Origin of the sequence: Synechococcus sp. PCC 7335, assembly GCF_000155595.1 — a bacterium.
Taxonomy (GTDB): Bacteria; Cyanobacteriota; Cyanobacteriia; order Phormidesmidales; family Phormidesmidaceae; genus Phormidesmis.
In genome coordinates this window covers 57,672-115,342 of the sequence record NZ_DS989904.1, presented here as the reverse complement: position 1 = coordinate 115,342, position 57,671 = coordinate 57,672, and the positions used below count along the sequence as shown (strand labels likewise).

The following is a 57,671-nucleotide window of genomic DNA, read 5'->3' as shown; positions in this document are numbered from 1 at the left end:
CAGTGGCAGCGCTTATCATCGGGCCAACATTCCGACTATTGGCAAAGCAAACGCGCTTCCCTCTGGTGGATTTCTCAACCGAGACCCAAAGCAGCTCGGTAGAGATCTCAGCGGAGGGCTAATCCCCCTTACTCAATCTCAGCTATCTGCTATCAGAAACTGGGCGCAAGTTCCGTCTGTATATAAAGGGCGTCCCTCCAGTTCTTCTACCCATCAACGACACGTACTTGCAGTCGGCGACATCGTGCCACTACTTTTCGCGTACTATAGCGGCCTATCCTATAGCTTTCTAGGCACAGCCAAATCAGAGTACTGGCTACGAGACGAGACGAGAAAGCATCCACCAGTCAAATTCTTGGATCGTCTAGAAGGCTGGTCTGGCTCAGTATACCTACCCTGGGAACGCTGGCTGATGGCCCACCATCGCTGCTGCAACCTCTTTGTACGCGATGAATTTACCGCGACCTGCCTATTACAGCTAGGTCTATCTGCTCAATACGTCGGTAACCCGATGATGGATAGCCTCTTACCTACCGGCACACTACCTCCGCTGATAGAACAACAAGACTCAGATGCCCTAACCATTTTGCTACTACCTGGTTCTCGGCCACCCGAAGCCTACGAAAACTGGAGCCGCATAGTGGCAACTCTCCCTAGTCTGGCACGGACGTTCCCCCATAGGTCATTGACACTACTTGGTGCGATCGCACCTACCCTTTCCCAAGCCAAACTCATCGCCTCCCTACCACATGGATGGGTCCCAATAGATAGCACTCAATCTATCTACCGTAACCAGAACATCACCCTACTACTCACTAACGCCTACAACGATTGTCTGCACAAAGCCGAAATTGCGATCGCCACCGCAGGCACCGCCACCGAGCAATTCGTCGGCTTAGGCAAGCCCGCCATCACCCTTCCCGGCAACGGCCCTCAATTTACCAAAGCCTTCGCTACCGTCCAGGCAAAAATGCTAGGCCCATCCATTCAGATGATAGAGAACGTAGATGAAGTAGGAGATGCGATCATCCAACTCATCCAAGATCCAGAACGCCTTCAGCTAATTTGCCAAAACGGTAAACAGAGAATGGGCAAACCCGGTGCCAGCGAAAGAATAGCAGCGAAGGTACTAGAAACGATGAGCGATGAATCAAAGATAACAAGAAACGCCCTGTACAATATATAGACCTCCAGCCGAGTACACCAAGGCATCCGACCGGACACTCCCTTTCGGGGGGTTTGGGGGAGCTTGGGCCCCCAAGCGGGATATTGAGCATCCAAGCAGAGGAGGGGGTTTGGGGAGGAAATCCCCAATTCTTGTCGCCTTTCTTGTTTCCTCATAGTCGCATCCAACTATAGAAATGATCACCTTAACCAACCTCACCACAGCGCAGCCAACCCTAACAGAACTCGCCCAACAAACCCAACAAGCCGCCCGCGAACTTGCCCAACTCTCCAGCGAGCAAAAAAACGCGATTATCAACGCGATCGCCCAATCCCTAGAAACCGCAGCTCCTGATATCGTCACCGCCAACCAAAAAGATCTTGACGCCGCCCTTACCAGCAACCTAGCCAAACCCCTTTACGGTCGTTTAAAGCTAGACCCTATCAAACTCAACGGTGCCATCCAAGGCGTCCGCAGCGTTGCCGAATTACCCGATCCGACCGGAGAATTAGACCTTCATCGCGAACTCGATCAAGGTCTAATTCTCAAACGCATCGGCGTTCCCCTGGGCGTCCTCGGCATCATCTTTGAATCTCGCCCCGACGCCGTCATGCAAATTTCCACCCTCGCCATCAAATCCGGCAACGGCGTGATATTAAAAGGCGGACGCGAAGCCATTCATTCCTGCACCGCTCTCGTCAAAGCCATTCGCCAAGGCATCACCGACGCCGGAGCTAACCCCAACGCTGTCCAGCTTCTGACCACCCGCGAAGAAACCAACGCTCTTTTATCTCTTGATAAATACGTCGATCTCATCATCCCCCGCGGCTCGAACCAGTTCGTTCAATACGTACAAGCCAACACCAAAATTCCCGTTCTCGGTCACGCCGACGGCATCTGTCATCTATATGTAGACAGCGCCGCCGATATTGAGCAAGCCGCTCGCATCGCCGTTGATGCCAAAGCTGGTTATCCTTCTGCCTGCAACGCAATCGAAACCTTGTTGATTCACCAAGAGATTGCTAACAAAGCTTTGCCTACTCTAGCCGAAGCTCTCCAGCTAGAAGGCGTAGAACTGCGGGGGGACGATAGAACCTGTCAGATTTTATCGGGGATCAAGGTTGCTGATGAAGAAGACTGGTCAACAGAATATAGTGATTTGATTTTAGCTGTGCGGGTAGTGGACTCCGTCGAAGCAGCCATTGAGCATATCAATACCTATGGGTCACGGCATACGGAGGCGATCGCCACCACCGATCAAACTACCGCCAATACCTTCATGACTCAAGTCGATGCCGCAGGCGTCTACCACAACTGCTCCACTCGCTTTGCCGACGGCTTCCGTTACGGCTTCGGCGCAGAAGTCGGCATCAGCACCCAAAAAATGCCCCCACGCGGCCCCGTCGGACTAGAAGGACTCGTCACCTATAAGTATCAGCTTCTCGGTAACGGCCATATTGTTGCAACCTACTCCGGCGCTGACGCAAGACCCTTTACACACAAAGATCTGTAGGCTGCTAAATTATGTATGGACATGGCATTTGAATTCGACGAAAACAAAAGTCTGTCCAATAAGGCGAAGTATGGTATCGACTTCATAGAGGCTCAAAGCCTCTGGCAAGATAAGTCTCGACTTGAGGTACCTGCTCGAACCGAAGATGAGTTCCGATTCACTGTGATTGCCAAAGTCAACTTCAAAATGTGGGCGGCAGTGATCACCTATCGTGACAAGGACATTAGAATCATTTCAGTCCGTCGGGCTCGCAAGCGTGAGGTTGAACTATATGAAAGCAGCAGATTTTGACAGAAAGTTTGACGAGAACGAAGAAGACATTATAGAGGACTTAGATCTTTCACGAGCAAAGCGACCTGGACAGCAGCAACAGCGAATTAACGTAGACTTTCCTGATTGGATGATAGAAGCGTTAGACCGAGAGGCGAACCGCATAGGCATGTCCCGGCAGTCTGTTATTCAAGTTTGGATCGCAGAACGGCTTGAAAAAGTTCATAGTCATCAATAGTCATTCGGCTATTCAATGCTATCGAATATAGAATATCTTCTAGTCTTGAGCCTTACGAATGGACATTATCCACATCAACGACATTAAAGCCTTCGGCTATCTTGGCGTTTTACCAGAAGAAAACGTTCTTGGTCAGTGGTTTCATGTTGACTTAAAGATATTTATCGACCTTTCAAAAGCTGGAAAGACCGATGCGCTAGAAGACACCCATAGCTATGTAGAGATTGTTCAAGAAACCAAACAACTCATTCAAACCAAAAAATATAAGCTAATTGAAAGTCTTGCTGATGCCGTTGCGACCCGTGCCCTAGGCAGCGACGAGCGTATCGAAAAGATCAACGTAAAAGTCACCAAACCCACACCTCCTATTCCAGATTTTGGAGGCACCGTTGGCGTAGAAATTACGAGAGAAAGAAGCTAGCGGATGAACGTAATCTCGTTTCCACTAATGCGTACGCTATAGCCAGTGAAACAATTCTTTCCTAAAACAACAGTTGCGTTGTCTGGCGCGTTGGCGGAGCCTCCTTTCGGGAGAATCGCAACCTCCACGTCCGTCACAATCAGCGATCCAATTACTACCGATCTCAACCGCGCAATCGATAGCTCCATAGGCGTCCCATCTGCTAGATACACATACTGATAGCTGACTTCTTTGAGTCCTAGCTGCTTTGCTATTCGCTGGGTGATGATTGAGTTTGGCGCATTGCGATCGATCACCATATCAAACTTAGCAATGCCGTCGAACATAGCCTCTACCACTGGCAAGTGACGATCGAACGATTTGATCGGAACAATGATCCCTTTGCTTTTGCCATCTTCGGATTGGGTTTTGATCTGCCGCATAGACTGAGCGCTTTCTGTAGCCTGCTGCGTATTAATCTGCTCCGGCCACGACATTTCTTCATGACTGTTCTCTACCTTTGATGAATCTGATGAAGGCCACGGCTCTGGTGAAGGTACAAAGGGAGGCAGATCGCGCAACGGCTTGATCGCATCAATACATTGCTGCGCGTTCTCTTTATCTTTTTCGTTTAGATAGCACCGCGCGGCCTGCTTGTAGGCGCTAATTGCACTCTCACCATCTCCTAACAACCCCAACGCCTTACCTAATAGCCGATGTCCGCCTGCTAGCTCTGGCATAAGCGTGATCGCCTGCCGACTATCTGCGATTACTCCTTCCACCTGATCTAGACTCAACCACACCAAAGCCCTAGCTAAATATAGTTCCGCTGTCGGTGCTAGCTTAATCGCCCTAGCGTAATCTGCGATCGCCCCCTCTCTATTTCCTAACCGCTTGCGAATCCGCGCTCGCTGTACATACACCTGCGCCCACCCAGGTTCCATTTCAACTAGCTCATCCAACAGCGGCAACGCCTCAAATACTTGCCCCACAGCAATCAAAGATCGTGCTCGCCTAAATTTCTCTGCCGCCGTTTCAAACGTCATATGTTCCTCGGCATTATCTATCTTCGAGATTATCGACCATGGCCATCACCTGATCGCACCATGTCAGCCATGAGGTCTCGTAGGCAATGCCACGCTTGAGCGTAAGGTATTTGAACTGCGCTTCTAGATCACTATCTTCGATTTCATCTTTTGCAAGATAGTCTGCTTCTATCTTACGATATCGATCAAGTTGGTCACTATGTACTTGCTGTCTATGTTTCACTTCATCAATTAGAAGCTGACGCGGCATTTTATGACCGATCAGAACCTTTACCAGTAAATCCTCGCGAATAGGCGTCGGCTCAGTCGGCTCGGCATACCAGCGCGTGAGTTCTTGCCAGCCGTCCTCAGTAATATGATAGATCTTCTTATCGGGCTTACCTGCTTGCGGCACCGCTTCAAAGTCAACCCAGCCATTTTTTGTGAGCTTAGTAAGTTCTCTGTAAACTTGCTGCTGCGTAGCTTTCCAATAGCAGCTTAGCTCCTCGTCGAAGTGCTTACTGATGTCGTAACCGCTGTCTGGCTGCTTGGAAAGTAGGGCCAGAATAGTGTGCGATAGAGCCATTTTGTTCTAGGAGGCAAGTAATAAAATCTGAATTGACATATCCAACATGTTGAGTATACTTTAATCAAATACTACACAACAAGTTGAATATCAACTAATTGAGTATGAATGCTGATTCTTCTCCCTCGAACCCGTCCGAGGATTCCTCTGCTCGTCAGTTGCCCAGCACTTTCAAGAAACGCCTAATTTCCTTACCTGCTGTTAGCTGGAAGCTACTTCTGGTGGTGCCACTGATCCTAGCGCCTGTAGTTTGGCTAACAAATTCGTGGGGTGACGAGGATACCGTGGCTGAAACCGTGCAGCGCCTGCCCGTAGAGACAATACGGCTGCGTTCGGCAGATAGCTATTCAACAGAGCGGGCCTATTCTGGAGAGCTGGTTGCTCGGCGCAGCAGCAATATGGGCTTCGAGAGAGGCGGAACGGTTACCGCGTTGCTAGTCGATGAGGGGGATGTCGTCAGTGCAGGTGAGCCACTGGCGCGGTTGGATATGCGAGATTTAGAAGCGCAGCGATCGCAGCTAGAAGCCCAAAAGAGACAGGTGCTGGCTCAACTGCAGGAATTAGAAACGGGGCCGCGTAGAGAAGACGTTGCCTCAGCAGAAGCAGCAGTGAGTGATTTGCAAAACCAGCTGGAATTAGCAGAATTGCAGGCGCAGCGACGAGCCGATTTGTTCGCTCAAGGCGCAGTTTCTGCTGAGGAACTAGACGAAAGGCGATTTGGTGCCAATGCGATCGCCGATCGACTGCAACAAGCCCAAAGCCAGCTAGAAGAATTGCGCAACGGGACTCGCCAAGAGCAGATTAGTGCTCAAGCAGCCCAGGTAGATCAAATCGATGCCCGCATCCGCGCCATCGACGTGTCGTTAGATAAGAGTGTGCTGTACGCCCCGTTTGCAGGAAAGATTTCTCAGCGGCTAGTGGACGAAGGCTCGGTTGTCGGCGGATCTCAGCAGGTGATGAAGCTAGTAGAAAATGGCGCGATGGAGGCGAGAATTGGTGTTCCAGAGCGGGTAGCACAGCGGCTAACGGTAGGAGAATCGCAGGCGATACAGGTGGGATCGCGAACCTATTCAGCGCTCGTAAGCGCGAAACTGCCGGAAGTCGATGAGAACAGCCAAACGGTCACAGTGGTTTTGGAGATTGCACCAGATAGTGATTTGACCATTGGCACCACCACGAAGCTGGTAGTAAATGAACAACAGGCCTCGTCTGGTTATTGGTTGCCAAGTACAGCGCTGGTGGCAGGAGAGCGAGGGTTATGGTCAGTGTACGTGCTCACTAAAACAGAGGAAGGGGAACTAAATGGAGAGGAAGCATACCGGGTAGCGAGGCGCGATGTAGAGCTACTGCATTCTGAGAATAATGGGGAGACGGCACGGTCTTTTGTGAGAGGTTTGGTGTCAGAGGGCGATCGCGTCATTGTCAGCGGCACTCACCGAGTTGTTGTAGATCAGTTGGTGATTCCTAGCGATATTTCTTCTATTCAGCCCGCACCTGGCAAGACCATTTCTAGCGGGACCACTTCTAGCGAGACAGTGCGATGAATGTGTTTTATCGAAATCGACAGCTTCTATTCCTGACGCTGACGCTGATTGTTGTTTGGGGCATTTCTGCGTTCTTGACTTTGCCAAGGCTAGAAGATCCTGAGATTGTTCAAAGGAATGCTTCGATTACGACTCTTTTCCCAGGAGCAAGTGCTGAGCGAGTTGAATCACTCGTCACTGAGAAAATAGAAGAAGAGTTCTCTGATGTTGAAGAAATTAGCAACATCGAATCAACTTCTAGCCCCAATATTTCTGTAGTTACGATAGAGCTAAAGGATGCCGTAGCAAACGTTGCGCCTGTGTGGGCAAGGATTCGTAGTCAGCTAGAGGATGTGACCCCAGAGCTACCGCCGGGGGCGCAAGATCCGGTGTACGAAGATGCTGATGTTGCAGCCAATGCCCTGATCGTAGGGCTGACCTGGGATTTAGAATCACCGGTGAACGCTGCCCTGTTGCAGCGAGTAGCGGAAGGTTTAGAAGATCAGCTGAAGGTGATTCCAGGTACGGATAAAGTAGAGCTATTCGGGGTGGCGGATGAAGAAATTCAGGTTGTTGTAGATCAGGCGATCGCGGCGCGGTTGGGATTGACGGCAGAGGCGATCGCGCAACAAGTCCGTGCGAGCGATGCCAAGGTCTCAGCAGGAACGCTGCAAGGCGATGCTGATGAGCTGCTCCTAGAAATTGATAGCAACTTGGAGTCTTTAGAGAGAATTCGCCAAATTCCGATCCGCGTGGGCGACGACGGACAAGCAAGAATGTTAGGCGATGTGGCGACAGTCTCAAAGGCCGTACAGGAACCGGCTGAAGAATTAGCGCTCATTGGTGGCAAGCCCGCCGTTGTGCTGTCAGTACAGGTAGAATCGAGCTTTCGAGTAGATGATTGGGCCCAAGAAGCAAGACAAGTGCTCGCAGCATTTGAAGAGACACTATCCGACGGGCTCAGCCTTACAACTGTGCTAGACCAGAGCCAGTATGTACAGCAGCGGCTCAACGGTGTGATTGGTAATCTGTTGCTGAGTTCTGGGCTGGTGATTGTTGTTTCTCTATTTATGTTAGGCTGGCGCTCTGCGGCAATCGTGGGTTTGGCCTTGCCTTTGGCGACACTGATGGTGTTTGGCGCGATGAAGGTGCTAAATATTCCGCTACACCAGATGTCCGTAACAGGCTTGATTATTGCGCTGGGTTTGCTAATTGACAATGCCATTGTAGTTGTAGACGAAGTCCAGATCCGCTTGCGAGCTGGCATGCATCCTAGTGAGGCCGTCAGCGAAACGGTGAAGCATTTAGTCGTGCCGCTGGTCGCCTCTACGTTAACCACTGTGCTGGCGTTCATTCCTATTGCCACCTCACCTGGCGGCACCGGAGAGTTTATTGGCACGATTGGAACAACGGTGATTCTAGCGCTGTTGAGTTCTCTCGCACTTTCACTCACCGTGATTGCTGCAATGATTGGATTGATCTATCGCAGATGGCCCTCACGGATGGGAACACCAGCTGCGCCGCTACCGGCTGCTTCCGCCTCTAGTCATCCATCTAAACGGTGGTGGGCTAACCAGTGGTGGGAAGGCGGCTTTTCTAATCGGGCGCTGAGCACAGCTTATGCTAATAGCCTATACCTGACTTTTCGTCGTCCTATCCTTGGTATTGGGGTGGCGCTAATACTGCCGATTCTTGGCTTTGTGCAATTCGCAAGTCTGCCTCAGCAGTTCTTTCCCCCAACAAACCGCGACCAGTTTCAAATAGAGTTTGAGATGCCCGCTCAAACAGCGATGTCATTGACGCGATCGCAAGTACTCCAGGCGAGAGATCTGATCCGTGAGCATCCCGCCGTCGAGGAGGTGCATTGGTTTTTGGGCAAAAGTGCGCCTTCTTTTTTCTACAATGTAGTCGCGTCTAGAGAGAATGCACCAGACTACGCCCAGGGCATCGTTCAGCTAAACAGCGCTGATAACTTACGAGACACAATCACCACACTCCAACAACAGCTAGATGCAGCGTTTCCACAGGCTCAAGCTTTAGTGCGTCAGCTAGAACAAGGGCCGCCTTTCCCAGCACCCATCGAGCTACGGCTCTACGGTTCTGAAATGTCACGTTTACGAGAGATCGGCAATCAGCTACGCGGCGAGCTAGCGCAGATTCCTAGCGTGATTCATACCCGCGCAGATATGAGCGAAGTACAGCCAAAGCTGGCTTTGCAGGTGAGTGAAGTCGCCGCACGGCGGACGGGGTTGGACAACAGTGCGATCGCCGCTCAGCTCAATAGTACGCTAGATGGCGCGGTGGGTGGATCTTTGTTAGAAGATACGGAAGATATTCCAGTGCGGGTGAGAGTAGGTGATGCGGTTCGAGGAGACTTGAGTGCGATCGCCTCAACCGATCTACTTAGCACTAATGGTACGTCTGACGGGGCAAATCCCGTGCCGCTTTCTGCTGTAGCAAGCATCGACCTTGTTCCTGATATTGCCACTATCGCCCACTACAACGGTCAGCGAGTAAACAATGTGCAGGCTTTCCTTACAGCAGGCGCCTTGCCAGACACAGTGCTCACCCAATTTCAACAGCAGCTAGAAGAAAGTGGCTTCGAGCTGCCGACGGGCTATCGGATTGAATATGGTGGGGAGGCTGACGCTAGAGGCACCGCCGTCGGCAATTTGCTAGCGTCTGTAGGCGTGCTAGCGATTCTGATGGTGGCCACGCTAGTGCTATCGTTTAATTCGTTTGCGATCGCGGCGCTGCTGGGTGTGGTTGCGGTCTGCGCGGTGGGACTAGCGGCAATGGCGCTATGGGTGTTTAACTCTATCTTTGGCTTTACCGCTATTCTCGGAACGCTGGGTCTGATTGGTCTGGCGATCAATGATTCTATTGTCGTACTAGCAGCGCTGCGAGAAGATCCGCTGGCTAGAACGGGCGATGTCAAGGCAACGGTACAGGTTGTGCTGAAAGCCACTCGGCATGTGGCCGCAACGACGGTGACAACCATTGTCGGCTTTGTGCCGTTGATGCTCGATAGCACCGGATTTTGGCCACCCTTGGCGATTGCGATCGCCGGCGGCCTTGGCGGGGCAACCCTGCTGGCGCTCTATTTCATTCCATCCGCATACATTCTAATTTTTAGGCAATCAGATAAGCAATCAGATTTGCGCTTAGAAACCTCTCACTGAAGCTTCACTCTACGAATAGAACAGCTCAAGTAGAACAAACATTATTCGTTTGCTGCTACCATACTCAGTGCAACAGCTTCAGCAACTTTGATGCCATCAACAGCAGCCGAGAGAATACCGCCTGCATAGCCTGCACCTTCTCCGGCCGGATAGAGACCTGGAGTGTTCAAACTTTGAAAGCGTTCATCTCGTTTGATCCGGATAGGAGAAGAGGTACGCGTCTCAACACCCGTTAAAACAGCGTCTTTCATCGCGAATCCTTTAATCTTTTTATCGAAAGCAGGGATGGCTTCACGAATAGCGGCGATCGCATAGTCCGGCAAACTCTCACTTAAGTCACACAGATGCACGCCCGGTCGATAGGTCGGCTTTACCTGACCAAATTCCGTCGAAGCCTTCCCTGCCAAAAAATCTCCGACTAGCTGCCCTGGAGCTTCGTATGTCTCGCCGCCTAGCTTAAAAGCATTGGTCTCTAACTGGCGCTGAAGCTTAACGCCACCTAGCGGATCGTCAGGGTAATCGACTTCTGGCGTAATCCCAACCACAATGCCGCTATTGGCGTTGCGGCCGCTACGCTCGTATTGACTCATACCGTTGGTCACCACTCTGCCTATTTCAGAAGTCGCTGCTACCACCTGCCCACCTGGGCACATACAAAAGCTGTAGACCGTGCGACCATTCGCACAGTGATGCACTAGCTTGTAGTCTGCAGCTCCTAAAATGGGATTTCCAGCATTGTCTCCATAGCGCTGCTGATTGATCAGTGGCTGCGGATGCTCTATACGAAAGCCGACAGAAAAAGGTTTTGGCTCGATATAGACGCCCTGCTGATGGAGCATCTCAAAGGTATCGCGAGCGCTGTGACCAACTGCTAAAACAACGTGATTGCTGGCAATAAAGTCTCCATTTTCTATGGTAACGCCGCGAACCTGACGATTCTCTCCTTGTCTATCCAGCTCAATCTTTTCTACCCGGCTTTGAAATCTAATTTCTCCCCCTAGCTCAATCACCTGATTACGAATATTTTCAACAATCTTGACTAGGCGGTAGGTGCCAATGTGTGGCTTACTGATATACAAGATTTCTGGAACAGCGCCATTCTCAACTAGCTCGTGTAGTACTTTGCGCCCGTGATGGTCATTATCTTTGATCCGGCTATAGAGCTTACCATCAGAGAAAGTTCCGGCGCCGCCTTCGCCGAACTGGGCGTTGGATTCGGGGTTGAACCTACGCTTACTCCAAAATCCGAACGTGTCTTGCGATCGCTCATGTACTGCCTTCCCTCGCTCTAACACAATTGGCCGAAACCCCATCTGGGCTAGCAGCAGCGCCGCAAACATACCGCAGGGGCCAACGCCGATCACAATCGGACGCATCTCTAGATCATTAGGCGCTTTGGCAACATATCGATAGCCCATATTGGGAGTTGGAGACACGCGACCTGTCTTTTTGAACTTCCTCAGCAGTTGTTTTTGTTTTGGCGTTTCAATATCGAGCGCATACACCAATGAAATAGCGTTTTTCTTTCTAGCATCGTAGCTACGCTTAAAAACTGAAAAATTTTTAAGATCAGCATCACCGATCTTAAGCTTTTGAAGGATAGCTGCTCTTAGATCAGCTTCAGTATGATCTAGAGGAAGTTTGACTTCTGTGAGACGCAGCATAAAAGAAACTTAAAACTTTCGAAGAGAACAAGCTGAAGCTCAAGAGCTAAAGAATACCTTTGAGCTTCAGTTCAAAATCTGGAAGAACAGAGCCGTCCGATACAGACGAAGGGTTGATTAGAACTTTTACATCCTGATCAGGGCGATAGATCTCGACCTGACTATCCGTTCGGTTGATCAACCACCCGAGTCTGGCGCCATTGTCTACATATTCTTGCATCTTGGCCTGAAGAACCGAGAGGCGATCGGTTTTAGAGCGCAGCTCAACGACAAAATCAGGACAAATAGGGGGAAACTTTTCCTTCTGCTCCGGCGTTAAGGCATCCCACCGCTCAATCTGCACCCAAGAAGCATCTGGCGCTCGATCGGCTCCATTAGGAAGCCTAAAAGCAGTAGAAGAATCAAATACTTTGCCTAGTCCCTTACTTTCGTTCCACATCCAAAGCTGAGCGTTGATATCAGCGTTCCGGATTCCCGTTTCTCCACCAGTAGGGGGCATCAAGATTAATTCTCCATTGGCGCTACGCTCAATTCTGATGTCACGATTAACGCGACATAGTTCATAAAACTGCTCGTCCGAGAGTTTCGTTGACGGAGGCATCTGTAGCGTTAGAGCAGTCATAGAGCTATTTCACAACGAAATGCTAGCAACACAAAGCGGTGAATACAGTGTATCGCAGACCTCTGTCTGCTGGTAATGTCCGTCAAGGCTATTTGCCAATGCAGAAGCGGCTAAAAATCTCATCAAGCATAGATTCTGTGATTTCTTCTCCAGTGACCTCGCCAAGGGCGTGAATGGCTATGCGTAGGTCAATTGTCCAAAAATCAAGCGGAAGGGCATTGGCTATGGTCTGTTCGACTTGGGCGATCGCAATATCAGCCTGGGTAAGCGCGGCGGCTTGACGCTGGTTGATGGCGATGTCGGTATTAGCAGCGGTGAGATCGCCCGCGTTAGCAGCACTGAGAATAGCGGCTTCAAGCTCGGGGATGCCATGGTTGACGGCAGCAGCAGTGTGGACGATGGGGGAGTGAGGGAGTGGGAGGGTGGTGGGATGACTATCAGCTAACAGGTCAATTTTGTTGACTACGATAATATGAGGCGTGTCTTTGATTTGCTCGTAGAGGGCTTGGTCTGCCGCTGTCCAGCCAACGGTGGCGTCTATGGTCAGCAATACGAGATCGGCGGATTGAGCAGCCGTTAATGAGCGTTCAATACCGATTTTTTCGACTTCGTTGGTGGCAGCGTGAATGCCAGCGGTGTCAAGGACTTGAATCGGGATACCACCGACGATGAGCTGCGACTCGACGACATCACGGGTGGTACCAGGCAGATTGGTAACGATTGCCCGGTCGCTTTTGCTCCAGGCATTGAGCAAGCTAGATTTGCCGACGTTGGGCTGGCCGATGATGGCGACTTTAAGACCAGTACGAAGTAATTCACCTTGATCAGCGGTCAACAGAACTTGGGCGAGCTGATGATGAATGGATTGAAGGCGCGATCGCACGTCATCTTCATTGATCGGTGGTAGATCATCGGCAAAGTCTACCCGTGCTTCGATCTCTGCCAGTACATCTAGACACTGACTACGAAGCTGACGAATAACCTCAGCTAGCTTACCTCTAATTCCCATTAGCGCCGTTTGAGCAGCCTGTGGGGACTGAGCGCCAACTAAATCGGCAACGCTCTCAGCCTGAGTAAGATCTAGGCGTCCGTTCAAAAAAGCCCGCAGGGTGAATTCACCTGGTTGTGCTAGCCTAGCGCCTTGCTGTAGGCAGAGCTGAAGCACCTGCTGCACTGCCATAATGCCACCATGGCAGTGAAATTCGACGACATCTTCGCGGGTGTAAGAGCGAGGCGATTCCATTAGCAGCAGCAGCGCTTCGTCAACGATGGTCTGCTGGCTGTGGATATGTCCATATAGGATGCGGTGGCTTTCCCAAGGCTGTCGTCCAGGCGCGTGAAAAAGCTGTTTGGCGATCGCGATCGCATCTAGCCCAGATAGCCTAACGATGCCAACGCTCCCTTGTTCAGGGACAATGGCAGTAGCGATCGCCACGATGGTTTCAGCTTGGTGGATGGTCTGAGGCATGATCGAATGGGCACAGGGCGTAGAGCAGCGGTCTGTTCAGAAACTGTATGACCTAAGCCACAACATATCAATTACAAGGGGATTGCTCAGGAGTACGAATCTAAAGATAGGAAGTGCCTCTTTGTAGTATTACGGCCAACTTATCACTCACGCGGTAGATGATTTCATTCGCTGGTATAAAATAAGCTGAGTGGACGCATATCTCTCTGGCCTCCTGCCACTAGGTAAGGTGCAAGACTTTAAAGGTAGTATTTTGAGGCTGGCTTCAAAATACTGTTGGGCTACAACCCATTAGAGTCCTCCCAAAAAACCTTTCTTGAGCTGAGGTGAAAAGACTAGTGATATATCCTTCGTAAGCTATGCAAAATTCGATGTCACAACCTGATACTGCAGATTACGATAGGTCGCTACCGCCATCGAAAGGAGATCGCTATTCGCTATCTGCTCTAGACTTGGCTGCACTTAGAGAGTCCATGCACAGAAGCTCAGCGAGTGAAGCGTCTGCTACAGTGCGCAGAGAGTCTACAGGAGATGTAGAGTCTTTGGCTTTGATGGAAAGGCCGGTGCCGCTCTTTTCTAGTGAACAGTCAAACAGAAAAAAGAGAGCTGCTAGACAGAGAGCGTTACCCAATAATTCTGTGCTAAAAAGATTCAATTTACTTTACTGGCGGCGGTTGTTTCGCTACTTTTATATTCGCTTTTTGAGAATGCAAGGCAGCCCTCATGCGATCGCCAGAGGTATTGCTGCTGGCGTGTTTGCTGGGGCATTTCCGCTACTAGGCTTTCAGACGATCATTGGGGTTGCGATCGCCGCTACGATTCGTGGCAATAAGATTATGGCCGCTGTCGGCACGTGGATTAGCAACCCGCTTACCTACGTTCCTATCTTTGCGCTCAACTTTCATGTCGGTCGTTGGCTATTGCGCCTACCTAACGACATTATGATGCCATCTGCGTCTGCTGGCACGGAAGAGTGGATGAGCCTAGGCGTGTCTGCAAGTGCGTCGCTGCTACTAGGTTCTTTCGTGGTTGGTATAGCTGCAAGCTCCATTGCTTATTACTTTGGCCTGCGGATTGCTCTGTTTCGAGAAAAGAAACAGAGCGATAGAAGGTAGAGTAGTCCACCTTTGCCATCGAATTGGGTATTGATCTAAAATCATTAGATGTATTGACCGGTCTAGTTTTAGCTGTTTCAATGCCAATCAAATGTAATTGTTAAAATGTTGGCAGAACCATGCTGGCAGAACCAGTGAGAGGTTACTGAAACTGAAACCAGTGCTTTTCTCAATCATAGTGACAGTATTCTGTAGTGAGTTATCTGCATTTTTAGTAGATGAAGTTCAGTAGATGAACGCATCGAAGATACATTGAGGAAATATGTGATGAAACTTTGGCTAATCCGACCTAAGCAGTTAGGCCGTCGAAGGTGGGCTTTAGCATTGGCAATGATGACTCTGGTTCCAGTAGGAGGCTACACCCTGCGCTCTGGCTCAGCCATAGCTCAAACGAATAGTGGTCCTGTGCATCAGTCAGAGCGAGTGTTGAGTGTTACTGGGGTAGGGATACAGTCAATCCCTACTACGCTAACTCAAGTTAATCTAGGCGTGAACATAGAAGCAGAGACGGCTCAATCAGCTCAACAGCAGGCGGCTCAGCAGTCTACAGCCGTGATTGAGTGGTTGCAATCGCAAGATAATGTGCAAAAGTTAGAGACAAGTGGCATCTCGCTTAACCCTCGCTATGACTATGCAAACAACAGGCAGAGGCTAATTGGCTACCAAGCGACTAACACCGTTAGATTTAGAGTACCAACCGAAGCGGCAGGACCCCTCATAGATGAGGCTGTCAATCGAGGTGCGACTCAAATCAACGGCATTAGCTTTGTCGCAGAAGATGATGTGACTACTGCAGCTAGACAGCAAGCACTTGCTAACGCTGTTGAAGATGCGCAGCAGCAGGCGGACACGGTGCTAAGTACATTAGGACTCTCTCGCGCAGAAATTGTGAATATCTCTATTGGCTCTGTTAGCGTCCCTGTTCCTCGTCCAGAAGCTGTCGAAAATCGCCTAGCTGATACTGCTGCTAGCACCATCGTCCTCGGACAAGAACAAACCATCAGTGGACAAGTAACCTTGTACATCAGCTACTAGCTAGATTCCAAACGAGCTGGTTTCCACAAGCGAACGCACATTAGCTTACGACATCGGACACAGTTGATTGTCATGTGCGAACAAATCAACAATACCAGCGGTATTTAGCTGTTGCTTGCGCTCGCAACGTTGATTCCTCTATCTTGTGAGTAATTACTTTTTAGAGACAGAGTCAAGGTTTTGGTTGTTTCAAAGAATTACTCGAAAACTTTCTCTAACAAAAGCAGAAATAACCTCCCTCGGCCGGTTGAGCCTCTACTACAAGATCTTCTGCAAGCAGATGCGTTAACAAAAGCGTCTTGTGGTAGTTGAAGTGTTTCCTACCTATGAGACGACGGCAACAGAACTTCAATGCAGCGGTCTAGTTCGTTTATCCATCTCGAACGTATGTTCCACTGAAATCCCAACTATTTATGAGCTTTCTAAAGCAGCACAGAGCAAAGTAGATAACCCTCGAACAAATGAACCAAAAGAACTAGGATATGAGAGCTTACCTATCGCTAAAGTTATATTTGTGTCTCACATTTCCGTAGTCTCTATTGATAAATTCCTCAATGCAGCGGGTCCAATTTTGGATGTGCGTAGTCCGGGTGAATTTGAGCAAGGTCATATTCCAGGCGCGATTAGCTTTCCGCTATTCACAGACGAAGAACGCGCTAAAGTGGGCATTTGCTACAAGCAACAGAGCAGAGAACAGGCAGTAGAGCTAGGGTTCGATCTCGTAGGTCCCAAACTAGGAGAGTTTATCCGACAAGCAAAAGTGTTAGCTCCTGATGGAGCGGTGCGAGTTCATTGCTGGCGTGGTGGGATGCGTAGCGGTGCGATCGCTTGGGCACTTGATCTTGCAGGCTTTGATATAGTTACGCTCGAAGGTGGTTACAAAACCTTTCGCCAGTGGGTTCGCAGTACTTTATCTATTACTAAGAAGATTGTTCTGCTAGGGGGCATGACCGGCACAGCCAAGACAGATATTCTGCATGCACTAGCCGAGCAGGGTGAACAGGTGCTTGATTTAGAAGGGTATGCTAACCACCGTGGCAGCAGCTTCGGCGCACTGTGCTTACCGCCCCAGCCTAGCACTGAACAATTTGAAAACATTTTGGCGCTCGAATGGCAGCAATTTGTCCCTGATCGACCGGTTTGGATTGAAGCAGAGAGCCGGCGAGTGGGTGCCTGTCGAATACCCGCAGAGTTGTTTGAACAGATGGAAGCGGCCTTTGCTCTAGAGATTACTCGTCCTATCTCAGAGAGAGTAGCGCTGTTGGTAGATATCTATGGCAAAGCGACACCTGCCGATCTAATCTCAGCTACTGAGCGAATTCGTAAACGGCTAGGAGGACAAAGAACGCAAGCCGCGATCGCTGCTATTCAAGTAGGCGATCTAGCTACTGCTGTCTCAATTACCCTTGACTACTATGATCGCACCTATCGCTACGGGCTCGAGAATCGCGATCGCCTTGTTCCAGAGATAGCCGTGACAGGGCTTTCCTCCAGTCAAGCGGCTCAAAAGCTACGCATGTTCTTAGTCAATAGCTCATATACTATTAAGAGCAAATGCCAATAATAATTCTGTCTATAGTCTGACCACATGAAAGTTTGCTTAGGCTACGATAGGCACATTCAATTCATCACATATTGAGATCTGTAACAGTATTTATCTATCGGTCTCTCTTATCTGAGTGGGTAAACTCTGGGTGCGCAAACCGTAGAAGACCAAGCCTCTAAAAAAGATGACCACTTTTTATTACGCAATAGCTGGTATTACTCTTATCAGCGTCCTGATTGCATTCGTGAATGACGAGGATGCCGTGCTATCGCCTGAAGCCGTTCTGTTTATCTTGGTTGCGACTCTGCTTAGCCCTGTGACCTTGCCTTGCATCATCTTTAGGCAAATTCGACGCTTCAAAGAACGACGGCAAATAAGTCGAAGACTACAGAGTTTACAGTAACTACAGCTTTAGCTGATGGCTAAAGTCATCGGATAAAGACGATAGATAGCTATAAGGAGGCTGGCTTTTTGATAAAGGAGCGTTCCTAAATCGACTGCATATGCGTCTCAGCTTCTATCAAATGCTTGACTAGAGTAGCTTTTGGTAGAGGGCCCTCTAGATGGTCCCAGGGGAGTACCTGTTCAGTTGACCACTGCTCATATACATAGAAGTCTAGGGGTGGCAAAGTTCCTTTTAGCGCCTTGAACGCACGGCGATAGCTGCCCAAAGTGTCGCCATAGCCTCGTGTGAGCTCTAGTAAATCGGCAAGTCTGCGATCGCCTCTTGAAATGAGCGTTTGAATTACGGACCAGCTATAGCTTTCCGGCCGAAAATCTATGCCACAAGGTTTGAGCCGCTTACGCAAAAACTTGAGTCGCTTCTCTGCTTGCGGGTTGACACCATACCACTGAAACGGCGTATGACTTTTGGGCACAAATGTACTGCATCCTAGCGTCAGTTTTAGACCGGGTACCTGCTTTTTGAGCGTAATCATCAGCGCCGCCGTTTGGTCAAGATCGTCCTCATTTTCCCCAGGTACGCCAGCCATACCGTATAGCTTCAACGAGGCTAGTCCACCCAATTTAGCCTGATGCGCTGCGGTTCCAATCTCATCAGTATTCAGCTTTTTGTTGATAATATCGCGCACCTTTTGGGAGCCGCTTTCGATGGCGATTGTGATTGACTTAGAGCCATGAGTGACCAAAGTTTTTGCAAGCTTTTGGTTGACTGTATTTGTTCTCACCGACGACATACTTAGCCGCACATCGTCATACTGAGGCTGGTTGAGATAGTCCAGCAACGCTTCAAACTCAGGATGCTGTGTAATCGATGCGCCTAACAGCCCCAGCCGCCTAGTTGCCTGCAATCCTCTCTCGATCGCTGGAATCAGCGAGGCTTCGATACTAGCCGCTCGAAACGGTAGGGTCAGATAGCTCGCCAGACAAAACCGACACATCTCCGGACAGCTACGCACCACCTCTACCATAAAGATATTTTCCCAGGCAGCTTTTTCGGTCACTACTGTTGAAGCCGATAGCACATTGCCGCGATAGGTTTGCTTTTTGACGACAGCAGGCACTTCTTTATCGATAGGCGCAATAGCAGCAATCGGTCCTAATTTAGAGACATAAGTCACCGCATAAAGTTCGGGAACATAAACGCCTGGAACCTGCGCCAGCGCCTTGAGTTGAGCTGATCTGTCGGCATGCCGTACCCGCTGATACTCGTCTAGAAAATCGTGCAGCAGCGTTTCGCCATCACCTAGCAGAATGACATCGAAAAAGGCCGCAAACGGTTCTGGATTAGCCGTTAAAACTGGCCCACCGCCAAATACCAAAGGGTGATCTGCTGTTCTCTCCTTGGCTCTTATAGGAATGCGCTGATCTTCTAGCAGGTCTAGTACATTGACATAGTCCAGCTCCCAAGACAGGGAAAATCCCATCAGTTCCGCTCGCACTGGCATTGACTCGCGCGCGTTGGTAAACAGACGACTCACTTCAATATCTGCTCTTTGTGCCAGTATTGACCACACCACTTGATAGCCCAAGCTGGTGATACCAACGCTGTATTCGTTCGGAAATGCATAGATTAATGGCACCGCATCCGCCACTGAGGCCGCAGGTGTAAACAAACACTTTTCTAATGAGAAAACAGAGTTAGGCACAAATCAATCAGTAAAAATCAACGGTATGAGGCAACGGTGAGCTATAGAAAAATATAAAAGATATAGAAAGCACAGCTATAAAAGCCTAACGTATAAAAAAGCAGGAGCGCTTGGCCCCTGCTTCTCTTTCCTATGCTGTTTTATCCGCTTTTTCACCGAGATCAAAAGTAACGACCTACAGCAGGGACTAACCTTCCCACTTGCTAGCAACCAATTCCGCAAGATCAACAACGCGCTGAGAGTATCCCCACTCGTTGTCATACCAGGCGATGACTTTGACCATGTCGCCGTCCATCACTAAAGATAGCTGAGAGTCAATAGTTGCAGAGACGTTTGTTTTACGGAAGTCGACAGAGACTAAAGGCTCTTCGGTGTAGCCTAAGATGCCTTTCATATTAGTCTCAGCGGCATGCTTGAGCACATCGTTCAGCTCGTCAGTGATTGTCTTTTTACTGACTTGAGCCACTAAGTCGACGATAGAAACGTTAGGGGTCGGTACACGTAGTGCAATTCCGTTCAGCTTCCCAGACATTTCTGGAATGACTAAGGCAACTGCTTTAGCTGCGCCAGTAGTTGTCGGAACAATGTTGACAGCCGCGGCCCGCGCCCGACGGAGATCGCGGTGACTCGCATCCAAAATTCGCTGATCGCCTGTGTAGCTGTGAGTAGTGGTCATTGTGCCTTTGACAATGCCAAAGTTGTCGTTGATGACTTTAACAACCGGAGCTAAGCAGTTAGTGGTACAGCTGGCGTTGCTGATGACGTTTTGCTTATCGTGTGCATAGTCTTGATCGTTTACGCCCATGACGTAGGTACCAACATGCCCACCTTTCCCAGGCGCGGTGATCAAAACTTTGGTAGCACCTGCTTCAATGTGACGAGAAGCACCTTCTTCACTATTGAAAACACCTGTGGACTCGATGACCAGATCAATGTCCCATTCTTTCCAAGGGAGGTTGCTAGGATTGCGATCCGAGTAGCACTTGATGACATTGCCATTCACAGTCATTGTGTCGGTATCGTATGAGATATCTGCATCTAGCCGACCGAGCAAAGAGTCGTACTTCAACAGGTGGGTGTTGATCCGAGGATCTGATGTGTTGTTGACAGCAACCAGTTCCAGATTACTGTTTTCGCGTGTCAACCAACACCGTAGGAAGTTCCGGCCAATTCGCCCAAAACCATTAATTGCTACTCTAACCACTGCGCGCTAACCTCGTATTTTCAGATACAGAAAATGACTTAAAGTTAAGTCTCTATAAGCAACCCTAATCATATCGCATCATCGTCACCTGCATTTCTTACTTAGGTCTTTATACCTATTAGTAAAGATGAGAGAGATGTCGAGGTTGGCGTTTCAACGTAGTTTGATACATAAAACCCGTAATGGGTATGTTCTGACTTGAAGAGGCTATGTATGAATACCTATCTAAATGCTTAGTCGAGTAAGGTCGAATGAGGTTAGCTAGGGTCGCACTGGAGATTCCTGTTATGATACGCCTGATTATTTTGATGTGCCACGGCTTGAGGGGAAATTAAACATGCTGAATTCAGTAGATTTCAGCGGCAGACCGTTTCACTTTATTGGAATTGGTGGAATTGGGATGTCGGCTCTGGCGCATGTTTTAGCAAGCCGTGGGCTGAAGGTCTCAGGATCTGATCTGCGTTTGAGCCATATTACTGAGCGGCTTGCGAATCAAGGGGCGCATATTTTCAATCAGCAACGAGCAGAGAATTTAGACTTTTTTACAAATAAGGACAAAGAGAAAGCCGAAGGGCGGCAAGCAGTTTTAACAGTTGAGAATGTCACGGTGCTGCCAAAGGAGGCCAGAGTACTCCAGACGATGCTACCTCAGGTAGTTTGCTCGACAGCCATCGGTGAGAGCAACGCGGAGTATAAACAGGCACTGGCTTTGGGGTGTCCGATCTTTCATCGATCGGATATCTTGGCGGCGCTAATGAATGAGAAAAAAGGCATTGCGATCGCCGGTACTCATGGCAAAACCACCACAAGTAGCATCACCGGTTATTTGCTACTCAAAGCCGGCGTTGATCCGACGATTATTATTGGTGGGGAGGTCAGTGCCTGGTGTGGCAACGCCTACGTTGGTCAGAGTGACTACGTTGTTGCTGAGGCGGATGAATCAGATGGATCTCTAGTCAAGCTGTCGTCTCAGATTGGGGTGATTACCAACATCGAGCTTGATCATCCTGACCACTACACTAGTCTCGATCAGGTAGTGGCTATCTTCGATCAGTTTGTCACCAAGTGTAAAACGGTGGTGGGTTCGATTGATTGTCCGACAGTGCGCGATCGCATCCAGCCGACTATTTCCTATAGCGTAGAGGCAGAGGCTAAGGCTGACTACAAAGCCATTAATATCGTCGAGACTGCTGATGGTATGACTGCCGATATCTTGGAGCGAGGAAAGCTCTTGGGGAATCTCACCATTCCGCTTTTAGGTCTGCACAATCTGAGTAATACCCTAGCAGCGATCGCGGTAGCACGACTGCTGCACGTTAGCTTTGAGAGCATCCAAACTCATCTGCCTAACTTTAAAGGAGCCCGTCGCCGATTTGAGCACCGTGGCTTTCACAACGAGATTTTGTTTGTTGATGACTATGCCCACCACCCTAGCGAAATCAAAGCAACGCTAGCTGCTGCTCAAGTTCAACGATCTCAACAGTTGCCATCAGGCCGCGGGCGTAGGATTGTTGCCGTTTTTCAACCTCATCGCTATAGCCGGGCAACGACCTTGCTGAGCGAATTCTCTACTTGCTTTGAAGGAGCTGACCGCCTGCTAGTCACTGATATCTACAGCGCCGGCGAAGCTAATCTCACTGGGATTACCGGTGAAAAACTAGCAGATGTGATCGCTCAGCACTTACCTAGCACTGAGTATTGCGGCACGTTAGAAAATACCAAGCGAGTGCTGATGACGAGCCTAAGCTCAGGCGATATCGTGATTTTCCTAACGGCTGGCAACCTCAACCAGATTATTCCTGAAGTGATGGCTGCCTATACCTCCGTGCCTGCGCCTGAAGCCGCACTTACTTAGGAGGCGCTACTGACCTAGATAAATGCTCAAAAAGATAGCTGGCGAAAATGGCTGACAACGTACAACTTGTAGACAGCTTGCATTCAGATGCTTCTGGTGTAGACGCTGCTCAAGCAAACCTCAATATCATCGCCGGGGCGCCACTCGCCAAACTTACCAGCTTACGGGTCGGAGGCAAGGCAGAGTGGCTAGTGCTGCCAAAGACAGTCGCTCAGCTACGATCCGCTTTGGCTTGGGCAAGAACAAGAGAATTGAGTGTCACTATGCTAGGAGCAGGGTCGAATCTGTTGATTAGCGATCGCGGCTTGCCCGGTCTAGTTGTTTGCACCAGAGCGCTCAGACAGAGTTGCTTCGATGCAGTTACCGGTAGAGTGACCGCTGCTGCCGGAGAGCCTTGGTCGTCGTTGGCCTGGAAAGCGGCTCGTCAGGGGCTCAAAGGGTTTGAATGGACTATTGGTATTCCAGGCACTGTCGGCGGAGCCGTTGTAATGAATGCGGGCGCCCATGGCGGAGAAACGGCCGACATTCTAGTAGAGACCGAAGTTGTTGATCCTGATGGCACACTGAGCACCTTAACGCCTGCTGACTTAGGCTTTCGATATCGAACGTCTAATCTTCAGGGGAGCGATCGCACCGTCGTTTCGGCTACTTTTCAGCTCAGTCCTGGCCACGATCCTACCCAAATCAAAGCGGCTACAGCTAGCGACCTAAGATCAAGGCGAAAAACTCAGCCCTACCACCTTCCTAACTGTGGCAGCGTCTTTCGCAATCCTTTACATCACAGTGCCGGTAGCCTAATTCAGGCAGCCGGACTTAAGGGCCACCAAATTGGTAAGGCCCAAACTTCCACCCTTCATGCCAATTTTATTGTCAACCTAGGAGGTGCCCGGGCTGATGACGTTCTCGCTTTAATTCATTACACCCAAGCTGTGATTGAAGAGCGTAACGGTATCCGACTCGAACCCGAAGTCAAAATCATTGGTGACTTCGACTCTCCCAGCTTCGACTCCCCCCGAGCCAGTGCTATAGTTTGACAGTCGATTTATCAAACAAACTAAAGAGCCATGACAAAAGGACAAGGATTTGGATTCGGCCTTGGCAAAATGAAAGAGCTAAGCGAGGCCTTTAAAAAAGCACAGCAGGTTCAAGAAGGGGCAAAACGCCTTCAAGAAGAACTTGAGCAGATGGAGATTGAAGGCACCGCTGGTGGTGGATTAGTCAAAGTCATCATGAGTGGCAACCAAGAGCCGCGTGGCGTAGCGATTTCTGAAGAGGCTCTAGGCGAAGGTGCAGAAGTCCTTTCTGATCTGGTCAAAGCGGCGATGCTAGATGCATATAACAAGTCCACAGCAACCATGCGTGAGCAGATGGAAGAGCTAACAGGTGGACTGAGCCTACCAGGAATGTAGTTTAGTAACCCCAGATACAAGAGCGTCTATGCCTACCCGCCTTCTCTTTGTCTGCTTAGGCAACATCTGCCGCTCGCCTTCGGCAGAAAACATTATGAATCATCTAGTTGCCCAGCGATCGTTAGGTGACAAAATCGTGTGCGACTCGGCAGGTACTAGCAGCTATCACGTGGGCAGTTCACCCGATCGCCGAATGAACGTAGCCGCTCAGCGACGAGGAATGACGCTAGTAGGCCAGTCTAGACAGTTGACAGCAGCCGATTTGGAGACTTTTGATCTGATCCTGGCGATGGACTACAGCAACTATCAAAATATCCTGAATCTGGATGAAAGCAACTGCTATGCCCACAAGATAAAGCTGATGTGTGACTACTGTCGAAGTCATCGTGATAAGGAAGTTCCAGATCCTTATTATGGTGGCGAGGCGGGATTTGACTATGTGATTGACCTGCTTTTGGATGCTTGTGATGGACTGCTTGCAGAGGTTGAACCTAAGTAAGCGCTGATCATTAAGGAACGTTTCAATTTCCTAAAGCTCTGCCTTGTTATCTTTACAAATCAATAGTTCAGCTAGCAGCTGGGTACTATGTTTTCCTAATCAACCAGAATTAATTAAACCGAACCATAGTCTTCTAAAAGACCCATAGTTCTTTAAAGGAGATATCTGTGGGGCGCAATAAATGATTTTGGGTGGTAGCTAAGTATATGGATTTAACAAATTTGAGCAAATTATTAAATCTTCGCTCTTATAGCAGCTTCAACTATGACAATAGAGATAACCCCCAATGCTAATCTCTTGTGACTCGAAAGCTATCTTCAACAGCTATCGTTCAATCACCTTAAGCTAACTAACTATTTTTAGAACCTGATTTTCAGGACAGATTTACAACTACTTGGCAGGTTTCTATAGCGATATTCCGTTTTGTTCAGTATTACTGTATCGCTAGACTAACTTGGCTGACCGCTATCTACTCGCACGACATACCTATCGCAGGACATACCTAGGGTATCTCTAGAAAGTGTAGTAAATAGCTCCATGAATGAAGAATCAATGAACAACTGAGCGTTCAGTTTCGTCAGCCTAGTCTTTTGGATAGAACATTGTCGGAAACACATATGACTTTTCCACCTAGCTTGCTCCAGTCTGCTTCTTGTCAGATGGTGAACCAACAGCTAGGCCGCATTTTGATTGTTGATGATACACCGACTAATCTATTTGTATTGTCCAAACTACTGACTTCTGCAGGTTATGAAGTCATTCAGTCATCCAACGGGCTTGAGGCGCTGATGCTGGCACAGAGCCATCAACCTGCTCTGATTCTGCTAGATATCATGATGCCCGATATGGATGGCCACGAAGTTTGCAGACGGCTGCGCACGGTATCAGCTACTGCTCATATTCCAGTAATTTTTCTGAGCGCGTTGGATGCTCCTCTCAATAAAATCCAAGCGTTTCGCAGCGGTGCGGCAGACTATGTGACTAAGCCGTTCCAGACTGAGGAGGTGATCGCTCGTGTACAGTTGCAAATCGAGCTACGGCTAGCCCGGAAGCGGCAAGAGCAGATCAATGTTGAGCTAGAAAAACGTGTTAATGAAAGAACACAGCTACTTGAGCTAGCTCATAGTCAAATGCTCGATCTAGCTCAAAGCGATCGCCTGACTCGTCTACCCAACCGGCCGTCGTTCTTAAGACGTTTAGACAATGTGATATCACATTCTCAAGACGATCCCCAGACGTCCTTTGCAGTTTTATTTCTAGATTGTGATCGCTTCAAAAGGATCAACGATTCGTTGGGACATCGCATTGGTGATCAGCTTTTGAAAGGCATTGCTCGTAGGCTTACCAACCTGGAGCAAAAGCACGTCGAAGTCGATATGGTAGCTCGCTTTGGCGGCGATGAATTCGGTATTTTGCTAGTAGGTATTGCTGACCAAACGGCTGTGACTGCTTTTGCTGAAACTGTTTATGGAATCCTTTCTCGACCCTTCTTGCTCGCTGGGCACAATATTTTCTCTACTGCCAGTATTGGTATGGTATGGGGCGATAGCAGCTATGCTTCTGCAGAACATTTGCTGCGCGATGCGGATGTAGCGATGTATCAAGCCAAAGCACACATGCACCTCAAGTATTGCTGGTTTGAACCGGGCATGCACCATCTGGCTGTGAAGCTATTGAATCTCGAGACAGGTATGCGCCTAGCCCTGCAAAGGGAAGAATTCGAGGTTCACTATCAACCAATCATTGATATAAGGCGCATGAAGGTAGTCGGCTTTGAAGCCCTCGTGCGTTGGCGGCACCCGGTAGAAGGGTTAATTCCGCCCAACGATTTCATTCCGTTTGCAGAGGAAACAGGCTTTATTGTTGAGCTAGGCGCACAGGTCCTAAAGATGGCCTGCATGCACATATCTGACTGGGAAAAAGCCGGTGTGCTAGATAGCGAGATTACGATTAGCGTCAATATTGCTGCAGAGCAGCTTTTGCAGCCTTCTATTCTAAGCCACATACAGCACTGTATAGACTCTGCAGGTATCTCTGCACACCGCTTGAGGTTGGAGCTAACGGAGCGGGCTCTGATTGGAGATCATGAATTAGTAGATGAAATCTTGCAGGCGCTAAAGCAGCAGAATATTCGATTAAGTATCGATGATTTTGGTACAGGATATTCTGCGCTGAGCTATCTGCACCAGCTACCCGTTGACTGCTTGAAGGTAGATAGATTATTCGTCAAGTCAATCACCGATGATCCAGACAGCCTGGGAATTGTCCCGCTGATTATTAGTATGGCCAAGACAATGAATATGGAAGTGGTAGCCGAGGGTATCGAAAATAGCACGCAGCTTAATCAACTGCAAAAGCTAGGCTGCCAGTATGGTCAGGGTTATCTATTTCATAAAGCGGTCGGTGCGGACGAGGTAGCTGCGTTGTTGTCTACGCCAATTTATAGCTGGTTAGAGCCAGCCAGCGACTAACTACTGGCTAGCGAACTGGTTTTAACTGCTAGTTTTGGCGGCTAGTCTTTCTAGAAAGGCTATTGCCTGAAGATAAAGTCATAGCCAGTATATGTTTCCAAGTCATCGTTCAAGGCAATCTACACTCGGGGAATAGTAGTTCGGATGAACTGCTATTGTCTTATGATCCCAATAGTCGATCATGAGATCGACTTTGGGATGTTGGTCTAGGGGTAGAGACTAATCACGTCGGTGGAGTCTTAGTGTAAACAATCGCTAGCGGCAACCCTTTGTACAGCAAGTGTCGAGGTCATTTCTTGTCAGCATGAATCGTACTGTTGTTTGGTTTCGCCGAGATCTGAGAATTGCAGACCACGAGCCGCTTTATCGAGCCGCCCGGCGAGGCCTGATTGTCCCTGTCTTTGTATTTGATCGGGCGCTGTTGAAGCATCCAGAAACGGGATCGGGGCGAGTACGGTTTATGCTGAGCTGTCTTGCGGCTTTGGATGAGGACTTGCGATCGCGTGGCGGCAGATTGATTTTGCGCTCAGGCGATCCAGTAGAGGTGCTGCCGAAACTAGTTAGAGAGACTCAGTCTGATGGCATTTATAGCTATATAGACTATGAACGGATCTATGGACGTGTGCGAGATGCACGCTTGAACCAAGCGCTAACTAGAGAAGGTCTAAAAGTTCGCTGGTTTGAACCTTTAGGTGGCACACCTGATTTGGTCCCCTATCCGGACTATCGACAGCTTTGGTATCAAAGCGTGCGATCGCCTCAAATCCCGACTCCTCAAAAAATCGAAGTTCCCCCCGACATCTCATCTGATGAACTGCCATCGTTGGAAGCGGTTGGCCATATCTCAGATGGCATGTTGGTGCCTCAAGGGGGCACTATCGAGGCCCGTAAGCTGCTTAATCTTTTTTTTGATGAACGCAAAGCTCAACGGTATTACTGGCAGCTTTCCTATCCAAGTGCGAACGCGACTAGTGGCCTAAGTCCGTATCTCAAGTATGGTGCTATCTCTATTCGGGAGTGCGCACAGACAATCTGGGACAGGCAGGCAGACCCCCGCTGGTGGACCGATAAAAGGGTTGAGCGCAGTGCTCATCAGCTACTTTCTCGATTGCGATGGGGCAGTGGGTTTACACAGCGGTTTCGGTATCTGCCGCAGCTTGAAGTGCGATCACTCTATACCCCTTTTGAAACCGGACCAAGCGATAGCTTGCTGCCTGCTGAGGAGCTTCAAAACGGCGGCTGGGACGATAACTTTGAGCACTACGAGGCTTGGAAAAATGGTGAGACGGGCTATCCCATCATTGATGCTGCGGCTCGCTGCCTAAAAGAAACTGGTGGCTGGCTCGCACTTAATTTTCGTGTCCGCGCTATCTATGCTAGTTTCCTTTGCAATCTAATTGGCATGGACTGGCGATATGGCGCTCTGCATTTCATGCGCTATTTAATTGATGGCGACTGTCCGATTGATCACTATCAGTGGGCTCAGCAGGCGGGTGTCACTCACTGCCTAAATAAAGCGTGGATTCGGATCTACAATCCGCAGCAAGAAGCGATTGATCGCTGCGATCCGCAAGGTCGTTTTGTCTATCGCTGGCTACCAGAGTTAAGACATCTCAAGCCCGAGCAGCTAGGAACGCCGCCAAAGGTGAAGGGATATCCTCAGCCGATTTTGAATTATGCACAGGCGCGCGATCGCCGAACCAAACGGATTGATGATCTTCGCCACCATATCATCCACGCTACAGACATCAACCCCTTCCTGACTAGGATGCCAAAAGACGTCACTCCTTTCGGCGCAGATCTCTTCCCTAGCGATGTCAGCTGGACCCAAAAGAACACCGATAGCCTTTTCCCTGCTGCGCTAGATCTAGATTGCCTGGACAAGCAACAATCCAAAATTCTTCGCACTTGGTTCGTTACCCACGGCGGCTGGCTAAACAACGTCAGTTCGGGATAAGGAAAGCTCGAAGAAAGGAGGATAGGTAAGCTGAAGTTGTAAAACCCATCAGCCCTATCCTCCACTATGTTCAGCTTAGAAGAACTGTTCTGCCACGTCGATGACTTCTGCCAAGTGTTTGAACCCCTCTGGCAGCGTCAACTGCTAAGCCACCATCTAAAGACGCGACAACGCGCTCGTTCGCTGAGCCTAAGCGAAGTGATGACGATACTCATCGGCTTTCACCAAAGCCACTACCGCACCTTCAAACACTACTACGTTCATCATGTATGCCAGTACTGGAAGCAAGCGTTTCCAACGCTAGTCAGCTATAACCGCTTTGTCGAATGGACGCCCTCTTGTTTGTTTCCCTTGTGTTGTTATCTGAAGCGCTGCTTCGGCCGTTGTACAGGCATTAGTTTTATCGATGCGACCAGTCTATCGGTCTGCCACAACCGTCGCATTTGGCAGCATAAGGTCTGCAAAGATACGGCAGCTAGGGGCAAAACCTCTGTCGGCTGGTTCTATGGCTTCAAGCTACACCTCGTGGTGAACGAGTGCGGTGAACTGCTCAACCTCACCCTGACCCCGGGCAATACGGACGACCGTGAGCCCGCCTTTGACTTACTTACTGGACTATGGGGAAAAGTCTGCGCAGACAAAGGCTATGTATCGAAGCAGCTGGCCAAGCAACTACTCGACGCGTTCAACATCGAGTTCTTTGCTAAGCCTCGGCGCAACATGAAGAACCAGCTAGTGCGGCTAACTGACAAGCTACTCTCGCGCAAACGTTCCATCATCGAAACGATTATCGACCAACTGAAGAACATTTCGCAGATAGAGCATTCTCGTCACCGTAGTCCGGTCAACTGCTGGGTCAACATCCTCTGTGGACTGATTGCTTATTGCCACCAACCGAAGAAGCCTTCTCTCCATATGGAATGGGAACTTCCCCCTGCTGCTTAACCCGAACTGACGTTAAACAAGTCAAAACGGCAAAAAGTTCGCCAGAAAGGCCGTCAGAAACGCGAAGCTAAAAAAGACCACGCTCAGCTGAATCTGCTAGGCCTAGATTGAGTGTCTTTAGAGCTGAGCCTGTCTTTAGAGCCGAGCTTAGTAAAGACTATGAGGAGGCCATAGCAGAGCGATTAGGTCTAGCAAAAATCATCCGACCCGCTGAGGTTTGCAAAGCCCCGGTGACGACGACGACTAAATTGTCGCCAATGTACTCGTTACCTTCTTCAACAACAACCATGGTGCCATCATTCAAATAGCCAACGCCTTGTGAGGGTTCTTTCCCTTCCTTTAGCACTCGAATCTCAATATCATCTCCAGGTAGGTAGGTAGGACGGAGCGCCTTGGCCAGGTCGTTGATGTTCAATACACTCACCTGCTGGACGCTTGCGACTTTGTTTAGGTTGTAGTCTGTGGTCAGCAAGTCTGCCTTCATCTCTTGAGCTAGCTTGACCAGCTTGGCATCGACCGCATTAATGTCGTCATAGTCTGCTGGATCAACAATGACTCTATCGGGATAGTTCTTGCGAATGCGGTTGATGATGTCTAGGCCCCGTCTGCCCCTAGCTCGTTTTTGATCGCTAGCTGAGTCAGCAACTCTTTGTAGCTCTTGTAGGATAAATTGCGGTAGCAGTAGCTGACCCTCAATAAACCCAGTCTTGAGCAGATCTTCTATGCGGCCATCAATGATACTACTGGTATCTAGTACCTTGGACTTAGACGGTTTGAGGGTACCTTCAGAAATCAGCAGGGTCTCGTAGCTATTGGGATTGATCAGTCGGAAGAGGGCGCGACCGTTGGTTTCCGCTAGGCTCATGCCAGTGACGGCAAATATCAGACTACCCATGACCGCTGTAACGGGTTTGATAAAGCTAAACTTGACTGGAAAAGGTAGCAGAAAAAGCGGTGCTAGCATGAGGTTGGCAATGAGTAGCCCTACGACTAGGCCAACTGCCCTTGCTAGCAGTCGGTCCGGCGGCATTTCGGTAATCTGCCGCTCTATGCGGCGGTAGCTAGTCTGTACAATCAAGCCGATAGCAACGCCGACTAGCGCACCAAAGCCAGCAGTGACAGACTCTAGCCCTTCAATATTACTGACTTGATTGAGGGCTGAGTCGGGAAGAAGCTCGACGCTAAAAAAGCCGACGGCTGCCCCGGTAAGGATGAATGAAAATACAATGAGTGCGTCGAGCATAAGCTATGTATAAAACCGGATAGAAGTGTAGAGCCGTAAGGAAAAGCGCAACCCGCTTAAAAGCATTGCTGTGATTAGGATTACGGCCATTATAGGGGTTGATCTATCGTTCGCTGGTCTTCTCACTTTTTTTGTAACCTCTTGTGCATAGCAGCGCTATGGTGACCTCTGCCTATATCCATATTCCTTTTTGCCGTCGACGCTGCTTCTATTGCGATTTTGCCATCACGGTTATAGGCGAAAAGAAGCGGGGCGACACGTCTAACACGATGGCCACCTACACCAGAACGCTGCTAAAAGAGATTGCCGCAACCCCTATCTACGACAAAAGGCCGCTGAAAACGGTGTTTTTCGGCGGGGGAACGCCTTCGCTGCTGTCTGTAACACAGGTAGAAGAAATTCTGGCGGCGATCGCCCATAGATTTGGCATTGCACCAAACGCGGAGATCACGATGGAGATGGACCCGGCGACGTTTGACCTCGACCACATTCGAGGCTACAAATCAGCGGGCGTGAATCGAGTGAGTCTAGGCGTGCAAGCTTTCAAAGATGAACTGCTAGCGGCGGCAGGGCGGTTTCATCGGCGCGAAGATATCTTCCATGCGGTTGAGCTACTGCGGCAAGCTGGGATCGAGAACTTCAGCCTAGATTTGATCTTGGGGTTGCCCTATCAAGTCATGAAAGATTGGCAAGCGGCTTTAATAGAAGCGATCACACTGGGTCCAAAGCATCTCTCTATCTATGATCTGATCGTCGAACCCCAAACCGCTTTTAGTCGCTACTACATATCGGGACAAGCCCCTTTGCCTAGCGATCATCTCACCGTAGAGATGTACCGCGTTGCCCGTTCAGTTTTGAGCGCTAACGGCTATGAACACTACGAAATTTGTAACTATGCTAAGCCCAGCTACGCTAGCCAACACAATTTGACCTATTGGCGCTGCCAACAAAACTACGGGTTTGGGATGGGTGCGACTAGCTACTTGAACCACCAGCGCATCGATCGACCTCGAACTCAACAACGCTATCAAGTGTGGGTAGATGCATTTATTCAAAATGGCGGTAGAACAGCAGACCCTGTTATCGACCCAGAAGAGCAAGTGGTTGAATCAATTATGATGGGACTACGACTACCTGCGGGCATCGCTTTAGGGGGCGTTCATCAGATTTATGGAGAAAAGGGACTACAAGCGCTGGGTAAAGCGATCGCCCCTCATCTCCAAAACGGCTGGCTCACCATTAAATCCGCTTCAGTTGAATCTGCTTCAGTTGAATCCGCTTTATTAGATGATTCCAATGCAATCAAACTTAGGCCAACAGATCGTATACAGCTCAGCGATCCCGAAGGTTTCTTGATGTCTAATGTCGTGATTACCGATGCTTTTAACGCCCTTGAGGACGTTGCACATAGCGAGTAGCGAACCGAGGCTGCAATCGAGGGCGCCATTAATTGCTGATTAATAAAGACAATCACAACCTTAAAGTAGAAGCCGCCACTTTGCAGTAACATAGCCGTCTGTGTAAGTCCGAAATCTTCTAACAACTTCTATGCCCAAGGTACTCGTCTCCGATCCTATCGATCAGTCCGGACTGGATATTCTTTCCCAGGTTGCCACTGTCGATGTCAAAACAAAACTGCCCTTAGACGAACTGGTTGCCATCATTCCTGACTATGATGCGTTGATGATTCGCTCTGGAACCAAGGTGACTCAAGCTGTCATAGAAGCAGGTAAGAACCTGAAGATTATTGGTCGAGCAGGCGTCGGCGTCGATAACGTAGATGTTCCGGCGGCTACCCGTCGCGGTATTGTCGTTGTCAACTCTCCAGAAGGCAATACGATCGCCGCTGCTGAGCATGCGTTGGCGATGATGCTCTCGATGTCGCGTTTTATTCCAGCGGCTAATGAGTCGATGAAAGCCGGAGAGTGGAATCGTAAAGCCTTTACCGGCGTAGAAGTTTACAAAAAGAAGTTGGGTGTGGTGGGTCTAGGCAAAATTGGCTCCCACGTAGCCACGGTGGCTCGGGCAATGGGAATGAATCTGCTGGCGTTCGATCCGTATATCTCTAGCGATCGCGCTGAAGAACTAGGATGCCGCCTGGTCGAAATGGATTTACTGCTGAGCGAATCTGACTACATTACGCTGCACATTCCCAAAACACCAGATACAGCCAACTTAATCAACGCTGACTCTCTTGCTAAGATGAAGCCGTCTGCTCGTATCATTAACTGTGCTCGCGGGGGGATTATCGATGAGGCAGCCTTAGCACAAGCGCTGAACGATGGCGTAATTGCGGGGGCAGCTCTCGATGTGTATAGCGAAGAACCCCTAGGCGAGTCCCCGCTAAGGGCCGTTGGTAAACCTTTAGTACTCACACCTCACTTAGGGGCTTCCACCGCAGAGGCGCAGGTCAATGTCGCCGTCGATGTTGCCGAGCAAATTCGCGACGTTTTGCTAGAGCTGCCAGCTAGATCGGCGGTCAACATTCCAGGCTTGCGGCCCGACGTGTTAGAAAAGCTGCGTCCCTATTTGAATCTGGCCGAGACGCTTGGCAACTTTGTCGGTCAGCTAGCTGGCGGTCGAATTGAAGAACTGAATATCAAGCTGCAAGGTGAACTGGCTCAAAACGATACCAAACCGGTTGTCGTCGCTGCTCTTAAAGGACTGTTGTCTAATGCCCTGCAAGAGCGAGTGAACTATGTCAATGCTTCAATCGAGGCCAAAGAACGCGGAATTCGAGTGGTAGAAACTCGCGATACGACGGTAGAAGACTACACGGGCTCCTTGTATTTATCGGCAAAAGGATCTTTGGGTGAGCATTCGGTCACAGGCGTTTTGCTAGGTGGCAGTGAGGTTCGCATCATTGACATGGATGGCTTTCCTATCAACGTGCCGCCAACACAATACATGCTGTTTACATTGCACCGTGATATGCCAGGAATTATCGGCAAGATTGGCTCCTTGTTAGGCAGCTTCAATGTCAATATTGCCAGTATGCAGGTAGGCCGTAAGATTGTTCGAGGGGATGCAGTGATGGTGCTCAGCATTGACGATCCACTACCTGCTGGCATCCTAGAAGAGATTAAAAAGGAGCAGGGCATCCGTGACGCTTATGTAGTGGTGCTATAGGATGAGCCGAGCAGAATACGCTGGGCAGAATACGTAGGTACTTCTTGAATTTTCATGCCATTTCCCTCTAGCCAAACAGCTGCTCAGCCAAACAGCTTTGCACCTACCGATAACCAGTGGTGGGAAGTTGTTGTCGACTGTCCGCTCACACTTGAAGAGAGCGTTTACTGGTACTTTTCCCAGTTAGAAAGTAAAGGGACAGCCAGTCAGCAAGTGGGCACTCGCTGTGTGGTGAAAGCCTATTTGCTTTCGACTGAGTTCGAGCATGAAACGCTTGAAACGCTCCGGCAAACTATCCTCGATGACGAAGTGCAGATGGGCCTAGAGCCGACGACACAGGTGAGCTGGTCGCTGATTGCTGAAGAAGACTGGTCTAGCAGCTGGAAGGTTCATTGGCAGCCGGAGGAGGTGGGCGATCGCCTACTGATTAATCCAGCTTGGATGGAGCCGCCTGAGACAGATCGCACTATCTTGACGCTCGATCCAGGTAGTGCCTTTGGGACTGGGGCCCATGCCACTACTCAGCTATGCCTGAAGGCGCTAGAAGAACAGGCCGAACAAAAGCTAGCAAACGCGGTAATTGCTGATATTGGCTGCGGCTCGGGGATTTTGTCTATTGTCTCTTTGCTGTATGGTGCCAAGCAGGTATACGCAGCAGACGTAGATCCGCTGGCGATTAGGGCCTCTAGGGACAATGCCAACTTGAACGATATCGATCCAGAAGCATTACAAATTCGGCTAGGCAGCGTCGGCGAAGTCGTCGAGATGGCTGCAGGCCCCGTAGATGGAATTGTTTGCAATATCCTCTCAGAGATTATCGTTGGGCTAATCATTCCTCGCCTTAGCGAGCTGGCCAACGAGCACACCTGGGGCATTCTCTGCGGCATCTTGACCAGTAAAGCCGCCTGGGTGGAAGAGCATCTGACGGCACGCGGTTGGCAAGTCACAGGCACGACCTATCAAGACGAATGGTGCGCTATGACAATCGAACTGGCAAAGCCTAAGTCAACTACCCACGCTAAACCCTAGCGGGCTATAGCAGGGGCTTGGGGGGCTCATCCCTAAGTTAAACCGTTGACTACCGCACCGAGCCAATGTCTGTCACAGACTTCCGAATACTTCCCTCGTTCGGATTCACTCTAAGCCTAGAAGTCGCTAGGCGTTGCGTTATGGCAAGCCATGCTGACATTGGTGCGGGAAGGGACTTACACAGGGCTTCGGCGCTGGATTATATCAACTCACTGAGTACACTTATGCGTGTTCCCGTTGTAGATAAAAACCACCAACCTTTGATGCCCGCCAAACCCTCACGGGTGCGGCGCTGGCTAAAGGCAGGAAAAGCCGTCAAGCAATGGTCAGATGTTGGCGTGTTTTATGTGCAGCTAACTGGTGAGCCATCAGGCACCGAAACTCAATCGGTTGTAGTCGGCATCGACCCAGGCAAGAAATACTCTGGCATCGGCGTTCAGTCAGCTAAAGCTACCCTTTTGATGGCGCATCTGGTCTTGCCTTTTGAGACCGTCAGGAAGCGGATGGCGACTCGGGCGATGATGCGTCGGACTAGGCGAAGTAGACGAATTAATCGAAACGTTTTGTTTCAGTTCAGGAACCATCGTCAAAAGCGATTCGACAACCGCAAAAGCAAGAAGGTAGCGCCCTCTATTCGAGCGAACCGTCAACTTGAGTTACGAGTACTCAAAGAGCTGCAAGCTATCTTCCCAGTTTCTAAAGTTGTGTACGAGCTAGTCAAGGCGAAAGGCGACAATCGTTTTAGTCCGGTGATGGTCGGCCAGAACTGGATGCTCGAACAGATAGTAAACCGTTGCGAGTTAGTCACCAAGTTTGGCTACGACACCGCGAACCTGCGTCGCGCATTGGGCTTGTTCAAGTCTCAAAAGAAGTCTGACCAAACGCCTGAGACTCATGCAGTCGATGGGGTAGCGCTAGCCAGTTCAGAGTTTATTAGATACGAGTCGGTGCATTCGCTAAAGTCAGATGGGGCACTGTGGAAAGGGGCGGTTGCGATTACCCCTGCTGCTTTTTCTGTCATTCGCAGACCCCCTATTTCGCGGCGTCAGCTTCACCTGTTGCAGTTTCGCGAAGGCGGCATTCGCAGAGCCTATGGCGGCACGACTACCCGCCACGGGTTTCGTAAAGGTGATTTGGTACTGGCTGAAAAAGCGGGTCGGTCATTCGTTGGCTGGGTGTCTGGTGACACGGCTAAGCAAGTTTCTGTGAGCGACAGCAATTGGAAGCGGTTAGCTCAGTTCACGGCTAGCAAGGTTCAGCTAATGAAGCGAAGTACTGGGCTGCTGGCTTCGGGCGCATCCCGCGTCACTCAACCAGCTCTTTATCCCTCCGCACGCTAAGCCAGCAGCTATAGCGTGGGTCTCTCAAGGTAAAACAAGATGAACAGCACAAAGGATACACTGATCTTCTTAGCAAAAGTGCTCGTCTCGTCAGCAGCTCTGAGCGTATTGATCAAGTTTGGTGGGCCGCTGCTGCCAGTTGCTGGTTTGGCAGGTTCCGCGCTCAACTGGGTGGCGATCGCTCTGATCATCACCCCCGCTCTTACCGTAGCTATCTTTCTCTGGACAAGTGCACATCGTCGGAGCTGCTAACGCACCGACGTTTCAGATTGTTGCTCAAAGGCCGAGTAACCAGTAGATACTGAACTACACCTGCAGCCAACCAAACACATCGCCTGGTATCAGGTTAACGGCTGCTGCAGATTCAGGTGTAGGTAAGCCTTCTGTGAGGTCTTCAAATATACTCACTGACTTACCTAAGCCATAGGTGAATATCAAGGACTCTGCGGGGTCTATAATCCATCCCATTTCACACCCATAGTTAAGGCAGTGGATAACGTTACGAGTCACCCGTGTTCGACTCTGACTAGGTGAGAGAATCTCGATTGTCCAATCTGGCGGCAGATTGAATGAGTTTGAAACCTGTCCATCGAGATCACACGGAATGCGTTCTGACCAAAAACAGCAATATCTAAAACAGTTGAGCGGGCTCCAAAGGTACAGCGGAGTTCTGGAAACGCTTGAACTATCCCTGCGGGCGAATGGCAAGGGTCGAAGCAAAGTCTAGTTCCCGTTGGATGGCAACACGAACAAGATAATCATGAACAGGCACTTCTCATAACATTAAGCTCATTTCTGAACATTAAGATCATTTCCAAGATGAGATAAAGGTATCAATGCATACAGCTTACCCCTGAGTATCCGCCTAGTATTTCTACTATAAATGGACCAAGCTTGGCGTGGTTTAGTCCTACAAAGTAGTTTTTTCCCACTAGCGCAACATCTCTGAAGCCTTTTGATAGAGTGGCTTTTGTCAAGGTGCGCTAGTTGTCTTTGGCTAAAGGTAAACCTTGTAAGCTGGCTGTTCTTGAGAAAGACTCAGTAACCTCAATTTTGAGGCTCTCTGTTTCTTTTGCAGGTCATGTCATGTCTTCTACCCTCATTCGTGGTAAGCAAGTTATCTGCCGGGTGCTGAGTCGCACTGAAGCCGAAATTATCGAAGATGGTGCTATTTTTCAACAAGGTGGAAAAATAGTAGAGATAGGCTCGTATCAAGCGCTATCGGCTAAATACGAACCCGATCATATCCTGGGTTCGGCCAATCATATTGTGATGCCAGGTTTCGTGAACAGCCACCATCACGTGGGTTTGACCCCTTTTCAGCTAGGCTCGCTAGACTATCCACTAGAGCTTTGGTTCGCTAGTCGTCTGTCGGCACGGGACGTCGATTTCTATCTCGACACGATGTACTCAGCTTTTGAGATGATTGAGTCGGGGATTACCACCGTGCAGCATATTCATGGGTGGTTACCTGGGCCTGCGCCTCGCTGGTCGGAGATTTCGTCGAATGTGCTTCAGGCCTACGCTGATATTGGCATGAGAGTCTCTTACTGCTTTGGAGTACGAACGCAAAACCACTTTGTATATGAGTCAAATGACGAGTTTGTATCTAAGCTGCCGCCCAGTATCGCGGCGGACATGGAAGCCATTCTGAAGTCTCACGAGGTGCCGTTAGAAGATTATCTATGGTTCTTTGAGGCGCTGTGGAAAGCGTGGGAGAACAAAGCTGACAACCGAATCCGCTTACAGCTAGCCCCAGCGAATTTGCACTGGTGCGATGATCATGCGCTGACGACGCAAACAGAACGTGCGCATAAGTATGGCGTGGGCATGCATATGCACCTGCTAGAAACCCCTTATCAAATGGAATATGCCCATCGTCGTACGGGCACCTCAGCGGTAAAGCACCTCCACAAATTAGGCGTTTTGGGTCCGCACTTGACCCTGGGACATGGAGTGTGGCTCACCGAAGAGGACATTGACTTAATTGCTGAAACCGGGACGATGATTTGTCACAATGCCAGCTCTAATCTGCGTTTGCAAAGCGGCATTGCGCCGCTGAACGCGTATGCCCAGAAAGGCGTGACAGTGGGTATGGGTCTCGATGAAGCAGGCATCAATGACGACCGCAATATGCTGCAGGAAATGCGGTTGGTGCTGAAGCTACATCGAGTGCCAGGAATGGATTCTGTCGTGCCGACTTCGCCACAAGTGTTTCAGATGGCGACTGAAAATGGCGCAAAAACGACGCGGTTTGCTGATGAGGTAGGCGTGCTCGCCCCAGGTAAGGCCGCAGATTTGGTCGTGATGGACTGGGCACATCTGGCCTACCCCTACTTAGATGACACAATTTCTGTTTTAGATGCGGTGATTCACCGTAGCCGCCCTCGTGGAATTTCGGCAGTCATGGTGGCGGGGGAGGTGATTTTGCAAGATGGGAAGTTTACGCATGTAGATAAGGATGAGCTGCTAGCTGAGTTAGCTGAGCAACTTAGGGCTCCGCTAACACCTCAAGAATTAAGGCGGCGAGAGCTGGCCAAAGAAGTTTTTCCGTATGTGAAAAAGGTTTATGACGGCTGGTTGAATCCAAATGGGTATGAGTCTCATTACTGCACTAGCTGCCAAAACTATCACGCGCCTTAAAGTTTCAGCATTAAACAACAGTTTTCTACAGACAGTTTTCTACAGATATTGATCAAGGAGATTCATCATGTTTCAGTTTCGTACAGGTCGTCGCCGCTTTTTTAAGATGGGTATAGGGGCCGCCTTGACGCCTCCCTTATTGTCTTTCTTGAGTAGTTGCACTAGTAATGATACAGCTGCTTCTGGGGAACGGGAGGGACGCGAAATAAAGTTTGCACACGGCGCTGGGCTGTGTAATATGCCGCTGTTTTACTCAGCGGAACAAGCGCTGTTTGCTAAGTATGGCTTCAAAGGGACAGCGGCGCTAACCCCGATGCCTGCTGATGTGGCGGTGCAGTTGGCGACGGGGAAAGTAGAGATGGCGGTGATTCCATTCACCAATGCGATCGCAGCCTACGCCCAAGGTGCTTCCTTCCAAGTAGTTGCCGGTAGCGGAGTAGAAGGACTCATTGTGGTTGCCAAACCCGAGATCAAATCCTTTGCCGATCTCAAAGGTAAGAAAGTCGCTACCTTCCAAGCAGATACCCTAGATGTGATTGTGTATGACTACTTAAAGCAAGAAGGGCTGAGCTATGACGATGTGGAGATGGTATATCTGGGCGACTCCACCGAGTTACTTAATGCCTATGTAGCCGGTCAGGTCGATGCGGTGAGCCATATTGAACCCTATGCCACGAAGGCAAAAACAGAGACCAATGGCAACGTTTTGGGTAATGGTGTAGACATCTATGGGAGTGGCTATCCCGATTGTGTCTTAGCTGTACGTAACGAGATTATCGCTGAAGAACCCGAGATGGTAAAGGACGTGATTCGGGTGTTCTTTGAGGCTCAGTACGAGATTGAGAGTAACTTTGCTAAGGCCGCTGAGGTCACTATTGATAAGTACTACAAGACTGATATGGACAGCTTGCTGGCTTCTGCTCAAGCGCAGCCGCCAGGTGTTGATATTCGCGACAAACGTGACTTTATGTATAGTCGAGCTGAAAGTATGAGGGAGCTGAATTACATCAACACTGACTTAGACGACAATTTTGTTAATTTCTCTTTGTTGGAAGAAGTGATTGCCGAAAGTCCGGAGCTATGGGAGCAGGTGAAGGTAAAGGTGACAACATAGGTAACTCGAATAGTGAGGAACTCAATAGCGGGGACTGAATAATGGGGACTGAGAGATGACTGCTGATCGCGTGGCTGATGAGCCGATGAAAATACCTGTGACTATTCGGCCTAAAGCGAATGCGCGAAAGCACTGGCGGCGGCAGATAGCGATCTCAGTGATGTGGTGGTGCCTGTCATTGGCATTATTTATCGGTATTTGGGAGCTGGTAACAGCACTAGGCTGGACCAACACGTTAATTTTGCCGCCGCCCCATGAGTTTTTCGCTGAAATTAAAAATCAGGAACAGTTTTTAGCACCTCAAATTGGCGTGACACGCACGGGCGGTAATTTTGTGTTGTTGACTGCTGTGGTGGCGACGCTAAAGCGAGTGATGGCAGGAATTGTTCTAGGGTTTATTGCGGCTCTGGGCGTAGGCGGACTGGCTTGTTATTTTGATTTGTTTGGTAAGCTCACACTGCCGGTGATTACGCTGCTAGCCCCAATTGCTCCAATTGCTTGGATTCCGTTTGCGATTATGGCGTTTGGGATTGGCGATGGAGCGGCTATTTTTGTGGTGTTTATTGGCATTTTCTTTTTGCTTACGTTGGCAACAGTAAATGCGGTCAACAATGTAGATCAGCTGTATATCAATACAGCCAGGGTATTGGGTGCGACTCGCCGACAGGTAATGTTCAAGGTGGTGTTACCTGCGGTGATTCCTGATTTGTTCTTTATCTTGAGAATTAACTTTTTCGCGGCTTGGATGGCTGTACTTGCGGCTGAGATGGTGGGGGTAAATACGGGCTTAGGGGCAATCGTGATGGTAGGAAGGCAAATGTTTAATGCCAAGCTGATGTTTTTGGGAATGGCCGTGATTGGGGTAGTGGGCTACTTACTAGATGTGGTTTTTCGTCAGTTACAGCGGCGGGTGCTGTGGTGGAAAGGGTCATCGCAGATATAGGAGAATAAAGCATGAGTGAGATTGTTTGCGATCGCATCAGCAAGATTTGGAATCCTGATACCGCCGAGCCCAACCTGGCTATTGACGATATCAGCTTTTCGGTAGAGCCAGGAGAGTTTTTGGTCGTCATTGGCCCTAGTGGCTGCGGTAAAAGTACGCTGCTGAGCATGATTGCTGGGCTAGAGTCACCCACGTCGGGGTCTCTTTCATTTCGTGGTGAACTAGTTGACGGGCCTTCCACTCACCGATCGATGATTTTTCAGCAGGCGTCGCTGTTTCCCTGGCTATCGGTGATTGAGAACGTGTCTTTCGGGTTGAACTTACAGGGAATGGGGAAGCGCGATCGCCACAAGCGCGCCAAAGAATATCTACAACAGGTAGGGTTACTCAAATCGGCCCATCGCTATCCTCATCAGCTTTCTGGTGGTATGCAGCAGCGAGCCTGCATTGCCCGGGCTCTGTGCCTCGGAACCCAGGTGCTGCTAATGGATGAACCGTTTGCGGCCTTAGATGTGCAAACCCGTCATCAGATGCAGAAGTTCCTCTTGAAAATTTGGCAGGGGACGGGGAAAACGGTGGTGTTTGTAACGCACCATATTGATGAAGCCGTTTACTTAGCAGATCGCGTACTGATTTTGACGGCCAATCCTGGGCGAATGCTGGAGATGGTAACGGTAAACATGCCGCGCCCTCGCGACATGATGAGTGAGGATTTTGCCTACCATCGCAACTTGTTTGTGGATCGGTTGCGCTCGGAAGTCGTAAGGGCTTTTGAAGAGCAGGAATTGGCCGAGATGTTAGATACCCGGATTAAGTGAGGAGAGTTGCATAGGCTGATGACTCGTCGTTTTCCTTTTGTGCAAAATCTGAGCCGGTGGATAGGAGGCGGGCCGAGCAAAGCGGATCAAATGGATGATAAGCCTGCGATTGATATCTGGGCCTATGCTGAGCCTGCCGGAGAAGAACCTGACCCGTTAAAGCGTAATGTGTTGCAGTGGAGACGGTTAATTACGTCGGTACGAGAACCTTTAGAGATATTTCCAGGGCAGCCAGTAGATGTGACTGGCTTCGTATACCGAAGTTTTCCAGGTGCGCCTCAGCAATTTGTATTAGCACGCCAGGTGATTCGCTGTTGCCTGTCTGATACGGTTCCCCTAGGATTATCGATTCATACAGACACTGCCGATGATTTTGAAAATGACATATGGCTGAAGGTTCGAGGCACCTTTGGTACAGTGACGGTGCGTAATAAACCTGTACTCGTGGTCCTCCCTGATCAGATTGAAACAATCCCTGAACCCCAGAAAGTCTATATCAACGGCGTTTTTTGATACGGGTACTATCATCCTGTAGGTCTTTTCACGCCACCAAAATGCATCTTGAATACTGTCCAGCATTGTTCTGCAGCCTTTAAAAGTTCTCTATCAGCGTAAAGGGGTCCTATCAGTTGTGCCCCTAGGGGTAACCCCGACTCTGTCTGCCCGAGCGGAAGGTTTAGAGCAGGAAGGCCGCACAGACTCCACAGCCCACAAAAGACAGGAGACCCTGTATTGGTCAATCCAAATGGAGCAGGCCCAAGCGTAACAGGGCTAAGCAGAGCATCGTATTGGGCAAAAATAGGCTGCAATAACTGGCGGTAGCGATCACGATATTGGCAGGCTTGTCGGTAGTTCGCGTCAGAGACGGCCTGTCCGCGCTGCAGCCAGGTTTGTAAGATTGGTGAACCAACGTTGGTTGGCAGGTGACTGCCATGCTCTTTATGCAGTCCATAGGCACAGAGAGTTTGAACAACCTCCCAAGCGCGATCAAACTCCCTAGGTAGGCTCACTTCTTCGACATTGATTCCAGCCTGCTGCAGCTTAGACATTGCCTGATGTAAACGAACCTGGGTAACCTTCTCGGCCTGATTCCAGTAAGGTGTTGAAACAAATCCGATTCGGAGGCACGACGAGTGATGGTGTTGTGCCAATTTCGATGTCGATTCTATTGTTCCAAAAGGTTCCCCTAGCCAACTGTCTGGATCTCGACGATCAGGGCCTACTAGTACGGTCAATAAGATTTGAAGATCCGTTATGCCACGGGCAAAAATTCCTACATGATCAAGCTCCTGGCAAACGGGCATCATGCCATACCGAGAAATAAGCCCAAAGCTAGGCTTAAACCCAAAAATTCCACAGTAGGCAGCGGGTCGCAAAATTGAGCCCATCGTTTGGGAACCAATGGCTAGGGGCACCATACCATCAGCAACTGCTGCGGCTGAACCACTAGAGCTACCCCCAGGCGTATGTTGTAAATGATGGGGATTGGCTGTAGGCCCGGCAGCAGCGGTGGCCAACTCTGTAGTGACAGTGTTCCCTAGAATAATCGCACCAGCGGCTTTCAATCGAGATACAACAGCTGCCTCATGGTCTAGATAGCGATCTCGATAGATATCCATGCCCCACCCCGTGGGCATATCTAAAGTGGCAAAGATATCTTTCACACCAATAGGTATACCGAATAAGGAAGAAACAATTTGAGATGGAGGTGTCTCATCAGACCGCTCTATTGCCCTATCTAGTCCCTTCGCCAACTGCAAGGCTAATTGAATGTCAAGATGTTCCCATGCATGCACCTGAGAGTCGTGCTGGTTAATGCGATGAATACAGCTCTGTAGTAATTGAGTGACTGTTAATCTCCCTTCTCTCAATTGTTTTGTCAGTATTTTTAAGGTAAGCCAATTAGGATCAACGGTCATTCTAGCGATTTACAAAAGACAGCTTTGAATTTCAGAAAAACGTATTTCTTCATACCGTTTATTCCAAGACTACTAGACAGTGATAGGCAGTGATAGGGGGTTGCCTGTTTGTAGAATTCATAGGGGATATTCAAATGTGTGATACAAAACTCAACCTATACTGAGGTTTATCCGATACAGCTTCACTCAGCTATTCACCCATGCGCACCATTGCCGAAATAAACGACAAGATTCGCCAGGGTAGCGTCACCGTATGGACCATTACCGAAGCAAAAGCGAAAATCACGGAACTAGGCATTGAGCAGGCGGTTAAAACAGTTGATGTGATCACCACTGGAGCCTTTGAGCCAATGGAAGGTTCTGGGGCAATGATGAATCTGGGCCATAGCGATCCGCCTATCAAAATTGTTGAATGTCACTTAGATGGCGTTTTAGCCTACTCGGGTTTTGGTGCGGTGGATCTCTACCTCGGGGCGGGGCAGCTGATGACCTCCAGCCGAGACAGTATTCGAGAAGGAGAGGTAGAAGAACGTGGCGGTGGTCATGTGATTGCCGATCTCATAGCGGATAAACCGGTGCGCCTGAGTGCCCTTGGCCAGGTGACAGACTGCTATCCTCGGGCCAGTTTGGATACGACGATTACGCGCGATCGCCTCAATCAGTTCTACCTATTCAACCCTCGTAACCTCTACCAAAACTTTATCGTGGCGGTCAATGGGGGAGATCGTCCTTTGGCTACCTATTTAGGTCCGCTACAGCCTCGCTTAGGTAACGCCGTTTATGCCAATACAGGCGCTCTTTCCCCCCTGCTCAACCTCCCTGATCTGCAAACTATTGGCATTGGTACCCGAATTTTGCTCGGCGGTAGCGAAGGCTATATTGCTTGGGAAGGCACTCAGCACTTCCCTTTGCAGCGTCGTCTACCCAATCGTACGCCTGTTGGGCCAGCTGCTACTGTTGCTTTGATCGGTGATGCCAAACGTATGGATGCCCATTGGGTGCGCGGTTGCTACTTCAAAGGCTATGGCCCTTCACTAATGCTAGGCGTTGGGGTGCCGATTCCGATTCTTAACCAAGCAGTGCTGGCCAGCTGCGCGGTCAAAGATGAAGATTTAGTGGTGCCTGTGATTGATTTTTCAATTCCTAGAAGAGTTAGACCTATCTTCGGTTTAGTCAGCTATGCACAGCTCAAGTCAGGCCGCATCGTACTCGATGGCAAAGCGGTAAGGACTGCGCCGCTAGCTAGCGTCTATCTTTCTGGGCAGGTGGCTCTCGATCTGAAGCAAAGAATCGAGGCAGGCGAATTTGAGCTGACTAAAGCGATCGCAGCGCTGCCGACTGATACGCGGTTTATGCCACAAGATAGCTGGGGACCGCAAATAGATATGGCTTAAGCAGCGTTACCTAGCTTAACCTTAGCGATTTCTTTGCCTGTGCCCTCTACCCCTGCTCTTTGCTCTGCTTCTGCGTATTTTGGGCTATCGTACTAGCCGTTTTTGGTTTGGGTTTAGGTTTGGGTGGGCCTGATGCTCCTTTTGTCTTATTAGAAGGCGGACGCCGCTTAGCGTTTTTTTGACCTTTTGGCTTTTTCTTTGGTGGGACTACGCCAATCGACTTCCCCTCTTTGAGCACCAACTTGCCCTCTTGTCGCTCAACCGTCAAGTCCCAGAAGTAACCCGTGGTTCGCCCTTCAAGCTGGCCGTTAATTAATAGCTTGAAGGGCCGCTTGGGTTTAGTGTTCGCAGACTTACTCTGCTGGACAATGTTGATTGTGATCTCGCCTGATTCTTCAGAGTATTTAGCTACCTCTCCTCTGATAGAGAATTGATCGCATAGCGCTTCAGCTTCTTTACTAGAGAGCGGGCGAGACTCTTCAGGTTGTTCCATAGCTTCCGCGTTGAGCGTTTCAGGTTCCCAGACGCCTACAATCTGGACATGCAGCGCTGGAATTTTCTCTAGACCTTCATTCGCCTCTTTTCTGGCTGTAGCGGTGTCAGATTTTTCGGCCTCAAACTGCTCAGTGCTAGTCTGCTCGGTGCTAGTCTGATTAGAATTCGACTGGTCAGATACTTCTTCATCAGAGGAGCGTTGCTCGGCTCTTGATGGGGTTTCACCCTTGCCCTCCTCTTTGAGGAGCGTACGAGGATAGACCACCCAGAGATGGTCTTTGTCTAGGTCAATATGCTTTTTGAGTAGGCTAGTGACCCGTCCTAATAGGACCGCATCGATGAGCCTTCCGTCTCTTGTTTGGATATTTCCTCGGTTAAGCTGCTCTTCAGAGGCAATGTATTTTCCTTTTATCAATCCAATCGCTCGATACTGCCTCGGATCGCTCGGTAGCGAAATCGGACCAGGGCGTTGGGAGACTGCTGGGGCTGCTTCGAGATCTGTTTGTTTTGGGGGCGTTGATGAGGCCATCACCTCAGGACGAGCAGGCGGCTTAGGTCGAGCCGGGGGGCGGAGCAGCGATCGGCTAGGTGGCTGATGCAGGTTAGTCTTGGAGTTGGTGGTTGACTCTGCGGTTGACTCTGCCTGGGTAGAATTCAAAGCGGCATCATCAGATTGGTTGGCAGATTTTTGGGGGCGGCTAGCAGCAGAACTCATCAATTCTCTAACTCCTGAACTGTACCTGCGATTTTTTGATAGTAAAGACCAAGAAAAGCCTTCACTCGCACTACGCGACAATCATATAGCTAGCAATCGCACTTGCTAGTTCCTATAAGGTTCCTCATAGGCTAGCGCGAACGACTCAATTCTATGACTAGGCCTTCACGGTTCTTGTCAGAAACAAAACATTTTCCGGCGTGAAGATACCAAAGAATTGGATTGATCAAGGTTCGCGCTGTACATCAGCAGATCTACCTATATTTTTTCAAAGTATTCTTCAAAATATTCCTTCAAAATATTTAATGAGTAGCAAATTCTGTACCTGTTTTCTACTTACAAGAACTACACGTGAGGCTGTGAAATTGGGTGGTGAAGTAGGGGTCGAACTGTGAAGCTGCATAGGTGGAGTGAAGGGAGATGAGGGGGGTAGGCTAGTATGAGCAAGTTATTTTGATGGATAGTACCTTGATAGATAGTTTGATAGTCAAGTCGATGAACAGTTAGCCAAGGAGCATACTATGGTTTTAAAGAAAGACAGTTGGCTGGTCAGAGGGGTTCTGATCGCAGCGGTTGCAGCCTTTGTTGCTGTTCCTATCTTATTTGGTATCAACGGCCGAGCTTCTAGCCGAAATCAATCACCCTCAGCAGCGACTCAGCCAACGGCAGATGAAACTACTCAGCTAGAGGGTGAGATTCAAGGATACACAGCGGTGCTTAGCAGAGAGCCTGATAACCAAACGGCGCTCTCCGGTATCATTTATGCTAAAAGTAGGCTAGGGGACTTAGAGGGGACTGTAGAGCCTTTAGAGCGGCTAGTAGATCTAAATCCTAGCGAGCCTAGATATGCAGTTTTACTTGCTCAGACTAAACAGCAGCTTAATGATCTAGAGGGTGCTGCCCAAGTTTATCGTAGCGTTCTCACCCAAACCCCTGGTAGTGTTCCAGCTTTAGAAGGGTTTGTAGCTTTGCTGCTAAGTCAAAATCGAACTGAAGCGGCGATAGGGTTACTACAAGACACCCTGAAGACGGCGGACCAAAACAATGGAATTTCGTCAGGTAGTATTGACGAGCTTTCCGTCAAGCTGCTGTTAGGTCAGGTGTATGTGGAAGGAGGTCAGTTGGAGCAGGCGCTGAGCGTTTATGACGAGGCGATCGCAGATGCTCAAGCTTCCTCGCCGACTCAGCCAGATTTTCGTCCTACGCTTGCTAAAGGCCTAGTTCTAAAAGAGCAGGGCAAAGACAGCGAAGCTCAGGCTCTATTTGACCAGGCGATCGCGTTAGCGCCGGCTCAGTATAAAGACGGTGTGCGAGAGTTGGTCAGCCAGAAGACTTCACCGAGCGGAGAAGATACTGTCGTAGAAGAGAATGTAGATGCAGTAGAAGAAAATGTAGAGGCGGAGTCAGCAGCACCCACGCCATAGGCTTTCGCTTAGCGATCTCTAACAAAACAATAGGCAAAACTACAGGGACACACCTAGCTGCGTCCCTATAGTTTTGTCCTACAAGGGGTTAGGTTATTTGAGCATCTTTCTTAAAAAGCTGACAGTAAGTGCTTAGGCACTTTGGCTCGCTAAGCGTGCGGTGGCTGCGGGTGACTTCGCAACTACCGCATCGGGATCAACTTCACTAAATTCAATGTGATTTAGCAACGTTGTCACAAAGGCAAAAAGCAGGAACGGCAGCGACAGCACAAAGATCAGGCCAACGGTAGCTAGAGCATATACTGGACGACTAGCTCCCATCAGTGCTAAAGCCGAAGCCAAACTGATAAATAGAACCAGTAGCCAGACAATAATCTGGCTATAGATATCGCCGAACTTTAGGGTGCAGTTCATCTTGTAGGTTTTTGCGTTATCCATGGCTCGAATTCTCACAACATAGCTTAATTTGTTTTATTAGAATATCGATCTCTCTTAGGTTTAGGATGATTTGTCAATAGAGTTCAAGAATTAATAAGTTTGCTTACGTGCCCTATCGCTATCTGTTGCTTTACAAGCCCTATGACGTACTAAGTCAATTCACGGATGAATCAGGCCGGCGAACGTTGAAAGATTTGGTAGCTGTACCAAATGTCTATGCGGTAGGACGGTTAGACCGTGATAGCGAAGGATTACTGCTACTAACCGACGATGGCCCTATGCAACATCGGCTAAGCCATCCACGCTTTGGCCATCGCCGACAGTATTGGGTGCAAGTAGAGTGCGGACCTAAGAGCCAGCCTATAGAGGCGGCGATCGATCAGCTACGAGCGGGGGTGACTATTCGGGGCTATCGAACTCGGCCCGCTCAGGTAAGCGTTATCCCAGACCCCGACTTACCGCCTAGAAATCCGCCTATTCGCTATCGTAAGCAGATAGCGACAGCTTGGCTGGAAATCGCCTTAACTGAAGGGAAAAATCGACAGGTGCGTCGAATGACCGCAGCAGTAGGCTTCCCAACGCTGCGTCTGGTTCGCAGTGCTCTATTTCTGCCGACCCCCGAAAAGCGGCAAAAGCAGCGGCAGACGAAAAAACGAGCTGGCGCTGCTTTGGCGCTAACCCTATCTGGCCTATCACCTGGACAGTGGCGATCGCTGACAGCAACAGAGATACGATCACTTCCTGGTAATGTCCATTCTCGGGCATAATCCAAACCAAGTAACGCTGCTTAGAGCAGATAGCTTCTGCCACTATTCCCAAGCCATTCTGGAGATAATGCTCTAGCCCTTGATATGCTCACCTGCGCCAACTGCCAGTTTGCCAACCCAATCGATCACAACTTCTGTCAGCGCTGTGGGACACCTTTAGTAGCTAAGCCATTGCTACGAGTTGAGCTGATGCCCATTGATTGCTTAGCACTAGTTCCAGATACTTGCTTGCCGATTACTCAGCCGAGTGGCCAATTATCTGACAGTCGCTATCAGGTGTCTACGGTACTTAGTCCAGGTAGAGCTTACGTGGTTGATACTCAAATTGAGTTGCGATCGCCCCTGCAGCAGCAGATCTGCGATCTGACCAGTGCCGATACTGCGCCAACCTTAGAAACCCTTCAATCTATTCCGGACCTGCCCGCCGATGCCTATCTCTATCTGTTGCTCAAAGAGACAACCCCTCAGCTTTATGATGCCTGGCAAGTAGGGGAGAGCACCCTAATTATCACTCACGATCAGCCAACCACAACTCCCTTATTCAAAGCCTTCTCTACTGCTATTGATCCGCTTCAGCCTGTCTACTGGACCCAGCTGCTCATCGATCTTTGGGCTAAGCTCAAGCCTGTTCCTCAATGGCGAACCAGTCTCTTGCAAGCCGACAATCTTGGCGTCACCTCTGATCAATCTCTATACATACGCAAGTTTACCCGGCTGAAGAGTCAATCTAGCTGCCTAGAAAATCAAGACAGCTCCTCTGTAGCGTCTGTAGATTCACAGTCTATAGACGCTCAATCCTCCAGTCCTCAGCTCCCAGATCTCCCTCAGCTCCCAGATCTACAAGCCTTCTTGAAGTCTCTCCTTGCTCAGCCCCATAGCGGTGAAATTGCCACACTTAGACAGATTAGACAGTTCATATTAGCGGTGACTTCTGCCAATACTTTGGAACAGCTAAGGGACGAACTTACCGTCATTGGCGAAGGTCTCCGCTCCACGCCAGCGGCAGCCACGCCTCAAACTGGTCTATCACCTCATCTCCCCCAGCTTAAAGATACGTCCGCCTCTAAGGTGGCCATGTTTGATTCTAAAGTGGCCATGGCTGATTCTGAAAATGATATGGCTCTAGTAGATTTTTCAACAGATTCTTTAGTTGATCCTTTAGAAAGTACCTTGGCTAGTGATCTTACAGAAATGGAAGAATCTACGATGGTTCTACCTATGAAGCTAGTTGCGTTAGAAGACGTTGGTCATACTGATGTTGGCCGTATGCGAGATCACAATGAGGACTTTTTCTCGATTGCTAGCCGCTACCAAAAATTATCAGATAACCATGCTCACAGTCTCAAGACCCACTGCTTATACGTGCTATGCGATGGTATGGGCGGACACGATGGGGGAGAAATCGCTAGTCGGTTAGCGGCTCGAACCCTATCTGACTATTTTGAAGCGAACTGGCCTTACAATTTTGCAGGCGACACCGATGCAGAGGGTGGGCTACCGAACGAGGACACAATCGTTGCATCGGTGAAACTGGCCAACCAGGCGGTATACGAACTTAATGAAGAAGAACAAAGGGCTGGACACGAACGTATGGGGACAACGCTAGTTCTGTTGCTATTGCAAGGAACGTCCGCAGTGGTTGCTCATGTGGGGGATAGTCGGCTGTATCAATATACTCGGCGAGCCGGGCTAAAGCAGATTACAACCGATCATGAAGTCGGCCAAAGAGAGATTCAGCACGGGGTCGATCCAGTGATCGCCTATGAGCGCCCGGACGCGTACCAGCTAACTCAAGCGCTAGGGCCTCGTAGTCAAAGGGATCTTGTTCCCGGCGTGACTTACCTCAACTTTTCGGAGGATACTTTGCTCCTGCTTTGCTCCGATGGTCTAAGTGACAACAGTCTAGTAGAAGATCATCTAGATAGCCATATCGCTCCAATACTACAAGAGCAGAAAGGGATTGTGGCTGGTATGGATGATCTAATTAAGCTAGCTAATGAGGTAAATGGGCACGACAATATCACTGGAATTGTCGTTCGGCTTAAGATTAGTCCAGATTTGACGAGTCTTCGAGCCTAGTTGTCATCCAAGGTTGTAATGTAAACTATCTTGTTACCTGGTTTAGTATGGGCGCTTGTGTGTTGTAAGGGATTGTGTTTTGACAGTGCTTATTCTCTAATGCGAGGACTCTGATGCAGAGGGCTCTGAGACAATTGACTGTGCTGCAATCTGTTGCTTCGCCTGTTGCCAAAGCGCGTTGAGTTCAGCTAGATCATAGGAATGTAGCGGCTTTTGGGCTTGAGCTTCAACACTAGCAAAGCGCTGAATGAACCGACGATTCGTGCCCTGAAGCGCCGCAGTGGGATCAAGCCCTTGCCACCGTGCAATCTGAATCAAAGAGAATAGAACATCACCAAGCTCACTTTCTTGTGCAGTAGTGGTCTCTGATTGAATAGCTTGTTGTAGTTCGGCGATTTCTTCATCTACTTTCGCCCAGACCCCTGACAGGGAGTCCCACTCGAACCCGGCTTTAGCAGCTTTTTGGGAGATTTTCATGGCCCCTGTGAGTGGAGGTAATGATCTGGCGTATCGCCGCAGTTTTGGAGATAGTTTATTAGGATCTTCAGTATCTGCCTTTTCCGCTGACTTGATTTGTTCCCACGTAGTACTGATTGCTTCTGGCGTCTTATCAGTTGCTTCGTCAGTCTGATTCTCAAAAACATGAGGATGCCGGCGAATCATCTTATCAGCAATTCCCTTCGCAATATCTCCCAAGTTGAAATCACCCTGCTCTTGAAAGATCTGCGCTTGCAAGACAACCTGTAACAACAGATCACCTAGCTCTTCGGCTACATCTTTGGTCTTACCGGTTTGAATAGCATCTACCGTTTCGTAAGCTTCTTCAATGATGTATGGCGTTAGGCTCTGAGGTGTTTGAGCGAGATCCCAAGGACAGCCGCCCTCAGGGTTACGTAGCTGAGCAATGACGTCGATGAGCCGTTGAAGCTCTAGCAAAGTCTGAGTCTCTGTTGGCTGAGCGCTTGAGTCTTGGGGCTTAGGTAAGCTGCTGGGCAAAGAGGGTGCCATAGATTAAGGAAATAGCTCTACTTCGACTGATATTAGCGGGCAGCAGGCGACAAAGTATACTTTCTTTTGCTTGGCCAACCTATTCTAAGGTCAGGCGAAAGCCAAAAAGAATGTGTTTTGAGTCATGGGGGCGATCATGCTGATAGGCCGCTCGACAAAAACCTGGATAGTCATCCCAGCCGCAGCCTTTAAGTAAAACCTCCGTTTCACCATTGGATTTTTCAACGAGCGTGCTGGTGTATTCAAAAACGTTGCCCGCCATATCTTCAATGCCATAGGGACTGCGACTATCGGGGTAGGTAGCGATCGCACTTGTCCCTGTAGGTCCATTTCTCGCCCAGTTTGTAGCGTCATCTCGCCATTCACTGCCCCAGGGGAAATAGCGCCCATCCGTCCCTCTAGCCGCCTTCTCCCATTCCAAAGCCGTTGGCAGTCGGTAGGTAACGCCATCTTGTTGCGATCGCCATTCTGCATAGGCCAACGCATCTTCATACGAAACTAGTACCACCGGATGCTGTCCTTGGCCAGCTGGGTACTGGTCGTCTTGCCATAGATAAGGCTCTACTTTGCTGTAGTCATGCACTAGGAACCCCTGCGCTTGATAGGTTGCGGCTGAAATACCTGGCTGCTTATGATCGGTACTTTGCACGAACGCTTGATAGTCCTCGTTGGTAATTAGATTCTGAGCTAGGCAAAACGCTGGCAAATTGACCATCTGCTCGTCCGGCTCGCGCTCAAACCAGTTGCGACGCCGATAGCCCGCCTCTGCTTCGGCGATCTCCTCCGGCGAATCGGCAAAGCCTTCAGCGCTGATGCGGTAGGCGTAGTCTTTTTGGGTGCGATCACTTCCCCGCAAAAAATCGCCCGCTTCTATAAAAACAAATCCCTGCTGTTCACACGCTGAGCGCGTCACTGGTATTTCGGCTTCAGATACGTGCTCAGCGCTCTCTTGACCTGAACATCCCACCATCGCAAACAGCAATAATAAAGCAAGTCGATTTTGCATACTGCATTCCTTATTTTGAAACCAAGCAGCCTCGAAGTCAGGTGAGCGCCGTCGAAGTCATCGGTTATCCCACTCTGTCGCTGCATCTGCTACCGCTTCGTCCACGGTCTTATCCCCTAGCATCGCCGCTTGCAAGTTGTCATAGATCACCTTTTGCAGGACCTTCACATCTTCCATCGCTGGAATCAGCACGGCTGCATCCTCTAGTTGGCTAGCGCTAACAGAGCGAGCTATCTCTACAGGAGAAGCCTCTGCTGGCAGGTCGGTAAAGTAGCTATCAGACATCGCATTAACTGTAGAAGGTAGGACATTAGCCGACTTTGCGAAAGCTAGTTGATTTTCATCATTAGTGACGAAAAGGGCGAACTTTAGCGCTGCTTCCTCTACGTCTGTAGATCTAGGAATGACTAAATCCATAGCTGCTACGTTCTTTCTGCCGGTGACGCCGCTAATTTGGGGAGCGGCTTTGGTGGCAGCGGCGATGTCTGGAGCGTTGGTTGCGATCGCGCTCAAAGTCTCCGCGCCTGAGGTCAAGATCGCTGTTTGCCCCGACTGATAGAGCTGAGTCGCCTGAGCGTGCCCCTGGGTTAGCACTTCACGCGGTAACAGCTCATTTTGATAGAGATCGGTCCAGTACTGAAAGACAGCTTTGCCTTCGGGTGTATTAAAGGCTGCATTCCCTTGATCATCGACTAGCGCTACACCCATCTGCACAAACGACTGAAGCACGTCTGCCGCATCTTCGGGTACAAAGCTGATAAAGAAGGCATATTTCCCAGTCTCCTCTTTGATAGTTCTAGCCACCTCAGCTAGTGCTTCGAAGGTCTCTGGAGGCTCGGTAATACCAGCTTCTTCAAAAATCTCACTGTTATAGAGCGTTACTCTAGCCGTCAGATACCAAGGGAATCCAAAGCTCTCGCCATCAATCTGGGTCGCTTCAAAAATCTTCGGTAGATAGACTGCTTTTTCTTCTTCAGAAAGCTTATCGTCTAAAGTTAGCCAAGCTCCTTTCGTCGCTAGCTGAGAGGCAAAGTTAGGGTTTAGATTCACCACGTCCGGTGCATTATTAGCCGATACTGCCGCTAAGATCTTGGTCTCCATATCAGACCAGGGAACATCTACCCACTTCACAGTCGTCTCTGGATTTTCAGCCTCAAAATCGGCAATCAGCGAATTGAAATAATCATCGAATTTTGGTGAGAGCTGCATCGTCCAAAATTCGACTTCGGCTTTACCAGAACCGTCAGTAGCAGTATTAGCGCTGCTACCACAGCTAATCAGCCAGCTTGAGAGTAGGCCTATTAAGGCGAGGGCTACAAACTTTTTCCAGTAGCGAATATTTGTCATGGTATATACAGCAACTCAACAGCGCGATGATTTGTGACTTTACATCACAAGCTACCTGTTTGGGGCAACCGGGTAGGCCAGATTATCGTAATCAGACAGCTCAGCCCTGTGCTACTAGGCTACTGCTATATTCCAACGCTAGTGGTCGACTTCTTACTCGCTCTAGGTTCGTACTCGCTCCAAATGCATTATCAGCGCACTTGTGTAGCGCAGGTTACAGCCTTAACCTTCCTAAACCTCAATTACCTCCGTCAGAGGTAGTAGCTCTAGCTAAGCTCTCTTCATTCGGATGGATGTATGAATTTACACTTCTAATAATACTTAGAGGTATTGGCTTCTGGATGATTTGATGCGACTGCATTTCACTATGCCGTCTAGCTCATGTTATCCAACCGAATCATCTGACCAAACACTTTGTCCGAACGCTTTGTTGCAAATGAAGGTGTAAGAGTAGTGAAAACCGTCGATGTACCATCTGTTTCCTCATCCTAGCGGGTTTTCTACACCTTACAAGCAAAAGAGTTCTGGCATTCTAAAAGAGTAAAGCAAAGGAGATAGACACCCCATGAACAAACTTGTCCGTTACATACTTGGTATTGTGCTACCACCCGTTGGCGTTTTCTTGACTTACGGGATCAGCCCAGCATTTTTTATCAATCTGGCTTTGACATTTTTAGGTGTGCTACCTGGTAGCATCCACGCGGTATGGGCGATCGCCAAACACTATGAGAAAGCTGCGCTGCCAGCAGATTAGTTTGACCCTACCTAATACTGGCCTGAAAGTAGACCTTGCTCTAGAGTCGCTTTCAATCATTCAACCTTAAAAAGAAGAGAAAAAAATATGCTGGGATTTTTCGTAACTACGTTAATTACCGCCTTGAGCATCCTAATCGTTGATCTGGTTGTTCCAGGTGTGGGCATTGCCACTTTCCCTGCCGCACTCGCGGCGGCGGTGTCGCTAGGTCTTGTCAACGGTTCTGTTAAACCTGTTTTGAAGCTGTTGTCGCTGCCGGTCACCTTCCTTACCCTAGGAGCTTTTTCCTTGGTCGTTAATGGCTTTTGCTTTTGGCTGGCCTCTGTACTGGTGCCTGGGTTTAGCGTCAGCGGTTTGATAGGCTTCATTCTAGGTCCTATTGTGCTATCTGCTGTGAGCACGTTCCTCTCTGGCTACTTTGCTAAGAACGATGTGGAATCTAAGATTGCTGGTGTGGGCGAAAAGCTAAAGCTAAACAAGTCTGATGCTGATCGCATCGATGCTGTCACTGAGCAAGAAAAGCTTGAAGGTACTAAGCTCTCTTAGTTTGCCGCTCTCTTAGTTTGTTGTTTTCATCGCTTTCATCAAGCTAGATCATACCAAGTTTCAAATTATCTAAGCCTTTACTGCTATATCGAGCGGTGAAGGCTTTGTTTTGGGTGATTACTGCTGGGCGATCGCGCCGATGAATTCCATAACTTAGAAAAGTAGAAGAAAAGAAGCTACTACAGCGCCGCACATCAAGCCTGTTTGTTACATCTGCATGATGGGAAAACTACAAAAAGCTATAGCGAGCTTCATTTGTAATCTTACGTATGAAACCCGCTACGACAAGCGTAAGGCCACCCAAGTCTTACAGAAAACGGACGTAATTTTCTTGTTAAGACCTGGGCAATCTAGGGTCGAAATTCGGATATAAATCTAGGCGCGGTCGTGAACAGACTCAAGTCACTATTCTCCAGAAATTCGTCGGGTGTCGGTATCGAACTGACGCCTGAGCGCATCAATATAGTGCGGTTAAAAAAACAGGGACAAAAGCTAACGCTACAGGCCTTTGCAACGGCTGCTGTGCCTAAGGGTGTCTTTGAAGAAGGTCAGATAGTCGATAGTTTGGCTATGGCTGAAATCATTCAAGAAACGTTGGCTGAGCACAATATCAATGTCACCCAAGCGGCTACTGCAATACCAGCTCGTGCGGTCACTCGTGTTATTCTCGTGCCTGCCGAACTCGACGATGACGAACTTCATGAAATGGTTCTCAACCAGGAGGCTAGCCTGTACTTGCCTTTCCCCAGAGATGAAGCCGATGTTGATTACCAAAAAGTCGGCTACGTGCTCGACGATGATGGCATCGAGAAAGTTAGAGTTCTGCTGGTTGCCGTTAGAAAGGAGATTACGGACAGCTACACCGAAACCTTTGCTCAGGCGGGCCTAGATCTAAACATTCTTGAAGCTAGCAGCTTTGCGCTTATTCGTACTATCCGCGAACAGCTACGGCAGTTTACTTCACAAGAAGCGATCACCGTTGTTGATATTCAGTTTGAGAGCACCGAGATTTCTATTGTAGTAGACGGTACCCCTCACTTCTCACGGGCTGTTCCGCTAGGTACTTTCCAAATCCAAAGCGCTCTCAGCCGAGCGATGAATTTACCTCCCTCTCGCAATATTAATTTGCTACAGGCTCTGTCTATACCGCCCACACCGATTGATAGCAGACCGGCTACTGATAGACCTACGGGGGGTATGAATCCTGGTATGACCGCCATGCTGCGGGTTCTTGGTGAATTGACTGACGAACTACGACGCTCAATCGACTTTTATCTTAGTCAAGGAGAAGACATGGAGATAGCACAGCTAGTATTAGCTGGCCCAGGCGGAGCGATCGGTAATCTAGATCAGTTTTTCTCTCAGCGTTTGGGTCTGCCTACGACTGTAATTGATCCAGTCGATTCTTTGGAAATTGAAACCGATGAGGACACTTTGCCCACTCAGCGCTCAGGGCTAGCGACGGTATTTGGGCTTGGGCTCAGGGAGGTTTGAAGCTATGTATGGAATCGATATTAATTTTCTCAACGACCGAGTTGATAGACCGGTTGAGGACCTTGTTCCTGCTTCTCAGTTGGGAGCTAGCCCTACATCTAGAAGACTTCCTGTGTTAATAGGGCTAGCCGTTGCCCTCTGCGCGTTTGGTGGTGTGGGTAGCTACTGGATGGTGCTAGAAAAACAAAAAGATCGACTCACGGCTCGTGCTTCTGCTCTAGACGCG

50 protein-coding genes (2 of these 50 cut by a window edge) are annotated in these 57,671 nt (G+C 49.4%); 35 read left to right on the top strand and 15 right to left on the bottom strand.

Annotation, left to right across the window (positions count from 1 at the left end):
- From S7335_RS00500 to folB, 5 genes are all read left to right on the top strand, one after another.
- A protein-coding gene (locus S7335_RS00500; protein WP_227499918.1) for a lipid-A-disaccharide synthase-related protein crosses the window boundary here: on the top strand, positions 1-1,186 show its 3' portion. The gene continues 167 nt to the left of window position 1, outside the view; only the last 1,186 of its 1,353 coding nucleotides appear in the window; its start codon lies off the left edge, out of view; the stop codon is at positions 1,184-1,186.
- 175 nt (positions 1,187-1,361) lie between these two features.
- On the top strand, positions 1,362-2,678 hold the full coding sequence (locus S7335_RS00495) for a glutamate-5-semialdehyde dehydrogenase (RefSeq protein WP_006455716.1): 1,317 nt from the start codon (positions 1,362-1,364) through the stop codon (positions 2,676-2,678).
- Positions 2,679-2,699: 21 nt separating this feature from the next.
- Positions 2,700-2,969 (top strand): BrnT family toxin, encoded by a 270-nt coding sequence (locus S7335_RS00490; RefSeq protein ID WP_006453541.1) that lies wholly within the window; start codon positions 2,700-2,702, stop codon positions 2,967-2,969.
- Entirely contained in the window at positions 2,950-3,186 is a 237-nt protein-coding gene (brnA, locus tag S7335_RS00485; RefSeq protein WP_006457050.1) for a type II toxin-antitoxin system BrnA family antitoxin, read from the top strand. Before S7335_RS00490 ends, brnA begins: the two co-directional genes overlap by 20 nt.
- A 58-nt stretch (positions 3,187-3,244) precedes the next feature.
- A complete protein-coding gene (folB, locus tag S7335_RS00480) occupies positions 3,245-3,607 on the top strand; it encodes a dihydroneopterin aldolase (RefSeq protein WP_006455480.1) in 363 nt (120 codons plus the stop codon).
- Here folB and S7335_RS00475 read toward each other — a convergent pair.
- On the bottom strand, positions 3,604-4,632 hold the full coding sequence (locus S7335_RS00475; protein ID WP_006454974.1) for an aspartyl protease family protein: 1,029 nt from the start codon (positions 4,630-4,632) through the stop codon (positions 3,604-3,606). The two genes, folB and S7335_RS00475, sit on opposite strands and share 4 nt — an antisense overlap.
- Positions 4,633-4,645: 13 nt before the next feature.
- The gene (locus S7335_RS00470; protein ID WP_006457406.1) at positions 4,646-5,197 is read right to left on the bottom strand and encodes a PadR family transcriptional regulator; all 552 of its coding nucleotides are present in this window, start codon (positions 5,195-5,197) and stop codon (positions 4,646-4,648) included.
- 104 nt (positions 5,198-5,301) lie between these two features.
- Here S7335_RS00470 and S7335_RS00465 point away from each other — a divergent pair, with 104 nt between their 5' ends.
- Entirely contained in the window at positions 5,302-6,741 is a 1,440-nt protein-coding gene (locus tag S7335_RS00465; protein WP_157620037.1) for an efflux RND transporter periplasmic adaptor subunit, read from the top strand.
- Positions 6,738-9,902: an efflux RND transporter permease subunit gene (locus S7335_RS00460; RefSeq protein WP_006454076.1), complete on the top strand. Its 3,165-nt coding sequence runs from the start codon at positions 6,738-6,740 to the stop codon at positions 9,900-9,902. Before S7335_RS00465 ends, S7335_RS00460 begins: the two co-directional genes overlap by 4 nt.
- Before the next feature lie 41 nt (positions 9,903-9,943).
- On the opposite strand, the gene S7335_RS00455 is transcribed toward S7335_RS00460, so the two are convergent.
- From S7335_RS00455 to mnmE, 3 genes are all read right to left on the bottom strand, one after another.
- The gene (locus S7335_RS00455) at positions 9,944-11,566 is read right to left on the bottom strand and encodes an NAD(P)/FAD-dependent oxidoreductase (protein ID WP_006454750.1); all 1,623 of its coding nucleotides are present in this window, start codon (positions 11,564-11,566) and stop codon (positions 9,944-9,946) included.
- A gap of 46 nt (positions 11,567-11,612) precedes the next feature.
- Complete coding sequence (locus tag S7335_RS00450) at positions 11,613-12,188, bottom strand: Uma2 family endonuclease (protein WP_038015321.1); 576 nt, start codon at positions 12,186-12,188, stop codon at positions 11,613-11,615.
- 88 nt (positions 12,189-12,276) lie between these two features.
- On the bottom strand, positions 12,277-13,656 hold the full coding sequence (gene mnmE, locus S7335_RS00445; RefSeq protein ID WP_006456124.1) for a tRNA uridine-5-carboxymethylaminomethyl(34) synthesis GTPase MnmE: 1,380 nt from the start codon (positions 13,654-13,656) through the stop codon (positions 12,277-12,279).
- 359 nt (positions 13,657-14,015) lie between these two features.
- Here mnmE and S7335_RS00440 point away from each other — a divergent pair, with 359 nt between their 5' ends.
- The 3 genes from S7335_RS00440 (at position 14,016) to mnmH (ending at position 17,370) form a co-directional block, all read left to right on the top strand.
- Positions 14,016-14,771 (top strand): DUF2062 domain-containing protein, encoded by a 756-nt coding sequence (locus S7335_RS00440; protein ID WP_083785022.1) that lies wholly within the window; start codon positions 14,016-14,018, stop codon positions 14,769-14,771.
- A 267-nt stretch (positions 14,772-15,038) separates the two neighbouring features.
- The gene (locus S7335_RS00435) at positions 15,039-15,806 is read left to right on the top strand and encodes an SIMPL domain-containing protein (RefSeq protein ID WP_006454525.1); all 768 of its coding nucleotides are present in this window, start codon (positions 15,039-15,041) and stop codon (positions 15,804-15,806) included.
- Between the two features lie 514 nt (positions 15,807-16,320).
- Positions 16,321-17,370, top strand: coding sequence for a tRNA 2-selenouridine(34) synthase MnmH (mnmH, locus tag S7335_RS00430; RefSeq protein ID WP_227499917.1), 1,050 nt, complete (start codon positions 16,321-16,323; stop codon positions 17,368-17,370).
- A 470-nt stretch (positions 17,371-17,840) separates the two neighbouring features.
- Here the strand turns inward: mnmH and S7335_RS00420 are convergent, their stop codons facing one another.
- Together S7335_RS00420 and S7335_RS00415 are read right to left on the bottom strand one after the other, a co-directional pair.
- Entirely contained in the window at positions 17,841-19,460 is a 1,620-nt protein-coding gene (locus S7335_RS00420; RefSeq protein ID WP_038015317.1) for a radical SAM protein, read from the bottom strand.
- 187 nt (positions 19,461-19,647) lie between these two features.
- On the bottom strand, positions 19,648-20,664 hold the full coding sequence (locus S7335_RS00415; RefSeq protein ID WP_038015315.1) for a type I glyceraldehyde-3-phosphate dehydrogenase: 1,017 nt from the start codon (positions 20,662-20,664) through the stop codon (positions 19,648-19,650).
- A gap of 337 nt (positions 20,665-21,001) precedes the next feature.
- Here S7335_RS00415 and murC point away from each other — a divergent pair, with 337 nt between their 5' ends.
- From murC to S7335_RS00380, 7 genes are all read left to right on the top strand, one after another.
- A complete protein-coding gene (gene murC, locus S7335_RS00410; protein WP_006455710.1) occupies positions 21,002-22,519 on the top strand; it encodes a UDP-N-acetylmuramate--L-alanine ligase in 1,518 nt (505 codons plus the stop codon).
- 47 nt (positions 22,520-22,566) lie between these two features.
- On the top strand, positions 22,567-23,553 hold the full coding sequence (gene murB / locus S7335_RS00405) for a UDP-N-acetylmuramate dehydrogenase (protein ID WP_006456800.1): 987 nt from the start codon (positions 22,567-22,569) through the stop codon (positions 23,551-23,553).
- A 30-nt stretch (positions 23,554-23,583) separates the two neighbouring features.
- Entirely contained in the window at positions 23,584-23,928 is a 345-nt protein-coding gene (locus tag S7335_RS00400; protein ID WP_006454791.1) for a YbaB/EbfC family nucleoid-associated protein, read from the top strand.
- Positions 23,929-23,956: 28 nt separating this feature from the next.
- Positions 23,957-24,427: a low molecular weight protein-tyrosine-phosphatase gene (locus tag S7335_RS00395; RefSeq protein WP_006454485.1), complete on the top strand. Its 471-nt coding sequence runs from the start codon at positions 23,957-23,959 to the stop codon at positions 24,425-24,427.
- A 617-nt stretch (positions 24,428-25,044) separates the two neighbouring features.
- Positions 25,045-26,898, top strand: coding sequence for an EAL domain-containing response regulator (locus tag S7335_RS00390; RefSeq protein ID WP_006456223.1), 1,854 nt, complete (start codon positions 25,045-25,047; stop codon positions 26,896-26,898).
- Positions 26,899-27,202: 304 nt separating this feature from the next.
- Complete coding sequence (locus S7335_RS00385; protein WP_006453873.1) at positions 27,203-28,855, top strand: FAD-binding domain-containing protein; 1,653 nt, start codon at positions 27,203-27,205, stop codon at positions 28,853-28,855.
- A gap of 66 nt (positions 28,856-28,921) precedes the next feature.
- Positions 28,922-29,800 carry an IS982 family transposase gene (locus S7335_RS00380; protein ID WP_006453390.1) on the top strand — a complete coding sequence of 293 codons (879 nt, stop codon included), beginning with the start codon at positions 28,922-28,924 and terminating at the stop codon, positions 29,798-29,800.
- A gap of 157 nt (positions 29,801-29,957) precedes the next feature.
- Here the strand turns inward: S7335_RS00380 and S7335_RS00375 are convergent, their stop codons facing one another.
- The gene (locus S7335_RS00375; protein ID WP_006455015.1) at positions 29,958-31,043 is read right to left on the bottom strand and encodes a PIN/TRAM domain-containing protein; all 1,086 of its coding nucleotides are present in this window, start codon (positions 31,041-31,043) and stop codon (positions 29,958-29,960) included.
- A 158-nt stretch (positions 31,044-31,201) separates the two neighbouring features.
- Between S7335_RS00375 and hemW the strand changes: the two genes are divergently transcribed.
- The 5 genes from hemW (at position 31,202) to S7335_RS00350 (ending at position 36,793) form a co-directional block, all read left to right on the top strand.
- Entirely contained in the window at positions 31,202-32,461 is a 1,260-nt protein-coding gene (hemW, locus tag S7335_RS00370) for a radical SAM family heme chaperone HemW (RefSeq protein ID WP_006454587.1), read from the top strand.
- A 130-nt stretch (positions 32,462-32,591) separates the two neighbouring features.
- Positions 32,592-34,172, top strand: coding sequence for a phosphoglycerate dehydrogenase (gene serA, locus S7335_RS00365; RefSeq protein WP_006454232.1), 1,581 nt, complete (start codon positions 32,592-32,594; stop codon positions 34,170-34,172).
- Positions 34,173-34,226: 54 nt separating this feature from the next.
- Positions 34,227-35,201, top strand: a complete 975-nt coding sequence (prmA, locus tag S7335_RS00360) for a 50S ribosomal protein L11 methyltransferase (protein WP_006453497.1) — start codon at positions 34,227-34,229, stop codon at positions 35,199-35,201.
- A gap of 224 nt (positions 35,202-35,425) precedes the next feature.
- On the top strand, positions 35,426-36,541 hold the full coding sequence (locus S7335_RS00355; protein WP_006454983.1) for an RRXRR domain-containing protein: 1,116 nt from the start codon (positions 35,426-35,428) through the stop codon (positions 36,539-36,541).
- Positions 36,542-36,580: 39 nt separating this feature from the next.
- A complete protein-coding gene (locus S7335_RS00350; protein WP_006455330.1) occupies positions 36,581-36,793 on the top strand; it encodes a hypothetical protein in 213 nt (70 codons plus the stop codon).
- Positions 36,794-36,847: 54 nt separating this feature from the next.
- Here S7335_RS00350 and S7335_RS26525 read toward each other — a convergent pair whose 3' ends face one another.
- The gene (locus S7335_RS26525) at positions 36,848-37,249 is read right to left on the bottom strand and encodes a Uma2 family endonuclease (RefSeq protein ID WP_071776893.1); all 402 of its coding nucleotides are present in this window, start codon (positions 37,247-37,249) and stop codon (positions 36,848-36,850) included.
- Positions 37,250-37,627: 378 nt separating this feature from the next.
- On the opposite strand from S7335_RS26525, the gene S7335_RS00340 reads away from it, so the two are divergent.
- From S7335_RS00340 to S7335_RS00320, 5 genes are all read left to right on the top strand, one after another.
- Positions 37,628-39,184 carry an amidohydrolase family protein gene (locus tag S7335_RS00340; protein WP_038016600.1) on the top strand — a complete coding sequence of 519 codons (1,557 nt, stop codon included), beginning with the start codon at positions 37,628-37,630 and terminating at the stop codon, positions 39,182-39,184.
- Between the two features lie 67 nt (positions 39,185-39,251).
- Positions 39,252-40,298 carry an ABC transporter substrate-binding protein gene (locus tag S7335_RS00335; RefSeq protein ID WP_006455554.1) on the top strand — a complete coding sequence of 349 codons (1,047 nt, stop codon included), beginning with the start codon at positions 39,252-39,254 and terminating at the stop codon, positions 40,296-40,298.
- Positions 40,299-40,353: 55 nt separating this feature from the next.
- Positions 40,354-41,241 carry an ABC transporter permease gene (locus S7335_RS00330; RefSeq protein WP_006455651.1) on the top strand — a complete coding sequence of 296 codons (888 nt, stop codon included), beginning with the start codon at positions 40,354-40,356 and terminating at the stop codon, positions 41,239-41,241.
- 11 nt (positions 41,242-41,252) lie between these two features.
- On the top strand, positions 41,253-42,059 hold the full coding sequence (locus tag S7335_RS00325) for an ABC transporter ATP-binding protein (protein WP_006453990.1): 807 nt from the start codon (positions 41,253-41,255) through the stop codon (positions 42,057-42,059).
- 18 nt (positions 42,060-42,077) lie between these two features.
- On the top strand, positions 42,078-42,572 hold the full coding sequence (locus S7335_RS00320; protein WP_038015311.1) for a TIGR03943 family protein: 495 nt from the start codon (positions 42,078-42,080) through the stop codon (positions 42,570-42,572).
- 11 nt (positions 42,573-42,583) lie between these two features.
- Here S7335_RS00320 and S7335_RS00315 read toward each other — a convergent pair whose 3' ends face one another.
- Positions 42,584-43,978 (bottom strand): amidase, encoded by a 1,395-nt coding sequence (locus S7335_RS00315; protein WP_006455695.1) that lies wholly within the window; start codon positions 43,976-43,978, stop codon positions 42,584-42,586.
- Between the two features lie 200 nt (positions 43,979-44,178).
- Between S7335_RS00315 and S7335_RS00310 the strand changes: the two genes are divergently transcribed.
- Positions 44,179-45,372 carry a homocysteine biosynthesis protein gene (locus S7335_RS00310; RefSeq protein WP_006454308.1) on the top strand — a complete coding sequence of 398 codons (1,194 nt, stop codon included), beginning with the start codon at positions 44,179-44,181 and terminating at the stop codon, positions 45,370-45,372.
- 46 nt (positions 45,373-45,418) lie between these two features.
- On the opposite strand, the gene S7335_RS25575 is transcribed toward S7335_RS00310, so the two are convergent.
- On the bottom strand, positions 45,419-46,582 hold the full coding sequence (locus S7335_RS25575) for a hypothetical protein (protein ID WP_006453967.1): 1,164 nt from the start codon (positions 46,580-46,582) through the stop codon (positions 45,419-45,421).
- Between the two features lie 521 nt (positions 46,583-47,103).
- Between S7335_RS25575 and S7335_RS00300 the strand changes: the two genes are divergently transcribed.
- Positions 47,104-48,006: a lipopolysaccharide assembly protein LapB gene (locus S7335_RS00300; protein ID WP_006457286.1), complete on the top strand. Its 903-nt coding sequence runs from the start codon at positions 47,104-47,106 to the stop codon at positions 48,004-48,006.
- Positions 48,007-48,138: 132 nt separating this feature from the next.
- Here S7335_RS00300 and S7335_RS00295 read toward each other — a convergent pair whose 3' ends face one another.
- Entirely contained in the window at positions 48,139-48,444 is a 306-nt protein-coding gene (locus tag S7335_RS00295) for a hypothetical protein (protein ID WP_006454132.1), read from the bottom strand.
- Between the two features lie 107 nt (positions 48,445-48,551).
- On the opposite strand from S7335_RS00295, the gene S7335_RS00290 reads away from it, so the two are divergent.
- On the top strand, positions 48,552-49,211 hold the full coding sequence (locus S7335_RS00290; protein ID WP_006455783.1) for a pseudouridine synthase: 660 nt from the start codon (positions 48,552-48,554) through the stop codon (positions 49,209-49,211).
- 84 nt (positions 49,212-49,295) lie between these two features.
- Positions 49,296-51,290 carry a serine/threonine phosphatase gene (locus tag S7335_RS00285; RefSeq protein WP_006455203.1) on the top strand — a complete coding sequence of 665 codons (1,995 nt, stop codon included), beginning with the start codon at positions 49,296-49,298 and terminating at the stop codon, positions 51,288-51,290.
- A 96-nt stretch (positions 51,291-51,386) separates the two neighbouring features.
- Here the strand turns inward: S7335_RS00285 and mazG are convergent, their stop codons facing one another.
- The 3 genes from mazG to S7335_RS00270 form a co-directional block, all read right to left on the bottom strand.
- Positions 51,387-52,298 carry a nucleoside triphosphate pyrophosphohydrolase gene (mazG, locus tag S7335_RS00280; protein WP_006456190.1) on the bottom strand — a complete coding sequence of 304 codons (912 nt, stop codon included), beginning with the start codon at positions 52,296-52,298 and terminating at the stop codon, positions 51,387-51,389.
- Between the two features lie 79 nt (positions 52,299-52,377).
- On the bottom strand, positions 52,378-53,304 hold the full coding sequence (locus S7335_RS00275) for an SUMF1/EgtB/PvdO family nonheme iron enzyme (protein ID WP_006457415.1): 927 nt from the start codon (positions 53,302-53,304) through the stop codon (positions 52,378-52,380).
- 57 nt (positions 53,305-53,361) lie between these two features.
- Entirely contained in the window at positions 53,362-54,651 is a 1,290-nt protein-coding gene (locus S7335_RS00270) for an ABC transporter substrate-binding protein (protein WP_006457647.1), read from the bottom strand.
- Between the two features lie 565 nt (positions 54,652-55,216).
- Here S7335_RS00270 and S7335_RS00265 point away from each other — a divergent pair.
- The 4 genes from S7335_RS00265 to S7335_RS00250 form a co-directional block, all read left to right on the top strand.
- Positions 55,217-55,405 carry a YqaE/Pmp3 family membrane protein gene (locus tag S7335_RS00265; RefSeq protein ID WP_006454035.1) on the top strand — a complete coding sequence of 63 codons (189 nt, stop codon included), beginning with the start codon at positions 55,217-55,219 and terminating at the stop codon, positions 55,403-55,405.
- A gap of 87 nt (positions 55,406-55,492) precedes the next feature.
- Positions 55,493-55,951 carry a phage holin family protein gene (locus S7335_RS00260; protein WP_006455049.1) on the top strand — a complete coding sequence of 153 codons (459 nt, stop codon included), beginning with the start codon at positions 55,493-55,495 and terminating at the stop codon, positions 55,949-55,951.
- 387 nt (positions 55,952-56,338) lie between these two features.
- Positions 56,339-57,445 carry a type IV pilus assembly protein PilM gene (gene pilM, locus S7335_RS00255; protein WP_006457111.1) on the top strand — a complete coding sequence of 369 codons (1,107 nt, stop codon included), beginning with the start codon at positions 56,339-56,341 and terminating at the stop codon, positions 57,443-57,445.
- 4 nt (positions 57,446-57,449) lie between these two features.
- Positions 57,450-57,671, top strand: partial view of a PilN domain-containing protein gene (locus tag S7335_RS00250; RefSeq protein ID WP_038015307.1) — the start only. 528 nt of this gene lie beyond the right edge of the window; 222 of the gene's 750 nt are visible here — the first part of the coding sequence; its start codon is at positions 57,450-57,452; its stop codon lies beyond the right edge, outside the window.

Coding starts and splice junctions, on each gene's coding strand:
- S7335_RS00495 (WP_006455716.1), top strand. CDS start 1,362: ATGATCACCTTAACCAACCTCACCACAGCGCAGCCAACCCTAACAGAA.
- S7335_RS00490 (WP_006453541.1), top strand. CDS start 2,700: ATGGCATTTGAATTCGACGAAAACAAAAGTCTGTCCAATAAGGCGAAG.
- brnA (WP_006457050.1), top strand. CDS start 2,950: ATGAAAGCAGCAGATTTTGACAGAAAGTTTGACGAGAACGAAGAAGAC.
- folB (WP_006455480.1), top strand. CDS start 3,245: ATGGACATTATCCACATCAACGACATTAAAGCCTTCGGCTATCTTGGC.
- S7335_RS00475 (WP_006454974.1), bottom strand. CDS start 4,632: ATGACGTTTGAAACGGCGGCAGAGAAATTTAGGCGAGCACGATCTTTG.
- S7335_RS00470 (WP_006457406.1), bottom strand. CDS start 5,197: ATGGCTCTATCGCACACTATTCTGGCCCTACTTTCCAAGCAGCCAGAC.
- S7335_RS00465 (WP_157620037.1), top strand. CDS start 5,302: ATGAATGCTGATTCTTCTCCCTCGAACCCGTCCGAGGATTCCTCTGCT.
- S7335_RS00460 (WP_006454076.1), top strand. CDS start 6,738: ATGAATGTGTTTTATCGAAATCGACAGCTTCTATTCCTGACGCTGACG.
- S7335_RS00455 (WP_006454750.1), bottom strand. CDS start 11,566: ATGCTGCGTCTCACAGAAGTCAAACTTCCTCTAGATCATACTGAAGCT.
- S7335_RS00450 (WP_038015321.1), bottom strand. CDS start 12,188: ATGACTGCTCTAACGCTACAGATGCCTCCGTCAACGAAACTCTCGGAC.
- mnmE (WP_006456124.1), bottom strand. CDS start 13,656: ATGCCTCAGACCATCCACCAAGCTGAAACCATCGTGGCGATCGCTACT.
- S7335_RS00440 (WP_083785022.1), top strand. CDS start 14,016: ATGCAAAATTCGATGTCACAACCTGATACTGCAGATTACGATAGGTCG.
- S7335_RS00435 (WP_006454525.1), top strand. CDS start 15,039: ATGAAACTTTGGCTAATCCGACCTAAGCAGTTAGGCCGTCGAAGGTGG.
- murC (WP_006455710.1), top strand. CDS start 21,002: ATGCTGAATTCAGTAGATTTCAGCGGCAGACCGTTTCACTTTATTGGA.
- murB (WP_006456800.1), top strand. CDS start 22,567: ATGGCTGACAACGTACAACTTGTAGACAGCTTGCATTCAGATGCTTCT.
- S7335_RS00400 (WP_006454791.1), top strand. CDS start 23,584: ATGACAAAAGGACAAGGATTTGGATTCGGCCTTGGCAAAATGAAAGAG.
- S7335_RS00395 (WP_006454485.1), top strand. CDS start 23,957: ATGCCTACCCGCCTTCTCTTTGTCTGCTTAGGCAACATCTGCCGCTCG.
- S7335_RS00390 (WP_006456223.1), top strand. CDS start 25,045: ATGACTTTTCCACCTAGCTTGCTCCAGTCTGCTTCTTGTCAGATGGTG.
- S7335_RS00385 (WP_006453873.1), top strand. CDS start 27,203: ATGAATCGTACTGTTGTTTGGTTTCGCCGAGATCTGAGAATTGCAGAC.
- S7335_RS00380 (WP_006453390.1), top strand. CDS start 28,922: ATGTTCAGCTTAGAAGAACTGTTCTGCCACGTCGATGACTTCTGCCAA.
- S7335_RS00375 (WP_006455015.1), bottom strand. CDS start 31,043: ATGCTCGACGCACTCATTGTATTTTCATTCATCCTTACCGGGGCAGCC.
- hemW (WP_006454587.1), top strand. CDS start 31,202: ATGGTGACCTCTGCCTATATCCATATTCCTTTTTGCCGTCGACGCTGC.
- serA (WP_006454232.1), top strand. CDS start 32,592: ATGCCCAAGGTACTCGTCTCCGATCCTATCGATCAGTCCGGACTGGAT.
- prmA (WP_006453497.1), top strand. CDS start 34,227: ATGCCATTTCCCTCTAGCCAAACAGCTGCTCAGCCAAACAGCTTTGCA.
- S7335_RS00355 (WP_006454983.1), top strand. CDS start 35,426: ATGCGTGTTCCCGTTGTAGATAAAAACCACCAACCTTTGATGCCCGCC.
- S7335_RS00350 (WP_006455330.1), top strand. CDS start 36,581: ATGAACAGCACAAAGGATACACTGATCTTCTTAGCAAAAGTGCTCGTC.
- S7335_RS00340 (WP_038016600.1), top strand. CDS start 37,628: ATGTCTTCTACCCTCATTCGTGGTAAGCAAGTTATCTGCCGGGTGCTG.
- S7335_RS00335 (WP_006455554.1), top strand. CDS start 39,252: ATGTTTCAGTTTCGTACAGGTCGTCGCCGCTTTTTTAAGATGGGTATA.
- S7335_RS00330 (WP_006455651.1), top strand. CDS start 40,354: ATGACTGCTGATCGCGTGGCTGATGAGCCGATGAAAATACCTGTGACT.
- S7335_RS00325 (WP_006453990.1), top strand. CDS start 41,253: ATGAGTGAGATTGTTTGCGATCGCATCAGCAAGATTTGGAATCCTGAT.
- S7335_RS00320 (WP_038015311.1), top strand. CDS start 42,078: ATGACTCGTCGTTTTCCTTTTGTGCAAAATCTGAGCCGGTGGATAGGA.
- S7335_RS00315 (WP_006455695.1), bottom strand. CDS start 43,978: ATGACCGTTGATCCTAATTGGCTTACCTTAAAAATACTGACAAAACAA.
- S7335_RS00310 (WP_006454308.1), top strand. CDS start 44,179: ATGCGCACCATTGCCGAAATAAACGACAAGATTCGCCAGGGTAGCGTC.
- S7335_RS25575 (WP_006453967.1), bottom strand. CDS start 46,582: ATGAGTTCTGCTGCTAGCCGCCCCCAAAAATCTGCCAACCAATCTGAT.
- S7335_RS00300 (WP_006457286.1), top strand. CDS start 47,104: ATGGTTTTAAAGAAAGACAGTTGGCTGGTCAGAGGGGTTCTGATCGCA.
- S7335_RS00295 (WP_006454132.1), bottom strand. CDS start 48,444: ATGGATAACGCAAAAACCTACAAGATGAACTGCACCCTAAAGTTCGGC.
- S7335_RS00285 (WP_006455203.1), top strand. CDS start 49,296: ATGCTCACCTGCGCCAACTGCCAGTTTGCCAACCCAATCGATCACAAC.
- mazG (WP_006456190.1), bottom strand. CDS start 52,298: ATGGCACCCTCTTTGCCCAGCAGCTTACCTAAGCCCCAAGACTCAAGC.
- S7335_RS00275 (WP_006457415.1), bottom strand. CDS start 53,304: ATGCAAAATCGACTTGCTTTATTATTGCTGTTTGCGATGGTGGGATGT.
- S7335_RS00270 (WP_006457647.1), bottom strand. CDS start 54,651: ATGACAAATATTCGCTACTGGAAAAAGTTTGTAGCCCTCGCCTTAATA.
- S7335_RS00265 (WP_006454035.1), top strand. CDS start 55,217: ATGAACAAACTTGTCCGTTACATACTTGGTATTGTGCTACCACCCGTT.
- S7335_RS00260 (WP_006455049.1), top strand. CDS start 55,493: ATGCTGGGATTTTTCGTAACTACGTTAATTACCGCCTTGAGCATCCTA.